Source organism: Corticimicrobacter sp., from assembly GCF_040137905.1.
Lineage (GTDB): Bacteria > Pseudomonadota > Gammaproteobacteria > Burkholderiales > Burkholderiaceae_B > Corticimicrobacter.
The window spans coordinates 1-57671 of sequence record NZ_JBEFDG010000071.1 but is presented as its reverse complement, the minus strand read 5'-3'; the positions used below and the strand labels follow the sequence as shown (position 1 = coordinate 57671).

At 61.7% G+C, this 57671-nt stretch carries 52 protein-coding genes (1 of these 52 running past the window's edge); 19 read left to right on the top strand and 33 right to left on the bottom strand.

Annotation, left to right across the window (positions count from 1 at the left end; translation table 11 throughout):
- From ABN482_RS12165 to ABN482_RS12145, 5 genes are all read right to left on the bottom strand, one after another.
- Window positions 1-208, bottom strand: the 5' portion of a protein-coding gene (locus ABN482_RS12165) for an ABC transporter ATP-binding protein (RefSeq protein ID WP_349504237.1). 938 nt of this gene lie to the left of the window's left edge; the window shows 208 of its 1146 coding nt (coding positions 1-208); it begins with the start codon at window positions 206-208; its stop codon lies off the left edge, out of view.
- Window positions 209-246: 38 nt separating this feature from the next.
- Entirely contained in the window at window positions 247-1341 is a 1095-nt protein-coding gene (locus tag ABN482_RS12160) for a polyamine ABC transporter substrate-binding protein (RefSeq protein ID WP_502877291.1), read from the bottom strand.
- A 94-nt stretch (window positions 1342-1435) separates the two neighbouring features.
- Window positions 1436-2176 carry a 3-deoxy-D-manno-octulosonic acid kinase gene (locus ABN482_RS12155; RefSeq protein WP_349504235.1) on the bottom strand — a complete coding sequence of 247 codons (741 nt, stop codon included), beginning with the start codon at window positions 2174-2176 and terminating at the stop codon, window positions 1436-1438.
- The gene (locus ABN482_RS12150; protein ID WP_349504234.1) at window positions 2173-2607 is read right to left on the bottom strand and encodes a group II truncated hemoglobin; all 435 of its coding nucleotides are present in this window, start codon (window positions 2605-2607) and stop codon (window positions 2173-2175) included. Before ABN482_RS12150 ends, ABN482_RS12155 begins: the two co-directional genes overlap by 4 nt.
- 1 nt (window position 2608) lies before the next feature.
- Window positions 2609-5116, bottom strand: a complete 2508-nt coding sequence (locus tag ABN482_RS12145; RefSeq protein WP_349504233.1) for an ABC transporter permease — start codon at window positions 5114-5116, stop codon at window positions 2609-2611.
- Window positions 5117-5222: 106 nt separating this feature from the next.
- On the opposite strand from ABN482_RS12145, the gene ABN482_RS12140 reads away from it, so the two are divergent.
- From ABN482_RS12140 to ABN482_RS12130, 3 genes are read left to right on the top strand one after another with little or no spacing between them, the layout of a single operon-like run.
- On the top strand, window positions 5223-6209 hold the full coding sequence (locus ABN482_RS12140) for a TRAP transporter substrate-binding protein (RefSeq protein ID WP_502877288.1): 987 nt from the start codon (window positions 5223-5225) through the stop codon (window positions 6207-6209).
- A 27-nt stretch (window positions 6210-6236) separates the two neighbouring features.
- Window positions 6237-6794: a TRAP transporter small permease gene (locus ABN482_RS12135; protein WP_349504232.1), complete on the top strand. Its 558-nt coding sequence runs from the start codon at window positions 6237-6239 to the stop codon at window positions 6792-6794.
- Between the two features lie 5 nt (window positions 6795-6799).
- Entirely contained in the window at window positions 6800-8080 is a 1281-nt protein-coding gene (locus ABN482_RS12130; RefSeq protein ID WP_109060825.1) for a TRAP transporter large permease, read from the top strand.
- A 95-nt stretch (window positions 8081-8175) separates the two neighbouring features.
- On the opposite strand, the gene ABN482_RS12125 is transcribed toward ABN482_RS12130, so the two are convergent.
- From ABN482_RS12125 to radA, 4 genes are all read right to left on the bottom strand, one after another.
- Window positions 8176-10668, bottom strand: coding sequence for a TonB-dependent siderophore receptor (locus tag ABN482_RS12125; protein WP_349504231.1), 2493 nt, complete (start codon window positions 10666-10668; stop codon window positions 8176-8178).
- A gap of 74 nt (window positions 10669-10742) precedes the next feature.
- Window positions 10743-11750, bottom strand: coding sequence for a FecR domain-containing protein (locus ABN482_RS12120; protein ID WP_349504230.1), 1008 nt, complete (start codon window positions 11748-11750; stop codon window positions 10743-10745).
- Window positions 11747-12220 (bottom strand): sigma-70 family RNA polymerase sigma factor, encoded by a 474-nt coding sequence (locus ABN482_RS12115; protein WP_349504229.1) that lies wholly within the window; start codon window positions 12218-12220, stop codon window positions 11747-11749. The genes ABN482_RS12120 and ABN482_RS12115 overlap by 4 nt, the downstream gene beginning before the upstream one ends.
- Window positions 12221-12386: 166 nt before the next feature.
- Window positions 12387-13766 (bottom strand): DNA repair protein RadA, encoded by a 1380-nt coding sequence (gene radA / locus ABN482_RS12110; protein WP_349504228.1) that lies wholly within the window; start codon window positions 13764-13766, stop codon window positions 12387-12389.
- A gap of 124 nt (window positions 13767-13890) precedes the next feature.
- Here radA and hpnC point away from each other — a divergent pair, with 124 nt between their 5' ends.
- Genes hpnC through hpnE form a run of 3 tightly spaced genes read left to right on the top strand, consistent with a single transcriptional unit; the run spans window position 13891 to window position 16998 of the window.
- The gene (hpnC, locus tag ABN482_RS12105; protein WP_349504227.1) at window positions 13891-14730 is read left to right on the top strand and encodes a squalene synthase HpnC; all 840 of its coding nucleotides are present in this window, start codon (window positions 13891-13893) and stop codon (window positions 14728-14730) included.
- Window positions 14727-15590: a presqualene diphosphate synthase HpnD gene (gene hpnD / locus ABN482_RS12100; RefSeq protein WP_109060831.1), complete on the top strand. Its 864-nt coding sequence runs from the start codon at window positions 14727-14729 to the stop codon at window positions 15588-15590. The genes hpnC and hpnD overlap by 4 nt, the downstream gene beginning before the upstream one ends.
- Before the next feature lie 28 nt (window positions 15591-15618).
- Window positions 15619-16998: a hydroxysqualene dehydroxylase HpnE gene (gene hpnE, locus ABN482_RS12095; protein ID WP_349504226.1), complete on the top strand. Its 1380-nt coding sequence runs from the start codon at window positions 15619-15621 to the stop codon at window positions 16996-16998.
- Window positions 16999-17038: 40 nt separating this feature from the next.
- Here the strand turns inward: hpnE and ABN482_RS12090 are convergent, their stop codons facing one another.
- The 3 genes from ABN482_RS12090 to ABN482_RS12080 are packed head-to-tail and all read right to left on the bottom strand — an operon-like array spanning window position 17039 to window position 20358.
- On the bottom strand, window positions 17039-17584 hold the full coding sequence (locus ABN482_RS12090) for an imm11 family protein (protein WP_349504225.1): 546 nt from the start codon (window positions 17582-17584) through the stop codon (window positions 17039-17041).
- Window positions 17585-17644: 60 nt separating this feature from the next.
- Window positions 17645-19057, bottom strand: coding sequence for a threonine synthase (gene thrC, locus ABN482_RS12085; RefSeq protein WP_349504224.1), 1413 nt, complete (start codon window positions 19055-19057; stop codon window positions 17645-17647).
- Window positions 19054-20358, bottom strand: coding sequence for a homoserine dehydrogenase (locus tag ABN482_RS12080; protein WP_349504223.1), 1305 nt, complete (start codon window positions 20356-20358; stop codon window positions 19054-19056). Before ABN482_RS12080 ends, thrC begins: the two co-directional genes overlap by 4 nt.
- Window positions 20359-20585: 227 nt before the next feature.
- Here ABN482_RS12080 and ABN482_RS12075 point away from each other — a divergent pair, with 227 nt between their 5' ends.
- From ABN482_RS12075 to ABN482_RS12065, 3 genes are read left to right on the top strand one after another with little or no spacing between them, the layout of a single operon-like run.
- On the top strand, window positions 20586-21026 hold the full coding sequence (locus ABN482_RS12075) for an Mth938-like domain-containing protein (protein ID WP_349504222.1): 441 nt from the start codon (window positions 20586-20588) through the stop codon (window positions 21024-21026).
- Window positions 21027-21045: 19 nt separating this feature from the next.
- A complete protein-coding gene (locus ABN482_RS12070) occupies window positions 21046-21516 on the top strand; it encodes a peroxiredoxin (protein WP_349504221.1) in 471 nt (156 codons plus the stop codon).
- Between the two features lie 3 nt (window positions 21517-21519).
- The gene (locus ABN482_RS12065) at window positions 21520-23382 is read left to right on the top strand and encodes a PhoH family protein (RefSeq protein ID WP_349504220.1); all 1863 of its coding nucleotides are present in this window, start codon (window positions 21520-21522) and stop codon (window positions 23380-23382) included.
- 152 nt (window positions 23383-23534) lie between these two features.
- Here ABN482_RS12065 and ABN482_RS12060 read toward each other — a convergent pair whose 3' ends face one another.
- From ABN482_RS12060 to ABN482_RS12015, 10 genes are all read right to left on the bottom strand, one after another.
- A complete protein-coding gene (locus ABN482_RS12060) occupies window positions 23535-24914 on the bottom strand; it encodes a replicative DNA helicase (protein ID WP_349504318.1) in 1380 nt (459 codons plus the stop codon).
- Window positions 24877-25728, bottom strand: a complete 852-nt coding sequence (locus ABN482_RS12055) for a BUD32 family EKC/KEOPS complex subunit (protein WP_349504219.1) — start codon at window positions 25726-25728, stop codon at window positions 24877-24879. Before ABN482_RS12055 ends, ABN482_RS12060 begins: the two co-directional genes overlap by 38 nt.
- 94 nt (window positions 25729-25822) lie before the next feature.
- Window positions 25823-26278: a 50S ribosomal protein L9 gene (gene rplI / locus ABN482_RS12050; RefSeq protein ID WP_349504218.1), complete on the bottom strand. Its 456-nt coding sequence runs from the start codon at window positions 26276-26278 to the stop codon at window positions 25823-25825.
- 15 nt (window positions 26279-26293) lie between these two features.
- Window positions 26294-26566 (bottom strand): 30S ribosomal protein S18, encoded by a 273-nt coding sequence (gene rpsR / locus ABN482_RS12045; RefSeq protein WP_349504217.1) that lies wholly within the window; start codon window positions 26564-26566, stop codon window positions 26294-26296.
- 61 nt (window positions 26567-26627) lie between these two features.
- Complete coding sequence (gene priB / locus ABN482_RS12040; protein ID WP_349504216.1) at window positions 26628-26945, bottom strand: primosomal replication protein N; 318 nt, start codon at window positions 26943-26945, stop codon at window positions 26628-26630.
- 19 nt (window positions 26946-26964) lie between these two features.
- Window positions 26965-27366 carry a 30S ribosomal protein S6 gene (gene rpsF / locus ABN482_RS12035; protein WP_349504215.1) on the bottom strand — a complete coding sequence of 134 codons (402 nt, stop codon included), beginning with the start codon at window positions 27364-27366 and terminating at the stop codon, window positions 26965-26967.
- Window positions 27367-27544: 178 nt separating this feature from the next.
- On the bottom strand, window positions 27545-28354 hold the full coding sequence (gene folE2 / locus ABN482_RS12030; RefSeq protein WP_349504214.1) for a GTP cyclohydrolase FolE2: 810 nt from the start codon (window positions 28352-28354) through the stop codon (window positions 27545-27547).
- Between the two features lie 229 nt (window positions 28355-28583).
- Window positions 28584-30467 (bottom strand): 1-deoxy-D-xylulose-5-phosphate synthase, encoded by a 1884-nt coding sequence (dxs, locus tag ABN482_RS12025; RefSeq protein ID WP_502877287.1) that lies wholly within the window; start codon window positions 30465-30467, stop codon window positions 28584-28586.
- The gene (locus ABN482_RS12020) at window positions 30467-31381 is read right to left on the bottom strand and encodes a polyprenyl synthetase family protein (RefSeq protein ID WP_349504316.1); all 915 of its coding nucleotides are present in this window, start codon (window positions 31379-31381) and stop codon (window positions 30467-30469) included. The genes dxs and ABN482_RS12020 overlap by 1 nt, the downstream gene beginning before the upstream one ends.
- A gap of 5 nt (window positions 31382-31386) precedes the next feature.
- Window positions 31387-31620 (bottom strand): exodeoxyribonuclease VII small subunit, encoded by a 234-nt coding sequence (locus tag ABN482_RS12015; RefSeq protein WP_349504213.1) that lies wholly within the window; start codon window positions 31618-31620, stop codon window positions 31387-31389.
- A gap of 194 nt (window positions 31621-31814) precedes the next feature.
- Here ABN482_RS12015 and ABN482_RS12010 point away from each other — a divergent pair, with 194 nt between their 5' ends.
- The 4 genes from ABN482_RS12010 to ABN482_RS11995 all read left to right on the top strand — a co-directional run bounded on the left by ABN482_RS12010 (window position 31815) and on the right by ABN482_RS11995 (window position 34212).
- Window positions 31815-32957 (top strand): aromatic ring-hydroxylating oxygenase subunit alpha, encoded by a 1143-nt coding sequence (locus tag ABN482_RS12010; protein WP_349504212.1) that lies wholly within the window; start codon window positions 31815-31817, stop codon window positions 32955-32957.
- 41 nt (window positions 32958-32998) lie between these two features.
- The gene (locus ABN482_RS12005; RefSeq protein WP_349504211.1) at window positions 32999-33280 is read left to right on the top strand and encodes a hypothetical protein; all 282 of its coding nucleotides are present in this window, start codon (window positions 32999-33001) and stop codon (window positions 33278-33280) included.
- A 79-nt stretch (window positions 33281-33359) separates the two neighbouring features.
- Window positions 33360-33800, top strand: coding sequence for a hypothetical protein (locus tag ABN482_RS12000; protein WP_349504210.1), 441 nt, complete (start codon window positions 33360-33362; stop codon window positions 33798-33800).
- A gap of 1 nt (window position 33801) precedes the next feature.
- A complete protein-coding gene (locus ABN482_RS11995) occupies window positions 33802-34212 on the top strand; it encodes a DUF5071 domain-containing protein (RefSeq protein ID WP_349504209.1) in 411 nt (136 codons plus the stop codon).
- On the opposite strand, the gene htpX is transcribed toward ABN482_RS11995, so the two are convergent.
- Window positions 34209-35096 (bottom strand): protease HtpX, encoded by an 888-nt coding sequence (gene htpX / locus ABN482_RS11990; RefSeq protein ID WP_349504208.1) that lies wholly within the window; start codon window positions 35094-35096, stop codon window positions 34209-34211. The two genes, ABN482_RS11995 and htpX, sit on opposite strands and share 4 nt — an antisense overlap.
- A 138-nt stretch (window positions 35097-35234) precedes the next feature.
- Between htpX and ABN482_RS11985 the strand changes: the two genes are divergently transcribed.
- A complete protein-coding gene (locus ABN482_RS11985) occupies window positions 35235-36080 on the top strand; it encodes a DMT family transporter (protein ID WP_349504207.1) in 846 nt (281 codons plus the stop codon).
- 16 nt (window positions 36081-36096) lie between these two features.
- Entirely contained in the window at window positions 36097-36963 is an 867-nt protein-coding gene (locus ABN482_RS11980) for a sulfurtransferase (RefSeq protein WP_349504206.1), read from the top strand.
- A gap of 35 nt (window positions 36964-36998) precedes the next feature.
- On the opposite strand, the gene ABN482_RS11975 is transcribed toward ABN482_RS11980, so the two are convergent.
- A complete protein-coding gene (locus tag ABN482_RS11975) occupies window positions 36999-37406 on the bottom strand; it encodes a hypothetical protein (protein WP_349504205.1) in 408 nt (135 codons plus the stop codon).
- 5 nt (window positions 37407-37411) lie between these two features.
- Complete coding sequence (gene polA, locus ABN482_RS11970; RefSeq protein WP_349504204.1) at window positions 37412-40132, bottom strand: DNA polymerase I; 2721 nt, start codon at window positions 40130-40132, stop codon at window positions 37412-37414.
- 2 nt (window positions 40133-40134) lie between these two features.
- Here polA and ABN482_RS11965 point away from each other — a divergent pair, with 2 nt between their 5' ends.
- Complete coding sequence (locus tag ABN482_RS11965) at window positions 40135-40809, top strand: LOG family protein (RefSeq protein ID WP_502877286.1); 675 nt, start codon at window positions 40135-40137, stop codon at window positions 40807-40809.
- A 6-nt stretch (window positions 40810-40815) separates the two neighbouring features.
- Here the strand turns inward: ABN482_RS11965 and ABN482_RS11960 are convergent, their stop codons facing one another.
- The 3 genes from ABN482_RS11960 to tadA are packed head-to-tail and all read right to left on the bottom strand — an operon-like array spanning window position 40816 to window position 45104.
- Window positions 40816-42414, bottom strand: a complete 1599-nt coding sequence (locus ABN482_RS11960; protein ID WP_349504202.1) for an ABC-F family ATPase — start codon at window positions 42412-42414, stop codon at window positions 40816-40818.
- 35 nt (window positions 42415-42449) lie between these two features.
- Window positions 42450-43463, bottom strand: a complete 1014-nt coding sequence (locus ABN482_RS11955) for an Lnb N-terminal periplasmic domain-containing protein (protein WP_349504201.1) — start codon at window positions 43461-43463, stop codon at window positions 42450-42452.
- Between the two features lie 15 nt (window positions 43464-43478).
- Window positions 43479-45104 carry a tRNA adenosine(34) deaminase TadA gene (tadA, locus tag ABN482_RS11950; RefSeq protein ID WP_502877285.1) on the bottom strand — a complete coding sequence of 542 codons (1626 nt, stop codon included), beginning with the start codon at window positions 45102-45104 and terminating at the stop codon, window positions 43479-43481.
- A 104-nt stretch (window positions 45105-45208) separates the two neighbouring features.
- Here tadA and ABN482_RS11940 point away from each other — a divergent pair, with 104 nt between their 5' ends.
- A complete protein-coding gene (locus ABN482_RS11940; RefSeq protein WP_349504200.1) occupies window positions 45209-46222 on the top strand; it encodes an LLM class flavin-dependent oxidoreductase in 1014 nt (337 codons plus the stop codon).
- Window positions 46223-46336: 114 nt separating this feature from the next.
- On the opposite strand, the gene ABN482_RS11935 is transcribed toward ABN482_RS11940, so the two are convergent.
- A complete protein-coding gene (locus ABN482_RS11935) occupies window positions 46337-46543 on the bottom strand; it encodes a YMGG-like glycine zipper-containing protein (RefSeq protein ID WP_349504314.1) in 207 nt (68 codons plus the stop codon).
- A gap of 326 nt (window positions 46544-46869) precedes the next feature.
- Between ABN482_RS11935 and ABN482_RS11930 the strand changes: the two genes are divergently transcribed.
- Entirely contained in the window at window positions 46870-49446 is a 2577-nt protein-coding gene (locus tag ABN482_RS11930) for a bifunctional diguanylate cyclase/phosphodiesterase (protein WP_349504199.1), read from the top strand.
- 78 nt (window positions 49447-49524) lie between these two features.
- On the opposite strand, the gene ABN482_RS11925 is transcribed toward ABN482_RS11930, so the two are convergent.
- Complete coding sequence (locus ABN482_RS11925) at window positions 49525-50469, bottom strand: aromatic alcohol reductase (protein ID WP_349504198.1); 945 nt, start codon at window positions 50467-50469, stop codon at window positions 49525-49527.
- A 156-nt stretch (window positions 50470-50625) separates the two neighbouring features.
- On the opposite strand from ABN482_RS11925, the gene ABN482_RS11920 reads away from it, so the two are divergent.
- Window positions 50626-51531 (top strand): LysR family transcriptional regulator, encoded by a 906-nt coding sequence (locus ABN482_RS11920; RefSeq protein ID WP_349504197.1) that lies wholly within the window; start codon window positions 50626-50628, stop codon window positions 51529-51531.
- 100 nt (window positions 51532-51631) lie between these two features.
- Here the strand turns inward: ABN482_RS11920 and lpdA are convergent, their stop codons facing one another.
- The 3 genes from lpdA to aceE are packed head-to-tail and all read right to left on the bottom strand — an operon-like array spanning window position 51632 to window position 57489.
- Entirely contained in the window at window positions 51632-53416 is a 1785-nt protein-coding gene (gene lpdA, locus ABN482_RS11915; RefSeq protein WP_349504196.1) for a dihydrolipoyl dehydrogenase, read from the bottom strand.
- Between the two features lie 11 nt (window positions 53417-53427).
- Window positions 53428-54768, bottom strand: coding sequence for a dihydrolipoyllysine-residue acetyltransferase (gene aceF / locus ABN482_RS11910; protein ID WP_349504195.1), 1341 nt, complete (start codon window positions 54766-54768; stop codon window positions 53428-53430).
- Window positions 54769-54783: 15 nt separating this feature from the next.
- Window positions 54784-57489, bottom strand: coding sequence for a pyruvate dehydrogenase (acetyl-transferring), homodimeric type (aceE, locus tag ABN482_RS11905; protein WP_349504194.1), 2706 nt, complete (start codon window positions 57487-57489; stop codon window positions 54784-54786).
- Window positions 57490-57671: the final 182 nt, after the last annotated feature.

Sequence of the window (57671 nt, the reverse complement as noted above, 5' to 3'; positions counted from 1 at the left end):
CCAGCATGCGCAGCAACGTCGATTTGCCGCACCCCGAACTGCCCAGCAACGCAAAGATCTCATTGCGTCGCACGGACAGATTGACGGAGCGGACCGCCACCGTATCATCGAAAATCTTGACCAGGTCGGCGACCCTGACGAATTCGTCGGGATCGCCTGACAGCGGTGCCTGTGCCAGCGGGCGTGCGGAGGGTTCTGCCGGGGACATCGAGAAGACGTTTCCTATGCGAATCAGTAAGCGGAAAATCAGCGACCGGACTTGAGTTCAGCCCACATGCGGGTCTGCAGGCGCTGGATGGCCGGCGGCTGCTGCTTGATCACGAACAGCGTGCTGGCCACTTCGGGCGTCGGGTAGATCATGGTGTTGTCGGCCACGTCCTTGACCACGAAGTCCCGTGCCGTCTTGTTGGCATTGGGATAGAACATGGTGTTGGTGATCGCGGCATGCACCTCGGGGGTCTCGATGTAGTTGATGAAGGCATGGGCCTCCTTCACGTTCTGGGCACTGGCAGGAATGGCCATCACATCGAACCAGGCGGGCGCGCCGCCCTGCGGGATGAAATAGTTGATTTCGTAGTTCTTGCCGGCCTCCTGAGCGCGGCTGCGCGAAATCATGACATCGCCGGAAAAGCCGTAGACCATGCAAAGATCACCGACGACCAGTTCGTCAATGTAGCCGGACGAACTGAACTGGCGGATGTAGGGCCGGATCTTCTTGAGAACGTCGAGCGCTTCGCGATAGTCTTCGGGCTTGTCGCTGTTGGGATCCTTGCCCAGATAGTGCAGCACTGCAGGAAAGACCTGGGCGGCCTCGTCGAGCATGGAAATGCCACAGCCAGCGAGTTTCTCGGCGTTTTCGGGCTTGAACAGGATGTCCCAGTTGTCGAGCGCCACATCCGGACCCAGGATCTCGCGGGCCTTGGTCACGTTGTAGCCCAGGCCATTGGTGCCGTAGCCCCAGGGAATCAAGTATTCGTTGCCAGGATCGACCTCGGCCACCAGCGCCATGATGGCAGGGTCGAGGTGCGACCAGTTGGGGATCTGGGACTTGTCCAGCTTCTGAAAAATGCCGCCTTCGATCTGGCGGGCGGCATAATGCGTGGAGGGCACCACCACATCGTAGCCGGAGTTGCCGGCCAGCAGCTTGGCCTGCAGCGTGTCGTTGCTGTCGTACACGTCGTAGCGGGCCTTGATGCCGGTGGCCTTTTCGAAGCCGGAAATCGTATCGGGTGCCGTGTATTCGGCCCAGTTGTAGACGTTGACGACCTGCTGCTGTGCCTGTGCAAGCCCTGCTGCCGCCAGCAGCGCTGTGCCGCATGCCAGTCGAGTCAGTTTTTTCAGATGCATGGTGTGCCCCACTTGGTTGGCTGGTTACCTCTTAAAGGCCGGAATAATAAAGCCATTTTGCCCTGGGAGGCCAGTGCGAATTGCAACTTTATGCCCCCTGCCGGACGATCTGTTGATAATGTACAAAAATGGCCTGCCAATACGCTTGGGCAGCCGTGCCTGCCAGCTTGAGCATTGATCTTTTCAGCCGCATCAGGTTGTCCTGCCGATCCTGATCGCTGCACCCGCCGGCACGGGCCCGGTCGAAGTCGATCAGCCAGGCGTCGCCAGCCGGATCGAGCAGAATGTTGTGTGCATTGAGGTCGGCATGCCAGACACCGGCAGCATGTATGTCGGCGATGGACTGCGCGACCCGTGCGGGATCGGCCTGGGCCATGCAGTCGGCCAGCGGCACGGCATTTTCCACCCGCTGGGTCAGCAATGCCGCGCGATACAGCACGCCACTGCTGCGCCAGTATGCCGCTGCAAGCGGCCTGGGCACCCTCAGTCCGGCATGCCAGAGCATCTCCATGATGCGGAATTCGGCAAACGAACGGGTCTTCGATTCGCCCTGCCAGACATAGAGATCCCGGCTGATGCGGGCCACCAGCCCGCCGCGACGATATTGTCTCAGCACCGCCTGCCCCCAGGCACCCTCGACAAACCAGGCTGCCTGGCGCCCCCCCGAGGACACCGCATGGATATGTGTCGATGCATAGCTGCCTGGTTGCCAGACGCTGGCATCCAGGCCAGGAACCTGCGCTGCGCACAGCATGGCGGCCCCCTTGCCCAGGCTACGATGGAGCGCAATGGCACCGACCGGATCTGTCACCGAAACAGGCTGCGTCATGACTTGCCCTCGCGATTGCGCATCCAGTCGGCAATGCCGTAGAAACTTTCCAGCATCCTGTCCATCAGCGGCTCGGGGAATCCCTGCTCCTGCATGGCACGTCCCATGCAGACCACCCACTGATCGCGCTCGGCACGACCGATCGAAAAAGGCAGGTGGCGGGCACGCAGGCGCGGATGCCCAAAACGCTCGATATAGTGATTGGGACCACCGGTATAACCGCACAGGAACCAGAACAGGCGATCACGGGCCTGATCCAGAGACGGGCCGTGGGTCGCTCGCAGCGCCTGCAGGTCGGACTCGAGATCCATCAGGTCATAGAACCGATCCACCAGAGCCCTGATGCCGGCCTCGCCGCCCATTTCATCAAACAGGCTGCCGGTGGGTACATCCTGTGCGATGCTCGCCCCGCTTATATTGTCTTGTGCCATGTCACGCATCCCTCAAGACCGCCAGCGGCGGCGTATGGAGTACCTGACGCAGCACCAGGCTACCGCCTGCCCACGCCGCCAGCATGCCGGCCAGCGGCCCTGCCAGCCAGACCCAATAGCCTGCCACGACATCGAAATCGAAAATATATCGGGCCAGTGCCTGTGCCAGCAGGACGGCAGCAGCCGACGCCAGCAGGCCCGCCGTGAAACCAGTCAGCAACAGTTCATAGCGCTGCACCCGCGCCAGCCAGACCCGGCCCGCGCCGAGCGCGCGCAGAATGCCGGCCTCACGACGGCGCTCGTCCAGCGTTCCCGACAGCGCGGCTGCCAGCACCAGGATACCTGCCGCCAGGGTAAAGCCGAACAACAGTTGCACCGCTGCCACTGTCTGATCCAGTACCTGGCGCAATTGCAGCAGTGTGGCCGTCACATCGAATACCGTCAGGCCGGGCATGGCCCGTACCATGTCGCGCAACGTGGCCTGCCCGCCATCCGGCAAGTGAAAGGACGTGATCCAGGTGCGCGGCGCACGCTCCAGCGCGGCGGGCGACAGGATGGCGAAGAAATTGACCTGCATACTGTTCCAGTCCACCTGGCGGATGCTGCTCACCGACACCTCCACCAGGTCGCCAGCCACATCGAATGCGATCCGGTCACCCAGGCCGATGCCCAGTCGCAGGGCCAGTTCCTCTTCGAGCGATACTTCCTGGCCTGCACCATCCAGCGCCCTGCCCTGCACGATCCGGTTGTGCCCGGGCAAGGCATCGGCATAGGACAGATTGAACTCCCGTTCGGCTTGGCGCTGCGCGCGCGGATCCTCGTAGCGGGCCGGATCGACGGCCTCGCCATTGATGGACACCAGACGACCCCGGATCATGGGTGCCAGTTCGGGCGAACTGACGCCGGCATCAAGCAGGGATTGCTGTACGGCGTCGCGCTGGTCATCCTGGATGTTGATGACGAACCGGTTGGGCATATCGGCAGGCAGGCTGGCCTGCCAACTGCCGACCAGATCGGTGCGTGCCAGTGCCAGCACCAGGATTGCCATCAACCCCAGCGCCAGCGTGACGACTTGCGCGAGCACACCTGCGCGCCGACGTCGCATGCCGGCCAGGGCCATGCGCCAGGCCGACGTCCGTCCTCCGGCCCGCGCCAGCCAGCCGGCCAGCATCAGGCCTGCATGTGCGGCCAGCGCAAAAATCAACGCAGCCCCCGTAAAGCCCAGCGCCACCATCCCGCCCAGACGCCAATCACCCGCAAACCATGCCAGCAGCAGCGTCAGTCCGATCAAACCGGGCGCATAGTCGAGCATCGCACCACGGATGTTGCCCTCGACCTGTGCGGGTCGCAGCACGCGCATCGGCGGCACCCGCCGCAACCGGTCGAGCGCGGGCCAGGCAAAGGCCAGCAACAGCCAGAGTCCCAGCAAGGCCGCACGCAGCGCCGGCCAGAGACCGACAGGGGCCAGCGTTTCAGGCAGCAGATCCCCCAGGATAGCCAGCAACGCGCCATGCGCAGCATACCCAAGGCCCATGCCTGCCAGCGCGGCAACCAATCCCGCCATGAAGAACTCAGCCAGCAACAGCGCCGTGATATCGGCCTGGGTGCTGCCCAGGCAACGCATCACGGCCATGCCGGCACGATGGCGCTGCAGAAAACGCCGACTGCCCAGCGCAATGGCCAATGCCGCCATCATGGCGGCCGTCAGCGCCACCAGTGACAGGAACTGCTGTGCCCGTACCAGCGTGGCATGCACGGCAGGGCGACCCTCCTCCAGCGTATCCAGCCGCAGGCCGGTCTTGAGCTGCGGAGCCAACCAGCGTTCCCATTGCCCGACCTGTTCCGGCGTACCGGCCACCAGCAGCGCATAATCGATCCGGCTACCCGGCACGATCAGCCCCGACCGCGCCAGGTCCTCGGCACTCAGCATCAGCCTGGGGGCCATCGTGGTCAGACGCATCTCGCGATCCGGCTCGTAGGTCAGCACGCCATCGATACGCAAGGTCAGATTGCCCAGCGCCAGACTGTCGCCCAGGTCGGCTCCCAATGCAGCCAGCAGGCGCGGCTCAGCCCAGACGCTGCCAGGCACCGGTGCGCCACGTTCCCATTGCCCGACGGGATCATCTGCCGTGCGTGCCACCCGCACCTGACCACGCAGCGGATAGTCGGGACTGACAGCCTTGACCGAGGCCAGTTGCATATCCTGTCCGAAGCGCGCCATCGAAGGAAATTGCCAGGTATGGGCCAGTTGCAGACCACGCCGTTGCGCCTCCTGCTCCCAGCCATTCGATAACGGCGTATCCGACCTGAGCACGCTGTCAGCTCCCAGCATCTGGCCAGCCTCGCGACCCAGGGTCCGTTCTACCCGGTCAGCCAGCAGGCCGACACCGGCCAGGGCCGCCACGGCCACCAACAAGGCAAGGCACAGCATGCCAAGCTCCCCTGCCCGCGCGTCGCGCCAGGCAAAACGGATGGCTTGCTGCCAGAAGCGGCGGGTCATGATCGGCATGTGGCGGCATATCCTGCGGAGGGTTTTTTGTGCAAGCATTTTACAGGCGCGTAAAATGCCGCGTTTGACATATTCATTCTATAAGCTGATCCGAGGAGAAGACACCATGATTCGCACCCCCTGGATGCGTTCCCTGCTGGCCGCCGCCTGCGTGGCGGGCGCCGCCTTCAGCCAGCCTGCCGCTGCCGCCGATTCACTCAAGATGGCCTATGCGCTGTCGGCCAATTCGCACTATGGTGCGGGCGGCAAGGCGTTCGCGGAGTCCTTCGAAAAAAACACCGATGGTCGCTTTGCCATCGAGCAGTTCGGCAACAGCGCCCTGGGCGGTGAACGCGAAGTCATCGAAGGCCTGCAACTGGGCACCATCGACCTGGCGATCCTGTCGACGGGTGCCACGCTCAATTTCGTGCCGGCCACCGGCGTATTCGACATTCCGTTCCTGATGCGCGACCTGGACCATGCCCGCGCCGTGCTCGACGGCCAGATCGGCACCGACATGCTGGGTGAATTCTCCAAGCGCGGCCTGGTTGGCCTGGCCTGGGGCGAACAGGGCTTCCGCCACCTGACCAACAGCGTGCGTCCGGTCCGCACCCCCGAAGATGCCAAAAATCTGAAGATCCGCACCACGGAAAACCCCATCCATATTGCCGCCTTCCGCGCCATCGGCATCCTGCCTACGCCCATGGCATGGCCGGAAGTGGCAACGGCACTGCAGCAAGGCACCATCGATGGTCAGGAAAACCCGCTGTCGGTCATCGTCTCGGCCAAGCTGTCGCAACTGCAGAAATATGCATCGCTGACCGGCCACGTCTATGCACCTGCCGTCATCGTGGCATCTCCTGATCTTTTCGACAGCCTTTCCGACGAAGACAAGCAGAAACTGGTCGAGGCTGCACAGGCCGCCGGCGCAGCGATGCGCGCCTATGTCGATGACGTCGAGAAAAACGGTGTGGCACAGCTCCAGGCCGAAGGCATGGAAGTCGTGACCGATGTCGATCGCGAAGCATTTGCAGCGGCGGTCGAAACGGTCTATCCCGAGTACTACAAGAAGTTCGACAAGCAACTGATCGATTCGATCCGCGCTGTCCAGTAATCCCTCTCGCGATTCTATCGTTGCATCATGCGTCTACTCTGCCTCATTGACCAGGCGCTCTTTCGCCTGGTTTCCGCTGCGGTCCAGATCCTGCTGCTGGCGGCCGTAGCCGCCGGCTTCTTCCAGGTCGTGGCCCGTTTCGTCCTGCACAGCCCGCTCGATTGGAGTGAAGTGGCGACGCGGGCCATCATCATCTGGACCGTGCTGCTGGGTACGGCGCTGGCGTTCCGCCATGGTGCCATGATCAGCGTGGATATGCTGCGCAGCATCATGGCCCGGCGCGGTTTCCGCTGGTTCTCAGACATCATCGCCCTGACCTGCATGAGCTTCCTGCTCTTTCTGGCCTGGATCGGAGGGCAGATGACCTGGCGGGTCCGCTTCCAGACCGTACCGAGCCTGGAGATCTCGATTTCCTGGATCTACCTGGCCATTCCGGTCGGTGCCACGCTGGCCGCCATCGGCGTACTGGCCCACTGGGTCGAGCAGCGCCGGCAGCCGCTGCCGGCCACGTCGACAGACGACGCGCAGCATACGGGCAGCGAGCATCATGCCGACATTGCCTCCACGACTTCCGGGAGGCCCTGAACGCCATGTCCCAGTTGATGATTTTCTCCATGGTCGTCTTTTTCGGCCTGTCTATTCCTGTTGCCGTGGCCATCGGCCTGTCCTCGATGCTCGGCATTGCCCTGACCGAGCGGCTGACCTGGCTGGTCGTGGCGCAGCAGCTCTTTGCAGCCCTGGACAAATACCCGCTGGTCGCGATTCCCTTCTTTATCCTGGCCGGCAACCTGATGGAAGCCGGTGGCATCTCGGCACGCATGGTCGATTTCGCCAAGAGCCTGGTCGGACGCCTGCAGGGCGGCCTGGCCTGCGCCTGCGTGCTGACCTGCATGATCTTTGCTGCCGTAGCCGGCTCCAGCGTGGCCACGACCTTCGCAGTGGGTGCCATCCTGATCCCGGCCATGGTGCGCCACGGCTACCCGGCACCGTTCGCGGCATCGCTGCAGGCAACGGCTGCGGAGCTGGGCGTCATCATCCCGCCGTCGATCCCGATGATCCTGTTTGCCGTGTCCACCGACACATCGACCGGCGAACTGTTCATCGCCGGCGTCGGCCCCGGCCTGCTGATCGGTATCGCGCTGATGTTCTATGTCTGGTTCCATGCCCGCCGCCATGGCCTGGGCAAGGATGACGGCAAGGACCGTCTGACCGTCGGTGCCGCGCTGCGTCGCTCCTGGCTGGCGCTGCTGATGCCCGTCATCATCCTGGGCGGCATCTACGGCGGTGTCTTCACCCCCACCGAAGCCTCGGTGGTCGCCGTGGTCTACGCCCTGCTGGTCAGCATCCTGATCTACCGCACTATCCGCTTCAGTACGCTGTCGCTGGTGCTCAAGCGCTCGGCAGTCTCCAGCGCCGTGATCATGTTCATCATCGCCAATGCCGGCGTGTTCAGCTTCCTGCTCAATCGCGCTGGCGTGCCCGATGCGCTGGGTGCCTGGCTGAGCCAGTTGTTCAGCGACAAGATGACCTTCCTGCTCGGCGTCAACCTGGCGCTGTTCGTCATCGGCATGTTCATCGAGACCTCTGCTTCGATCGTGGTGCTGGCCCCGCTGCTGCTGCCAGTGGCCGTGCAGTTCGGCATTGATCCGGTGCATTTCGGCGTGATCATGATCGTCAACCTGGCGCTGGGCATGATCACCCCGCCACTGGGCGTCAACCTGTTTGCCGCCAGTACGGTATCCGGCGTGCCACTGGAAAGAATGATGCGACCGCTGGTGCCGTTCGTACTGGTGACACTGGCCTGCCTGGCCCTGATCACCTATCTGCCAGGGCTGTCGCTGGGTCTGCGGGACCTGGCCTACGGATACTGATCCACTGGCTGTCTTGAAGCCTGCCTGCCCAGGGTAGGCAGGCTTCAGACCCAGGCAAAGGCAGGGTCGCCCCACCTGATGCCTGAACGGTATCCTTAAAACTCGTAGCGCATGCTCACATTGATGCTGCGCGGTGCGCCCCAGGTGTAGAACAGTCCTTGCGCATTGAAGTTGGTCACACCGGCAAAGTATTTCTTGTCCAGCGCATTGTTGAGGTTGGCATGGATACTGAGCCGGTCATTGACTTGATAGCGTGCCATCAGATCAAGCAGCCAGTAGGCCTCCTGGCGCAGCTCCGCCGTGCCGCGCTGTACCGAAATCGCACTCTGCCAGCGGGTGGCCGCGCCGACCGTCAACCCGCGCAGCGAACTCTCGCCAAACTGATAGGTTGTCCCCAGCTTGAACTGGTGTTTGGGCGTGGTGCTGGCACTGTTCAGATCGCTGCTGTTCTGCACATAGCTGCCCTGAACCTGCCAGCCACGCACCACCTCACCGGAAAGCTCCAACTCGTAGCCCTTGCGGATCGCGCCCGAAACCGCCGTGTAATACTCCTCGCCGCGCACATTCATGCCCGCCACTTCGGCGGTATTGTCGGTCCGCATCCAGAAGTAGCTGGCACTGGCATTGAGACGCCGGTCAAAAAACTCACCCTTGGCACCGACCTCATAAGTGATGCCTTCTTCAGGGTCCAGCGTCCGATCATCAATATCCTTGGCGCTCTGTGCCTGGAAGATGCTGGCATAGCTGGCATAGACCGAGACATCCTGCGCCACATCGATCACCAGACCGGCATAGGGCGTGACCACAGCCTTTTCATGCAGGTCGTAGTTGTACCAACCGACATCGGTCACATCCTTCTGCCGATAATCGGTCACGCGTGCACCGACGATCAGCTTGACCGGATCGGCCAGCGAAAAGCGGCCGGCAGTATAGGCATACCAGCGGTCATTGCTGAAATAATCGTCGGAATAGTCCTGGTTGTCGGCAGGTTGCGGAACGATGCTGCCACCCTGGCTGAAGTCGGCTCCACTCAGAACCTCGTCAGGCTGGCTGGACCTGAGCAGCGTCGTCCGATGACGGGATGCGCCGACACCGAACAGCAACTGGTGCTCCTGCCCGAAAAGCTCGAATGGCCCCTGCAGATCGAGCATGACACTCTGGTCGCGCGATTTGATGTCTTTGTACAAACCGTACTGAGCTGTCACTGGCACAGCATAGCGCAGCGAACCGATGCGCATATTGGGCGTCTGGATACCCTCGTGTGCCACTTGCAGCTTGCCCGTCCAGCCATTGGCAAAACGATGCTCCAGGCGGGCGAAGGCATTGAGGGAGTTCTGCCGGTAACCGGCCCAGTCTGCGCCGATATTGAAATCACGTGGCATCAGGGGCACGGCGTTGCCCTTGCCGTCAAACCCCTGGATCGGCGTGGTACCACCGGCCCCCCGTACTTCACGCTCGCGCCAGGTCAACCCTGCGCTCAGCACGGTATCCGGCGTCAGGTCGTATTCCAGCGTGCCGTATACCATCGAGCTGTCGGTATCCTTGCCATTGAAGGTCTTGGCATCCCTGCGTGCGGCGACCAGCCGGCCACGCAGACTGGCATCGGCATTCAGCGGACCACTCACATCGGCATCAGCCCGATAGGTATCCCAACTGCCGGCTCCCGCCGTGACGCTGGCCTGAAACTCGCGCGTGGGCCGCTTGCGAATGAGATTGACGGTCGCACCATAGGCACCATCGCCGTTGATCAGGCCCGACGAGCCCTTGAGCACTTCGATGCGGTCGATCTCGGCCATGTCGTCAAAGCTATGGACGATGTGGCTGTTCCAGCCCCAGCCATTGCTGTAGCGGCGATTGCCATCGGTCTGCAAATTGACCTTGGAACCCCGGACATTGAAAGTGGCCATATCGTTCTGCCGGGTCACCGTCACGCCGGGCGTCTGCTCCATGACATCAGCCAGTGTTTCCAGCTTGAAGTCGTCCATGCGCTGGCGCGTCATCACGGTCACCGATTGCGGCGTCTCGCGCAGCGTCATCTCCAGGCCCGTCGCCGTCCTGCTGGGCCCCGTTGCCGTATAGCTACCGGTGCCATCTGTCGTGCCATCGGCAACCCCCTGTACTGTGACGGCATCCAGCATCTGGGTATGGCCGCGCTCCATCTGGCGGATCGGGCGCAGGGCATAGCCACCACCAGCGCGCGCCTGCGCCTCGATACCCGAACCGGCCAGCAACGCGGCCAGCCCCGCCTCGGCATCGTAGCGGCCTGAAAGTCCAGGGCTGTAATGCCCTTGCAGCAAAGCGGCGTCATAGGTCAGGTTGATGCCTGCTTCACGGGCAAAATGCAGTACGGCGGCATCAAGCGGGCCTGCCGGAATACTGTAGCTGTTCGACTCGGCGGCAGGTGCCGATGTCGCGGACGCCTGGGCCTGGGCCACTCGACCATCCAGCCCAAGGGCCACCCCCAGCGACAGGCATATCAGGGCACCCTGCAAGGCACGCGCCAAAGGCGTGCGCTGGAAATGCATGAATTCAGCAGGAGAAACGGAGTCGGCGGCCGATGGTGGCGTCGGTCTGGAGGTCAGGGTCATGGCTTGGCTTTACGAATGAGAGTGAATCAAAAATCGGTATTCACTCAATAAGCCGGACCAGAACGGAAAACCCCTCAGTTTTCGTGAAGTGCCCCTACCGATACCCAATATCGCGTCAGATAGCGGATACGGACCGGCTGTGTCTGGGCCAGGAACTGCAATGCGCGATCAGTGTCCTGCAGATGGAACAATCCAGACACACGCAGGCCTGCCACCGCCTCGTCCCAGCGCAGCAGGCCTGCGCGATAGCGGGCCAACTCACCCAGCACGAGCGAGAGCGGCATATCCTCGCCTGCAATCACACCCTGCGTCCAGCCATCGACCCGCATGCCCTGCATATTCTCAGTGGCAACGACATCGGTGCCAAGCAGATATGTCTCCCCTGGCTTGACGATATGCACCGCCTCGGCAGCGTCTGCCGGATACAGGGCCACAGCACCTTCCTGCACGCCGATGCGCACCCCGTGCTCCATCAGGCGCACCGTGAAGCGTGTACCCAGCGCCTGCAAGCGTCCGAACGGCGTCTGCACCCAGAAGGGTCGACGGACAGGTTGACCGATATCGGCACCGGTACGGATGGCCACCTCGCCACGCGTCAGGACGATTCGCCGCAGCGGACCGAAATCGGTACGAACGGCGCTGTCTGTATTGAGGTGCAGAGTCGTGCCATCGTCCAGTTGCCACTGGTGCCGCTCGCCCATCACCGTGCTGGCATCTGCCACCAATCGCTGCCAGGGAGTATGGCGCTGGGCCATCCATCCCAGGCCGGCCAGCAGCCCTCCCATCGACAAAGCCTGCAACGCGGTACGGCGCTGGGCCTGCCGGCGGGTGCGCTGTATCTGGACGCGATCCAGGGCATGGTTCAGCAAAGGAGCCGGCATGCCGGCAAAAGGCTGCGACAGCGATGTGATCCGTTCCCAGGCCAGCGCATGCAGCCGGTCAGTGAGCAGCCAGCGTTCGAACGAGACATGAGTCTGTTCGGATGGCTCGCCATGGTGCAGGCGAATAGACCAGGAAATGGCCGCCTCGATCACGGCCTCCGGAATGGGTACAGGGCGGCCTCGCCGCAGATCCGGGCTCATGTTTCAAAGCGTGCGGCATAGCAGGCACGCAATCCTTTGGCGATATAACGCTCGACCGTGGCCACCGACACGCCAAGGCGCTCGCCGATCTGCCGGCAGGTCAGCCCCTCGAGCTGCGCCAGCAAAAAGGCATTGCGCACTGCCGGCTTGAGTGTGTCCAGCATACGATCGATTTCGGTCAGGGCCTCCAGCAGGATCATGCGTGTCTCGACCGAAGGCACCTCGGACTCGGGCAGATTCGCCAGGGTTTCGAGCCAGGCCTGCTCCAGGTCGCGCCGACGCCAGTGATCGACCACCAGGCCACGCGCGATGGTAGCCAGCAAGGCCCTGGGCTCGCGTGCCTGGATGGGTGCCTGGCGCATCAGCAGGCGCATGAATACATCCTGGGCCAGATCGGACACATCGCCGGCATTGTCGAGCCGGCGACGCAGCCAGCCCTGCAACCAGCCATGATGATCGAGGTACAGCATCCGCACTTCCTGCTGCACTACGCCCTTGTCTGCCACTGCCGCATACCCTCACGTTTCAGTGATGGCACACGCCATCCACGGATAAGAATTGTTTTTATTTTATATTGCAGATGAAAAATCGGGCAACTTGCATGGGGCGTGTGGCAAAACGCCAGCACCATCAGGCTCAAGCATCATCCCCACGCAGCCGTGCCAGCGCCTCGTCGAGCCGGTCCACGGCCCAGATTTCCAGTCCTTCGATCGGTTGTCTGGGCGCATTGGCCGACGGAATCAGCGCAATGCCGAAGCCCAGCTTGGCGGCTTCGCGCAAGCGCTCCTGCCCGCGAGGTGCAGGACGGATTTCCCCCGCCAGCCCTACCTCGCCAAAGGCCACCAGCCCCTTGGGCAGTGGCCGGTTGCGCATCGACGACATAATGGACAGAAGAACCGGCAGGTCGGCTGCGGGCTCGGCAATCCGCACGCCACCGACCGCATTCAGGAAAACATCCTGGTCGAAGGTGGGAATCCCGGCATGCCGGTTCAGCACTGCCAGCAGCATGGCCAGCCGGTTGCTCTCCAGACCCACGGTCAGGCGACGCGGGTTGGGCACGTGGGCGCTGTCGACCAGCGCCTGGATCTCGACCAGCAGCGGCCGGCTGCCTTCCTGCGTCACCATGACGCAGGCTCCGGGCACCTGCTGCTCATGACGTGACAGAAACAGCGCAGACGGATTGGCCACACCCTTGAGACCCCGGTCGGTCATGGCGAACACGCCCAGTTCATTGACTGCCCCAAAGCGGTTCTTGATGGCCCGGACCAGGCGGAACGAAGAATGTGTATCCCCTTCGAAATACAGCACCGTATCGACGATGTGCTCCAGCACCCGCGGACCGGCCAGTGCCCCTTCCTTGGTGACATGGCCGATCATGATGATGGCGGTGCCTGTCTGCTTGGCAATGCGCGTCAATTGCGCGGCACACTCGCGCACCTGTGCGACCGAGCCGGGCGCTGAACTCAGTTCCCCCGAGTAAAGAGTCTGGATGGAATCGATCACCGCCACGGCGGGCCGATGCTGGGCCAATGCTGCCTGGATCGCCTCGAGCCGAATCTCCGACAGCAGATCGACCTGCCCCGTTTCCACGCCCAGCCTGCGTGCACGCAGCGCCACCTGAGCCGCCGACTCCTCACCCGTCACGTACAGCACCGGCACGCGCCCTGACAGGGCAGCCATGGCCTGCAACAGCAGCGTCGATTTGCCGATGCCGGGGTCACCGCCGATCAGCACCACGGCCCCCTCGACCAGGCCGCCACCCAGTACCCTGTCGAATTCATCGAGCCCGACGGGGGTGCGCGGCAGTTCCTGCGCCTCGACCTCGGCCAGCTTGCGCACGGTCACGTCACTGCCTGCCAGCGGAGCAAAGCGATGCGCCGCCCCGGCGGCAGGCGCATCGGCGATCACGCTTTCCTCAAGCGTATTCCAGGCATTGCAATGCGGACACTGCCCTTGCCACTTGGGTGTACGGCCGCCGCATTCGCTGCATATGTACGCGGTTTTTGCCTTTGCCATCGATCCCTGCCCTGTCTGCTGTCAAAACGAGAATTGCAAGTCTAACGTATCGCCCTGGAGACACCGCCCAGGCAATTGACGCTTATCCATCCACGCCAGGGCCGAGCCAGCCTAAAATGCCGCCATGTCCGTCGATCACTATGAAAACTTCCCCGTGGCCTCCTGGCTGCTGCCGCCTGCCATCCGGCCTGCCGTCGTGACCATCTACCGTTATGCCCGCCATGCCGACGACCTGGCCGACGAGGGCGATGCCACGCCCCAGGCCAGGCTGGCTGCCCTGCGGGCATGCCGTGCAGCCCTGCATGCCCGCCTGCAGGGGCAACCCGTACCGGAGGGGCCCGAACAGGCAGAACTGGACACCCTCTGTACCCCGCTGGCAGCCGTCATGGCACGTCATGGACTGTCGCAAGTGCCCTTCGACAACCTGCTGAGCGCTTTCGAGCAGGATCTGACCACCCATCGCTACGACAGCTACGCCGCGCTGCTGGACTATTGCCGCCTGTCAGCCAACCCGGTCGGCTATCTGATGCTGTCGCTGTTCGGTGTCGGCGGCCCCGATGCGCTGCGCGAATCCGATGCGATCTGCACCGGTCTGCAGTTGGCCAACTTCTGGCAGGATGTCGCCATCGATCTCGACAAGCAGCGCATCTACCTGCCCCAGGAAGACCTGCGCCGTTTCGGTCTGGACCCGGCGCAGCCGGACACATGGGCCACGGCACCTGGCTGGCGACCTCTGATGAAATTCCAGATCGATCGCACCCGCCGCCTGCTAAAATCCGGCTGGCCGCTGACCCGACGGATTACCGGTCGCTGCGGCTGGGAGCTGCGCCTGATCGTCCAGGGTGGTCTGCGCATTCTCGACAGGATCGAAGCTGCCGATTTCGATGTGTTCCGCCACCGCCCCGTACTCGGCAAGCGTGATGGCCTCATAGTGCTGTGGCGGGCATTGCTGAACCAGATATGACTCCCGACGAATACTGCCAGGACAAAGCCGCCCGCAGCGGTTCGAGCTTCTATTACGCCTTCCTGTTCCTGCCGCCCGAACGGCGGCGCGCCATCACGGCCCTGTATGCCTACTGCCGCGAAGTGGACGACGTGGTGGACGAGTGCACGGACCCGTCACTGGCCCGCATCAAGCTGGCCTGGTGGCGCGAACAGATCGCGGCCATGTACGAAGGTCGTGCCGAACATCCCGTCACCCAGGCGCTGGCACCGCATATTCATGTCTACGGGCTGGAGAAGGACAAGCTGCTGGCCGTCGTCGATGGCATGGAAATGGACCTCGACCAGAGCCGCTACCTCGACTATGCCGGCCTGAAAAAATACTGCTGGCATGCGGCTGGCGTCGTCGGCGAAATGTCCGCCGCCATTTTCGGCCATACCGAGCCGGCCACGCTGCTGTATGCAGAAAAGCTGGGACTGGCCTTCCAGCTCACCAACATCATCCGCGACATCGGCGACGATGCCCGGCGCGACAGGATCTACCTGCCCATCGACGATCTGCAGCGCTTTGGCGTCAAGGCGGCCGACATCATCAATGGCCGCTATTCCGAACAGTTCTCGGCACTCATGGCATTCCAGGCCGAGCGAGCACGGCAAGCCTACCGCGAAGCCGTACAGTTGCTGCCCGAGGCAGACCGCCGGGCACAGCGTCCCGGTCTGATGATGGCAGCCATCTACCATGCCCTGCTCGATGAGATCGAACGCGAAAACTGGCAGGTCCTGCACCAGCGTATCGCCCTCACGCCACTGCGCAAACTTTTCCTGGCCTGGCGAGTCTGGGTCAGCGGTGGCCGCAGTCTGATCCGCCGCCTGTCGCGCTGACCCTGCCTCCCCATTACACGAGACTGCCATGTCGCACGCCACGGATTCCCTACATATCGCTGTCATCGGTGCCGGCTGGGCCGGCCTGGCGGCCACGGCCACCCTGCAGGAACTGGGATGCCGCGTGACCGTATTCGAAGCCGCCCATCAGGCCGGCGGCCGGGCCCGGCGCCTGCCCTCCTCGACCGGCTTCGACCATCCACTCGACAACGGCCAGCATATCCTGCTGGGTGCCTACCGCGAAACGCTGGCCCTGATGCAGAGTATCGGCATCAATCCAGACAAGGCCTTGCTGCGCCTGCCGCTGCAACTGGGCAGTGCCGACGGCAGCTTCGGCCTGCGAGCCCCCCGCTGGCCTGCCCCCTGGCATGCATTGGCCGCATTGCTGGAAGCAGACGGTCTGAACTGGTCCGAACGCCTTGCCGCCATCCGCCTGCTGCTGACGCTCAAGGGTGCCCGCTGGCAGGCTCCCGCCCAGGAAACCGTCTCCGGTCTGCTGCAGCGGCTGCACCAGCCCGAAAGGCTGTGCCAACGGCTCTGGCATCCGCTTTGCATGGCCGCCATGAACACCTTGCCAGCCAAAGCCTCGGCGGCACTCTTTGCCACCGTACTGCGCGACAGTCTGGGCGGCTCGCGCCATGACTCGGATCTGCTGCTGCCGGCCCGCGATCTGTCGGCCCTCTGGCCCGACACCATCGCGCAAAGTGCCGACATCCGTTTTGGCCATACCATCCGCAAGGTTCACCTGGAACTGGCCCACGGCCTGCGACTCGACCAGTTTCCCACGATATTCGATGGCGTCATCGCCGCCATCCCGCCACACAACGCGCATCGCCTGCTGCACGACTGTGGCGACAATGCCCTGCTGGCCCGTCTCAATGCATTCGACACCCAGCCCATCGCCACGCTGTATTTCAAGCTGGCCAAACCCTGGAAGTTGCCGGCACCGATGCTCATGCTGTGGGAAGACCATGAGCGTGGTCATGACGGCCAGTGGCTTTTCGACCGCACACAACTGCTTCAGGCTGCCACCGCCGGCAGCAAGGCAGCGGGCAGCGGCACGGAACTGGCCGTGGTCGTCAGCGCTGCCCAAGCCCTGCTGGAGCGGCCCCGCGAACTGGCAATCGCCCGCCTGGAAGAACAGGTTCGCGAACAGGTCGCCCGCCACCCCCGCAGTCCAGGCCCGATGCCCGAGGTGATCGAGCATGCCCTGATGATCGAGAAAAAGGCGACATTCACCGCCCGGCCCGGGCTGGTGCGTCCTGCTACGGCCACGCACTGGCCAGGGCTGCGACTGGCAGGTGACTGGACGGACACCGGCTATCCCGGCGTTCTCGAAGGTGCGGTACGCAGCGGCAAACAGGCTGCGCAGGAGCTTCATGCCTGGCTGAACGGCATCAAGACATAGTCATCGTTCGGAAAAGCCGGAAGTGAATAAATGCTTTATTTCAGGCTTTTCGAAAATCGATTTTCAATTTCCTTTCGCGGCAGAAGTCCATGAAGCGTCGGGACACCAGCATCTGCGTCTTGAACTCTGAATCGCGCACAATCAGAAAACCATCACCTGGATTGCCTTTATAGACTGCTTTTTCCAGGATAAAGTCACCATCCCTCAACATCCTGAAGGAAGAGGCTTCCTTGTCGACAATATCCAGAAAATCATTTGTCCTGCACAGATAAAAATCCGTGACATGCTCCTCGCATGCAATCCTTATTCTGGCCCATTCCAGGCTGCCTGGGGCGAATTCCTCAATTTCACGCATGGCTCTTTCCGAAAAAACAGGCACCCCGATATTGGCGGAAAGATAATCGGCCTCCAGGAGATTTGAATATTCTATATTTTCCTGAGCGATCCCTTCCAGGGTCGTGAAGCCAAGAAACGCCCCATCTCCCTCGCCCCATATGAAGTACGAGGATATCCTTCCTTTGGGATCCCGGATATCGATAACATCACCGCCAGCGGCAAGCAGACTGTCGATAAAATAAAATTCCATACCCATGATCCGGGGAGATATTCTCAGCTTGCAGAAATGCCTGAGTGATGTTTTGTTGCATCAGCCAGCGTGCGCCTCGATATAGCGTCGCACGGCCTGCGCATCGTTGTTCATCACCTCGACACGCTGCGGCAGTTGCTCAAGTTCCGCCAGGGCGGCGGGACGCGCCGGTTCGATGCCGATGGCCTCGACAATGGTGGCAGAGAACTTGGCCGGCAAGGCCGTCTCGAGCACCAGCATCGGTACACCGGCCTCGACATGACTGGCCGCGACCTTGGCGGCATCGGCCGTATGCGGATCGATCACCACGCCAGACGCGGCATGCACCGCGCGGATCGTCTCCAGGCGATCCTGGTGGCTACTGGAGCCGGACACAAAGCCGAACTCGCGCTCGAAACGAGGCTGCTCGGCCGACAGATCGAACTGCCCTTCCGCTGCCAGCTGTGCCCACAGCGCCCGCACCCGCTCGGGATCGCGGCCCACCAGATCGTAGACGAAACGCTCGAAATTGGACGCCTTGGAGATATCCATCGACGGGCTGGACGTGACGTAGGTCTGGGCACTGGCGCGAGGGCGATAGATCCCGGTGCGGAAAAACTCTTCCAGTACGTTGTTTTCGTTGGTGGCCAGTACCAGCCGCCGGATCGGCAGCCCCATGCTGCGAGCAATATGGCCGGCCAGGATGTTGCCGAAATTGCCGGACGGTACGGCAAACGATACTTCGCCGCCCGCAACATTGGCACGCAGCCAGCCGTGGATGTAATACACCACCTGGGCAGCGATCCGGGCCCAGTTGATCGAGTTGACCGCACCGATCTGGTAGCGACGGCGAAAATCGAGATCGCCGGCCAGTTGCTTGACGATGTCCTGGCAGTCGTCGAACATGCCATGCACCGCAATGTTGTGGATGTTGGCATCCTGCAGCGAATACATCTGCGCCCGCTGGAACGGGCTCATCAGGCCATGCGGCGACAGCATGTAGACCGCCACATTGCGCTTGCCGCGCAACGCATACTCGGCCGCCGATCCGGTATCGCCGGAAGTGGCCCCCAGGATATTGATCTGCTGGCCGCGCTGGCCCAGCACATACTCGAAGACCTGGCCCAGGAACTGCATGGCCATGTCCTTGAAGGCCAGCGTCGGCCCTTCGGACAACCCCAGCAGTGTCAGGCCGCCGCCTGCGTAGCCGGGCAGCGGCTTGAGCGGCACGATGGCCGCACTGGAGAACACGCCTTCGCGATAGGCATCGGCTGTCAGGCGACGCAGATCGGCTGACGGGATATCGTCGGCAAACAGTCCCAACACCTCGGCAGCCAGCTCGGCATAGCCCAGGCTGGCCCAGGCAGAGAGATGCGGGCGAATGTCCGGCAGCGTTTCCGGCATCGCCAGACCGCCGTCGGGGGCCAGCCCCTCGAGCAGGACATCGGAAAAGGACTGCGGCACCATGCCGCCACGCGTGGAGAGGTACTTCATGCCAGGTTTTCCATACGAATCCGGGTCACGCTGGAGCGGACCTGCGGCAATTGCTCGATCAGGCCGATGGCCCGGTTGACGTCGCGCTCGACGGCCTGATGGGTCAGGAAAATGATATCGGCACCGGAATCACCATGCGGGCGCTGGATCATCGAGCCGATGGAAATCTCGGCCTCGGCCAGGATCCGGGCGATATCGGCCAGCACGCCCGGCTGGTCATCGACATGCAGGCGCAGGTAGTACGCCGTGCGGACATCCTCGATCGGAAGAATGGGCGTGTCTGCCATGGCATCATGCTGGAACGCCAGGTACGGCACCCGTTGCTCCGGCGCGGCCCCCTGCAGGCGCGCCACATCGACCAGGTCGGCGATCACGGCCGATGCCGTCGGCTCTTCGCCTGCGCCCTGGCCGTAGTAAAGCGTGGGGCCTACGGCATCGCCATGCACCAGCACGGCATTCATGGCACCTTCGACATTGGCCAGCAGCCGGCCCTCGGGAATCAGGGTCGGATGCACGCGCAGCTCGATACCGTCGGGACGCAGCTTGGTGATGCCCAGCAGCTTGATGCGATAACCCAGGTTTTCAGCGTGGACGATATCTTCCTGCGCCAGCTTGCTGATGCCCTCGACATGGGCGCGGTCGAACTGCACCGGTACGCCGAAGGCCATCGATGCCAGCAAAGTCAGCTTGTGCGCGGCATCGACACCCTCGATATCAAAGGTCGGATCGGCCTCGGCGTAGCCCAGGCGCTGGGCATCGGCCAGCGCAGCCTCGAACGACAGCCCGCGGCTGCGCATTTCGGACAGGATGAAATTGGTAGTGCCATTGATGATGCCGGCCAGCCAGTTGATCCGGTTGGCGCTCAGGCCTTCGCGCAGCGCCTTGATGATGGGGATACCACCGGCCACGGCAGCCTCGTACACCAGCATCACGCCTTTTTCGCGAGCTGCGGCAAACAGCTCGTTGCCATGGCAGGCCAGCAGCGCCTTGTTGGCGGTCACGACATGCTTGCCCTGGGCAATGGCTTCGCGGACCAGTTCAAGTGCCAGCGTATAGCCGCCGATCAATTCGACCACGATGTCGATTTCTGGATCACGCACGACCTCGAAAGGATCGGTCGTGATGGCCGTGGCGTCGCCCACCTTGCTGCGCGCCCGCGCCATGTCGCGCACGGCGATACGACTGACCTCGATGCTGCGACCTGCGCGACGGGCAATTTCCCCGCCATTGCGATTCAGTACATTCCAGACACCGCCACCGACGACACCCAGACCCAGCAACCCGACCTTGAGCGGTTTCATTTCAACAGACCACGGCTTCATTTCAACAGACCACCCTTGCGGAACGATTTCCCCAGGCGCTGCGCACCGCACACACCGGGCAATTAAGATAAAACGGATAACCTGATAATCTAGCGCAAGGTCGGCGCTATCGCAAATCAATTCGTTGCTTGAACGGCCAAATTCCTGTCATCGCTCTGTCATGACGTATTACGCTATGATGTTCCCGTTGTTTCCGGAGCATGCGATTGAAACTGAGCAATGACACCAACCCCCTGCTGAACACCGTGACAGCCTACGGCGACGGCTATATCGAGGTCAACCGGGCGCGCTTCGAACACGCAGTGGCCTTTGGACCCGAGGGCGAGGTCGGGCACTGGCCCGTTTCCTCCGCCGACGAGATCACCACCGAACTGCTCCGGCAGGCCGCCGGCCTGCGCCAGGCTGCAGCCGATCCGATGGCTTTTCTCGACGCTGACGAATCATCGGCCATACGTCCGCCAGACGCGCCCGAGGTGCTGCTGGTCGGCACCGGTACGCGCCAGCGCTTTCTTCACCCCAGCATCCTGCAGCCGCTTTTCAAGATCGGCATCGGCGTCGAAACCATGGACACCCAGGCAGCCGCCCGTACCTATAACATCCTCATGGCCGAAGGCCGCCGCGTGGTCGTCGCGCTGCTGCCCGCCTGAGCCAGACAAGGAGCCTTCCATGACACTACCCGTCACCGGCCAGCCAGCCCCGGACTTCACCATTGATGGCACTCAAGGCCCGGTCACGCTGTCGGCATTGCGCGACAAAGCTGTTGTCCTGTATTTCTACCCCAAGGACAGCACCCCTGGCTGCACCACAGAAAGCCAGGATTTTCGCGACCTGCACCCAGAATTCCTGGCGCAGGACTGTATCGTGCTGGGTATTTCCCGCGACAGCCTGCGCTCGCACCAGAATTTCACCGAAAAGCAAAGTCTGCCTTTTGCCTTGCTTGCGGATACCGATGAAGCCGTCTGCACGCTGTATGGCGTGATCAAAATGAAGAATATGTACGGCAAACAGGTTCGAGGCATCGAACGCAGCACTTTCCTGATCGACGCCAGCGGTGTGCTCCGTCAGGAATGGCGCGGCGTCAAGGTGCCAGATCATGCTGCCGCCGTCCTGCAAGCAGTTCAGTCTCTGGGGAATTGATCCATGCCGTTGCCACCGTTGCCGACCAAGCCCGCCACGCTGCTCGATACCGACAGCCTCCCCGCAGTCAAACCCAGCCGCAAGCCCCGGCCTGCCAGGAAGGATACGACTGCGCTGGCCGCTCCCGCAGCTCAGCCTGAATCCGCCCCGGCCACAGTCGCACCACGCGGCAAGGCATCTTCCGCCGGCCTGCTGCTCTCGCCTGCCACCGACAAAACCGGTGCCGGCCCCAGGGCCAGTGCGCCTGGCAAACAGGCCCCGTCCACACCTGCGCCTGTGGCTGCGCAACGCACTGAAGCAGCAACCCAGCGAGAAAATGCAACACCTGTTGCAGTCGCTGCCACCAGCCAGGCCTCGGCCCAGGCCGGCACCCGGCCAGCGGTCCAGGCCGCGCAACGAGCCCCCGCCCAGCCTTCCCAGGCAAGACCGGCCAATGGCAAGCATGCTGCCCGCGTCAAGACCGCGCGCAGGCCCGAGGCACGCACCCTGTTCGTGCTCGATACCAACGTGCTGCTGCACGACCCATCCTCGCTGTTCCGCTTCCAGGAACACGACATCTTCCTGCCCATGATGATGCTGGAAGAGCTCGATCACAACAAGAAAGGCATGTCCGAAGTGGCGCGCAACGCCCGCCAGGTCAGCCGTTCGCTGGACGAGCTGGTTGGACAGACTGCCGACATCACCGCCGGCCTCCCGCTCAATGCGCTCGGCAGCAAGGAAGCCCGCGGCCGGCTCTACTTCCAGACCTCGGCAGTCCACAACAGCCTGCCGGCCGATCTGCCCATGGGCAAGGCCGACAACCAGATCCTGGGCGTGGTGCACGCGCTGCAGCAAAAGCATGGCGACCGACCTGTCGTGCTGGTCTCCAAGGACATCAACATGCGCCTCAAGGCGCGTGCGCTGGGGCTGGCGGCCGAGGATTACTTCAACGACCAGGTTCTGGAAGACTCCGACCTGCTCTACAGCGGCATGCTGGAACTGCCTGCCAGTTTCTGGAACAAGCACGGCAAGGACATCGAATCCTGGCAACAGGGTGGCCGCACCTTCTACCGGCTGCAGGGACCGCTCTGCGCCCAGTTCCTGCCCAACCAGTTCGTCTACTTCGAAGGCGACATGCCGCTGTATGCACAGGTCCAGGAAGTCAGCGGCAAGACTGCCGTGCTGGCCACACTGCGAGACTACACACACGCCAAGAACAACGTCTGGGGCGTCACCGCACGCAACCGCGAGCAGAACTTCGCGCTCAACCTGCTGATGAACCCGGAATGCGACTTCGTGTCGCTGCTGGGCCAGGCCGGTACCGGCAAGACACTGCTGGCGCTGGCCTGCGGCCTGGCCCAGGTACTCGAGACCAAGCGCTATTCCGAGATCATCATCACCCGTGCCACCGTGCCTGTCGGCGATGACATCGGCTTCCTGCCCGGCACCGAAGAGGAAAAGATGCTGCCCTGGATGGGCGCGCTCGAAGACAACCTTGACGTGCTCAACGCTGGCGACCAACTGGGCAACGGCCAGGGCACCGAGTGGAATCGCGCAGCCACCATGGATCTGATCCGCTCCCGCATCAAGGTCAAATCGCTAAATTTCATGCGCGGCCGCACGTTCCTCAACAAGTTCCTGATCATCGACGAAGCGCAGAACCTGACGCCCAAGCAGATGAAGACCCTGATCACCCGCGCCGGCCCCGGCACCAAGGTCGTCTGCCTGGGCAATATCGCCCAGATCGACACCCCCTACCTGACCGAGGGCAGTTCGGGCCTGACCTACGTGGTGGATCGCTTCAAGGGCTGGCCGCACTCCGGGCACATCACCCTGCAGCGAGGCGAACGCTCACGACTGGCGGACTACGCAGCGGATACGCTCTAAGGTGGGCTAATCGCTACTGTGTTCATGCAAAAAGGCCAGTCGAATGATCGACTGGCCTTTTTTTAGCTACTAAAGAATGCTCTACATGGATCGTGGGGCGGCAGCAGAGCCCTCAAGGATGTGTTTTCTCCTGAGTGCACAGCGATATAAGCTCAATAACCACTCGGACTGAAATTAAGAAAGCGCGTACTTTGCCCCTGGAAGGTCAGCCGCACAGTGCCGATAGGACCATTACGCTGCTTGCCTATGATGATCTCGGCCGTCCCTTTGTCGGGCGTATCCGGGTTGTAGACTTCATCACGATAGATGAACAGGATCAAGTCGGCATCCTGCTCGATAGCGCCTGACTCACGCAGATCACTCATCACAGGTCGCTTGTTGGGGCGCTGTTCCAGACTGCGATTGAGCTGCGACAGTGCGATCAAGGGGCATCCCAGTTCCTTGGCCAGGCCTTTCAGCGAGCGACTGATTTCGGAAATTTCGGTGGCACGGTTTTCTCCTGCCGAATTGCCGCCCATCAACTGCATGTAGTCGATGATGATCAGGCCGAGCTGGCCGCACTGGCGAGCCAGCCTGCGCGCCCGGGCCCGCAGTTCCATCGAATTGAGTGCTGGCGTCTCGTCGATGTAGAGCTGGGCTTCCTGCATCTTCTGCACGGCATGTGTTACCCGTGGCCAGTCATCGTTGGTCAGCTTGCCGGTACGCAGTCGATGCTGGTCGAGCAAGCCCACCGAACCCAGCATCCGCATGGCAAGCTGTACGGCCCCCATTTCCATCGAGAACACAGCCACCGGCAGTCCCTGCTCGATCGCCACATGCTCCCCGATATTCATCGAGAACGAGGTCTTGCCCATCGAGGGACGCCCTGCCACGATCACCAGATCGCCCGGCTGCAGCCCGGATGTCATGCGATCCAGATCGTCAAAGCCGGTCGGTACGCCGGTAATGTCGGAATCACCCTCGCGGTGGTACAACTCATCGATACGCTCGACCACCTGAGTCAGCAGCGGCTGGATTTCCTGGAAACCATTGCTGCCACGTGCGCCTTCCTGGGCGATCTGGAACACCCGCGACTCTGCCTCATCCAGCAGTTGGCGGGCCTCCTTGCCCTGCGGATTGAGTGCGCCGGAAGCGATTTCGTCAGCCACCGACACCAACTTGCGCAGCATGGATCGCTCACGCACGATTTCTGCATAGCGGCGGATATTGGCGGCAGACGGCGTGTTGTGCGCCAGCGCATTGAGATAGGCCAGTCCGCCCGAGTCTTCGGATTTTCCGGCACTATTGAGTGATTCGTGTACCGTAATCACATCGGCCGGACGGGCCAGATTGATCAGGCGAGCGATATGCTGCCAGATCTGGCGATGGTCATGACGGTAGAAATCATCTTCGCCCAGGACATCGGCGATACGATCCCAGGCACCATTATCGAGCAGCAGCCCGCCCAGGACGGATTGCTCCGCCTCGACCGAATGCGGCGGTACGCGAAGATACTCAAGCTGGGGGTCGGGGTTGGGAGTCGTCTGTTCCATCATTCAGAAGCAATTGCATCACGGCGCCAGTGCGCACGAAGGCCTGTACATCACGGCCAGGAATCCGGGCCAGCAATCGGAGCAGCCAGGATATACGGCGGAACATCCGCCCTATCCGAACAAGTGACGCTCTGACATCTGGCTCGGGATGGGCCTGCAGATAGGTATAAAGCACATGCCGCCCCAGATGCAACTTATCATCCTTGGCATAGTACGGAGACATCATGACCGACTGGAGCATCTGAAAAAAATCATAGGCCTGAATCACCGCCAGCGGCAACACGTCCCCTGCCGATTCCTCGAAATCGATGCGCCAGAGCCGGCCATCCTGCTCCAGCGTAAGATTGCGCAACTGGGCGCCGCCATGCCAGAAGCCCTCACGATGAAAACGCGCGGTATCCTGCACGGCACGATCCAGCAGATGCAAGCGTGCCTGAGAATCGGCATCGCGCAGCACATCGGTCAGTACCTCTCCTACATTGCGCATCACCAGGATATCAGGGGTGGACAGCAACACCTCCGGCACGCGTTGACCATGTGCGAACAAATACTGCAACCGCTGGCCCTCGGCCTGGATATCATTGTGCAGCAGGGCCGCAGGAGCAGGCCGGACACCAAACAGCCAGCCGCATACCCGTGCCACCAGCCAGGCCCGCACCTGCTTCGCCCACAGGGCCAAACGACCCAGCGCATAGGCTTCGCGCCGTTTGATCACATAACGGCCATCGGGCAGATCGATCTCATCGATCCGTTCACCCTTCCAGTTGTCGGCATTGTCCAGCCAGCGGCGAAGATGTTCGGGCAGCGCGTCCATAGGCCATTATAGAAATGAAAAAGCCGGCCAGGGCCGGCTTTTTGAATGCATCGGCACGGCCCCGCTGCCGGGGCCCTGCAACACAGCAGACAGATCAGGCAACGTCGCCTTCGACCTGCACCTTGATGCCGGCCTGCACATCGGTGTGCAGAGCGACGACCACGTCGAATTCACCAGTGGTCTTGAGCGGACCTTCCGGCAGGCGAACCTGCACCTTTTCGACCGTGTCGAAACCGGCTTCGCGCAGCGCGCTGGCGATGTCGGCATTGGTGACGGAGCCGAACAGGCGACCATCGACACCGGCCTTCTGAACCAGCTTGAGCACGTACTCGTTCAGGCGGGCAGCGACTGCTTCGGCAGCAGCCAGCTTGTCAGCCTGGATCTTTTCGAGTTCGGCGCGACGCGCTTCGAATTCCTTCAGTGCTGCGTCAGTGGCGCGACGAGCCTTTTTCTGAGGGATCAGGTAGTTACGGGCATAACCGTTGCGTACGCGGACCACGTCGCCCAGGTTGCCCAGGTTGGCGAGTTTTTCGAGCAGAATGACTTGCATTTCCAGGCCTCCGGCTTAGTTGTGGTTATCGGTGTAGGGCAACAGGGCCAGGAAGCGTGCACGCTTGATGGCCGAGTCGAGCTGGCGCTGGTAGTGCGCCTTGGTGCCCGTCAGGCGGGCGGGGATGATCTTGCCGTTTTCCTGGATGAAATCACGCAGGGTGTCCAGATCCTTGTAATCGATCTCTTCGACACCGGCGGCCGTGAAGCGGCAGAACTTGCGCCGCTTGAACAGCGGGTTCTGCTGGGTGAACTTGCGTTTTTCCTTGCGTTTTCCGAAGAAAGCCATGATATGCCTCTTATTTCAATTTTCGGGCGTGCCCGAATGTTCGTTTGTCACCAGCCAAAACTCAGGCGGTCTGGATGCCGGACACGGCCGGCTGCACCCTGGCCTGCTGCAGATGAAATTTGACTTTCATCGAGCCTTTCCGGGTTGCTGCCAGGAATCCCCTGGCCTGCAGCACCGAACCGGCTCCCGCATGTTGCAGCGACACGGCAAGATCGCCCAGTGCCACCGCATCCAGCGTGCAACTTACCTTGCGCGCCATTCCTGCCTCGATCTGTTCGGAATCATGCTGCAGCACCAGCTCCAGTACCGGGATACCCACCGGCGTGTAGCGCATGGGCTGGCATTCGATGATCACCGCTGCCAGATCGAACCTGTTCACTTTTCAGCTGGTTGCGAATTTATTCCGACTGGTTGCTGCTGTCGTCCGCATCGGCTGCGGAGGCGGCGGCTTCCGTGGACACCTTGCGTGCTTCTTCACGCTCGACCGACTTCATCATGGTCGAGGGCTCGGTGTGGGCCTTCTTGGTCTTGATGACCAGGTGGCGCAGCACGGCGTCGTTGTAGCGGAAGGCGTGCTCCAGCTCGTCGAGCGTGGGCTGGTCGCATTCGATATTGACGCAGACGTAGTGAGCCTTGACCAGCTTCTGGATCGGGTAGGCCAGTTGGCGACGACCCCAATCTTCGAGACGGTGCACCTTGCCGCCAGCGGCAGTGACCACACCTTGATAGCGCTCGATCATGGCGGGCACTTGCTCGCTTTGATCGGGATGCACGATAAACACTACTTCGTAGTGACGCATGTAGACTCCTTGAGGATGTTCCACCTGCGCGCCCCATGCGCACAGGCAAGTAACAGCCCGCCCAGCCTGCCATTTGCCTGCACTTTCGTGCGCAAAAGGCCGACCAAGTCGAGCAAGAAACCCAGCATTATTGCGTTTTTTCAGAAAAAACGCAATATCTGGAAATCGGCAGGCGGGATCAGACCGCCGCCCCGCCCTCGACGACCGCATAGGCGGAATGATTGTGGATGGACTCGAAATTCTCGGCCTGAACCTGATAGCCGCGCACGCCAGGCTGGGCTGCGACACGCACCGCCACGTCGCGCACCAGGTCCTCGACGAATTTCGGATTGTCGTAGGCACGCTCGGTGACGTATTTTTCGTCGGGACGCTTGAGCAGCCCCCACAGTTCGCACGAGCCTTCGCGCTCGATCACGCCAATCAACTGATCAAGATCGATATCGCTATCGAGCAGCACCTTGACCGTAACATGAGAACGCTGGTTGTGCGCGCCATATTCGGAGATGGTCTTGGAACATGGGCACAGGCTGGTAACCGGCACCAGTACAGTCAGCACGAAATCAACCCCGTGCTCGCGGGAAGCGCGCGCCAGGAAATTGACCTGGTAGTCAAGCAGGCTGCGCACGCCGGAAATCGGCGCGGCCTTTTCCACGAAGTACGGGAAAGAGACTTCGATATCGCCCTTTTCGGCATGCAGGAGTTCCAGCATCTCAGCGGCCATGGTGCCGAAGCGGCTGCGATCCAGTGGGGTAGCTCGGTATTGCTCCAGCAATGCGATAAAGCGCGACATGTGTGTGCCCTTTTCCGTCGCCGGCAGCGCCACGGTCAGGGTCCACTCTCCAACCGTGGCCTGCGCGCCCGAGGTCGAGGCGACCTGAAGGGGGTGCCGCACACTGCGGATTCCCACGCGCTGGATCGGCACCTGCCGCGTATCCTGCGAACTCTGTACATCCGGCATGGCTGCCGGCGCTGCTGCGGAAGTATTCATGACTCACCTGCTGCGGAACGGTTCGCACCGCCCCGGATAAGAAAGGAAAGGGGCATTATCCAACAAACGCCGGATGCGTTCCGGCAAAGACCCTGCCGGACAAATGTTTATGCGCGTTTTATGCATAAACATTCTCAAAATAGCCCTTGGCAATTGTTGTTCTTATTTTGATAGCCAAATCAAAAATAGTCAAACACCCATGCCGGCATCTGGCCGACATGGGTGTCGCTCACGAGACAAAACGCGTGCGGATCGAAGCCTCGATACCTGTGGCATCAAGGCCCAGTTGGGCCCACAGCGCATTCTGATCGCCATGGTCTATGAAGCGATCCGGCAACCCCAGTTGCAGCACCGGCACCTGCAGTCCAAGCGCGTTGAGCGTTTCACAGACGGCACTACCGGCTCCGCCCATGATGCAGCCATCTTCCAGCGTCACCAGACCCTGATGCGTTGTCGCCACCTGTTTCAGCAATTCGACATCAAGCGGCTTGGCAAACCGCATGTCGACCAGCGTGGCATCCAGCCTTTCGGCTGCCGCCAGCCCGGCCTGCGCAAGCGTACCGAAAGCCAGGATGGCAATGCCCTGCCCCTGCCGGCGCAGCACGCCCTTGCCCAGCGGCACATCGCCCAGCCCCGGTTCGACCACCGTCCCGCGACCGGCACCGCGAGGATAGCGGACCGCGGCCGGACCGGCATGGTGGTAGCAGGTGCTCAACAACAACCGCGCCTCGTTTTCGTCCGACGGCGTGGCGATCACCATGTTGGGAATACAGCGCATGAAGGCAATGTCGTAGTTGCCGGCGTGCGTCGCACCATCCGCACCCACCAGCCCGGCCCGGTCCAGCGCGAACGTCACGTCAAGATCCTGCAGTGCCACATCATGGATCAACTGATCATAGGCACGCTGCAGGAACGTGGAATAGATCGCTACCACGGGCTTCTGGCCTTCACAGGCCAACCCCGCGGCAAAGGTCACGGCATGTTGCTCGGCAATGCCCACGTCGAAATAGCGACGGGGAAAGCGCTTCTCGAACTCCACCAGCCCGCTGCCCTCGCGCATCGCCGGTGTAATGCCAATCAGGCGCGGGTCTTGTGCTGCCATGTCGCACAGCCAGTCGCCGAACACCTGGGTGAACGTGATCCTGGGCGGTGCGGCTGGCGGCTGGATGCCCAGCGCAGGGTCGAATTTTCCCGGTCCGTGATACAGCACGGGGTCCACTTCGGCCCGCTTGTAGCCATGTCCCTTGCGGGTCACGACATGCAGAAATTGCAGACCGGGCAAGGCCTTGAGGTTCTGCAGCGTCGGCACCAGCGCATCGAGGTCATGACCGTCTATGGGGCCGACATAGTTGAAACCCAGTTCCTCGAACAGCGTCGCCGGCACGACCAGCCCCTTGGCATGTCCCTCCAGCCGGCGTGCCAGCTCGAACACGGGCGGCACATGCTGCAGCACGGCCTTGCCGACATTGCGGGCGGTCGCGTAGAAACGTCCCGACATCAGCCGGGCCAGATAGCGATTGAGGGCCCCCACCGGCGGCGAGATCGACATATCGTTGTCATTGAGGATGACCAGCATGTCGATATCCGGCGTGACACCGGCATTGTTCATGGCCTCGAATGCCATGCCAGCCGTCATTGCGCCATCGCCGATCACGGCCACATGCTGGCGCGCCACGCCGCTGTTGCGCGATGCCACCGCCATGCCCAGCGCAGCCGAGATGGAGGTGGACGAGTGCGCCGTGCCAAAAGCGTCATATTCCGACTCGCTGCGCTTGGGAAAGCCGGAAATGCCATCCTGCTGACGCAGCGTGGCCATCGCCTCGCGCCGACCCGTCAGGATCTTGTGTGGATAGGTCTGGTGCCCGACATCCCAGACAATGCGGTCATCGGGCGTATCGTAGACATGATGCAGGGCCACCGTCAGTTCGACGGTACCGAGATTGGACGACAGATGCCCGCCGGTACGCGATACGGAATCGATCACATAGTGCCGCACCTCATCGGCCAGTTGCCGCAGGCTGCGCCTGTCCAGGCGCCGCACGTCGGCCGGCGTCTCGATGCGCTCCAGCAGGGTGTAGGAAGTCTGTGTCGTCATGGTGTCGTTTTCGCTCATCAACGCTCCCGCGCCACAATGAAATCGGCCAACGCGGCGAGATTGGCGGCGGCGCCACCCAGCGGCGCAATCGCCTCATGTGCCTGGTGCCGCAATCCGGCAGCCAGTTCACGGGCCGGCTCCAGCCCCAGCAGCGAGACATAGGTCGGCTTGTTGTCCGCCTGATCCTTTCCTGCCGTCTTGCCCAGCACCGCAGTGTCGGCGGTCACATCGAGGATATCATCCACGATCTGGAAGGCCAGCCCGATGGCACGCGCATAGCTGCGCAACGCCTGACGCTGCGGCGAACTGGCGGCCGCCACGATGCCACCCAGCATGACGCTGGCTTCCAGCATGGCGCCGGTCTTGAGGGCGTGCATGTTTTCCAGCTCCGGCTGCGTCATGCCCAGGCCCACATGGGCCAGATCGATGGCCTGCCCCCCTGCCATGCCGCGACTGCCAGCTGCAACTGCCAAGGTCTGCACGGCCTGTACGATCAGGGCCGGGGCAATCGGCATTTCTGCCAGCCACTCGAAGGCCAGCGGTTGCAGCGCATCCCCGGCCAACATGGCGGTCGCCTCACCAAACCGGATATGCGCAGTCGGCTGGCCTCGACGCAAGGCGTCGTCATCCATGCACGGCAGATCGTCATGCACCAGCGAGTAGGCGTGGATCAGTTCCACGGCGGCCGCTGCGCGATCGAGCCCTGCCTCGACGGCGGGTGCGCCCGCCGGATTGTTCAGACAGGTCTGCCCGGCCGCATACACCAGCAGCGCCCTGACCCGCTTGCCGCCGCCCAGCACGGCATAGCGCATTGCCTCATGCAGCGCAGTCGGCTCACTATCGACCGGTGCCAGCCAGTTGTCCATGACCTGTTCGACCCGGCTGATGCGCTCACGCACCCAGCCTTCGAAACGATCCGCCTGATAATGAATCGGACTCACGCACGTTCTCCAGTCGCCTGCTCCAGCGGCCGCAACAGATCCTGCTCCAGCACCTTGACCTGCTGTTCGGCCTGCTCGAGCTGTTGCTGGCAGGTCCGCGCCAGGGCCACGCCACGCCGATAGGCTTCGAGCGAATGCTCCAGCGGCATGTCGCCGCGCTCCATGGCCGCCGCAAGCTGCTCCAGTTCTGACAGGGCAGCTTCGAATCCCTGCGGTTGATCTGTACTCAAGTACGCCTCCGTGGAGCAACGATAAAAAAGCGATTGTACAAAGAAGCACGCCACTTGCAGCAAGAACCCGCCCTGCAATCCCGGGAAGCTGAAAGGCCATGAGGTACAATTGCCCCCTTTCTTCGCGCCTGTGCGGACGCATGAACGGCGTGCCGTCCCGCAGGCTTCACTGTCATGGCGGAGGGAAATCCCTGATGACTGCACGCGACCGCATCGCGCCACCTCGTACCCAGTTGCCTGTTGAAGCCTATTTCGACGAAGCCCGCCTGCAGCGGGAAAAGGAACTGATTTTCAAGCAATCCGCGCTCTACGCCGGGCATGCCAGCATGGTGCCCGATCCTGGCGACTGGCGCACGCTGGCGCACGAGCGCAACGGTCGCATCCTCATTCATCAGCCAGCCGGGCAACATGCCCTGCTCTCCAACGTCTGCCGCCATCGCCAGGCCCTCATGCTCGGCGGTGAGGCGGGCCGCGTCGACGGCCCGATCCATGATCGGGGCAATCTGCGCGACACCGGCGGCAATATCGTCTGTCCGCTGCATCGCTGGACCTACAATGGCGAAGGCGAACTGCTGGGCGCACCGCAGTTCGACAGCAAACCCTGCCTGAACCTGCAGCGTTTCGCACTGCAATCCTGTCATGGGTTGCTGTTCGAAGGCCCGCGCAATGCGACAGGTGACCTTGGTCATCTTTTTTCACGGCCCGAGTTCGATTTCTCCGATTACGTGCTCGATCATGTCGAACTGCACCAGTGCAACTACAACTGGAAGACGTTCATCGAAGTCTACCTGGAAGACTATCACGTCGGCCCCTTCCACCCCGGGCTGGGTCGCTTCGTCACCTGCGATGACCTGCAATGGGAGTTCGGTGACTGGCACAGCCTGCAGCGGGTCGGCGTGCACCAGGGCCTGTCGCAGCCCGGTTCGGACATCTACGGCCAGTGGCACGACCGGCTACTTGAATACCGAGGGGGCCAGGCACCGGATTTCGGCGCACTCTGGGTCACGTATTTTCCGACTCACATGATCGAGCTGTATCCCCATGTGCTGGTGCTGTCGACGCTGTATCCCCAGAGCCCGCAGGAAACGCTCAACGTGGTCGAGTTCTACTACCCGGAAGAAATCGCCGCATTCGAGCGCGAGTTCGTCGAAGCCCAGCGTGCTGCCTACATGGAAACCGCCATCGAGGATGATGAGATCGCCGAACGCATGGATGCGGGCCGGCTGGCACTGTTCAAGCGAGGCATCTCCGAGGCCGGCCCCTACCAGTCACCGATGGAAGACGGCATGCGCCACTTCCACGAATGGTACCGGCGCGTGATGGACGAGCCCGCCTGATGGCAGACTGCCTTGTCGAGGTGACTCGGGACAGCGTCTGCATGGGGGATGATATCGATGCCCCCCACTTCCTGCAGCTTGCCCTGCCTATCACTGTGACGCTGAAGGATGTGTTCCTGATGCTGGCGGAGAGGCATTATCTGCCTGGGATTGCAGGACAACACCACTACTGGGAGGCCTGGAGCGCAGGAAAATTGCTGGCGTCATTCACGGGTAACAGTGCAACACCCGAGCATTCTGCCTGCCTGATCGAGAAACTTGCCGAACATGCCACGGATGGAAAGCTCGGCATTGACTTCAAATACTACAGCGCGACGACCTGAGCATGCAGCTGTCTATAGCCACCTTGCGTGAAAACCAACAATGCGCCGACGCAGAAACCTGAAAGGGGTTGCTGCGGGCATGGCTTCAGCCTTCATCTCCCGTTACAACGATGTGGACGGCTACTGGGGCATGGGTATGATCTACCGCGATCTGTCGATCCGGTGCGTACACACTTTTCGCCTGGATCTATTGACAGGACATACCCTTCCATCGCTGTCATATACCCCGATGATAGCAAAAACCTATGGACAGCGCCTGCTGCGCATGATTGAGCGCTATGGACTCAGCCTGTCGCAGGTCAGCGAGGCCCGCATTGAGATTCTGTTCAATACACAGCAGCCCATGGGTGCGGCCGTCACGGATAGACGCTCACATGGAGACCCATTCTCCTGTACCGCATACATCCGTGATGACCTGGGCCATGTCTGGACATTCAGCCAGCGAGGACGCTGTCGGCGACACGACCCAGGCAAAGAGCAACGCAGCACGCGCAGCAACACGGATTTCCATGAGGCATGACGTGACATACGACGCATCAACCGACATCAGCAGGCTCATTCCCGGCCACAAAGGGGATTTCGATGCCTGTCACCGCTTGCTTGATGCCAGCCCGGAACAGATCCGACGCGTATTGCCGGAATTGCTGGTGTGGCTGCAAGACATCAACTGGCCCGTTGCTCCTTATATCCTGAAAGCGCTGCGCCCGCTTGACGCGGCCCTGGCTCCACCTGTCATGGATATCCTGGCGGGCGACGACGAAATGTGGAAATACTGGATCATCAGCAATCTGCTGCCGCAGGCCAGAACCGAAGTACGGCAGGCATTGCACCCGCACATCGTTGCCATCGCGAAGCAGCCAACACCCGGCGAAGCGGCAGAAGAAGTGAATCTGGCTGCCGCCGGGCTGCTGGCACAATGGGGATCGGATTAACCGCGCCCGCCGCCAGCCTGCTGCAGCGCCTGGATACGTACCGGAATCGGCGGATGGGTCGCGAACAGCGCGGCAATCGCACCACCACCTGTAATACCTGACGCCTCGAAGGTCTTGGGCAACTCGCCGGCCGGTACCCCCCCCAGGCGGGCCAGCGCACGGATCATCGGTTCGCGCGAACCCAGCAGATGGGCTGCACCTGCATCGGCACGGAATTCACGCTGGCGCGAGAACCAGGCCACGATGATCGACGCCAGGATGCCGAAGACGATTTCACAGACAATCACGGTGGCGAAATAACCCAGCCCACCGCCCTTCTCGTTCTTGAGCACGACGCGATCGATGAAGTAACCCACCACACGGGCAAAGAACACCACGAAGGTATTGACCACGCCCTGGATCAGCGTGAGCGTGACCATATCGCCATTGGCGATGTGGGCCACTTCGTGCCCCAGCACGGCCATCACTTCCTCTTCGGTCATGCTGTGCAGCAGGCCGGTTGAAACGGCCACCAGAGAATCATTCTTGAAGGCACCCGTGGCAAAGGCATTCGGTTCGCCTTCGTAAATGGCCACCTCGGGACGGCCGATGCCAGCACGATCCGCCAGTTGATGCACGGTATCGACCAGCCAGGCTTCACGATGGTCAGCCGGTGCATTGGGATCAATCACGCGTGCGCCGGTGCTCCACTTGGCCATGGGCTTGCTCATCAGCAGCGAGATGAACGAGCCGGTAAAACCGACCACGACCGAAAATACCAGCAATGCCTGGATGTTCAGTCCCTGGGAGGTGATGTAGCGATCCACGCCAAGCAGACGCAACGTAATGCTCAGGACGACGATCACTGCCAGGTTGGTCATGAGAAACAGGGCAATACGTTTCATGGGCTGGAAATCCTGCAAAGGTTCAAGGTTGAAAGGCTTTGACGCCAAAATACCCGATCAGTTCCTGGCCGGGCATACGGCAGCGGAGTATAGTCTCTTGCTTTAAGTCAATTTTCATCAGACAAGGCGAATTATCCCATGCAGGCGCTCTGGATGCTGCTGGCGGCAGTCATGTTTTCCCTGATGGGCCTGTTCGTCAAGCTCGCCTCGCAGCAAGACATCACGCTGGCGCAGATCGTCCTGTTCCGGGGCGTGCCCTCGGTACTGCTGATCCTGTTCTGGGCGCGCTCCGCACGCCAGCGTGTCTGGCCCACCCATTGGCGTCCTCACCTCTATCGCAACATCACCGGCGTCACCGCCATGTGGCTGGGCTTCTATGCCTTGTCGCACCTGCCGCTGGCCACTGCCACCAGTCTGAGCTATACCGCGCCACTGTTCATCGCCGGCTGGATGCTGGCACAAAGCGGCCAGCAGCGCGATCCTGTCTGCATCGCCAGCGTGGCGGTCGGATTTCTGGGGGTCTTGCTGATCCTGCGACCCAGCCTCGGCGCAGACGACACGCTGCCTGCAGCATTGGGCCTGCTGGGGGGGGCATTTTCAGCCGTCGCCTACATGCAGGTCCGCCAGTTGGGTCGGATGGGCGAACCGGAATGGCGCACCGTGCTGCTGTTCTCGCTCACCGTCAGCTTCAGCAGCCTGCTGGGCCTTTATATGCTGGGCTGGCACCCACTGGATCTGCGGGGCTGGCTGACCCTGATCGGCCTGGGCGTGACCGGCATGCTGGGCCAGCTTTCCATGACGCGAGCGTTCGGCCTGGGATCTGCCCTGCTGTCGGCAGCCTTGCAGTACAGTACCATTATCTTTGCAGTCATACTCGGCATTTTCTTTTTCGATACCTATCCGGACACGCTGGCCTGGATCGGCATGGCCGGCATTGTCCTGGCCGGCCTGCTCTCGGTATGGCGCACCGTGACCCACCACTGACAATCTCGGAGACACCATGCCCAACTACACCACGCTCGTGACGCCCGAAGCGCTCAAGGCACTGCTGGCCAGCGATCCTGCGGGCATCCGCATTTTCGATGCCCGCCACGACCTTGGCGACCACGAGGCGGGACGGCGAGCCTACAACACGGGGCATATCCCCGGGGCCCTGTTTCTCGACCATGAAACCGACCTGTGCAGCCCTCGCACCGGCCACAACGGGCGCCATCCTCTGCCTGACCGCGCCGCATTCGCAGCACTGATCCAGGCTCAGGGAGTCGGTCCGCAGACCCAGGTCATCATCTACGATGCCAGCAGCGGCCCGTTTGCTGCCCATCTGTGGTGGATGCTGCGCTGGATCGGCCATGCCAACGTCGCCGTGCTGGATGGCGGCTGGCAAGCCTGGCGCACCGCCGGCTATGCCGTCGAAACCCAGCCGCAACCCCTTGCAGTTGCCAGTACAGATATCCAGGATCTGCCCGCCTCCCTGGTCGGCACCGCCGATGCGGCTGCCGTACTGGCCAATATCCCGCTACAACGCTTTACCGTCCTGGATGCCCGTGCCGGCAACCGCTACCGCGGTGAAGTCGAACCCATGGATCCGGTCGCCGGCCACATTCCTGGCGCGCTCAACCGCCCCAACAGCGAAAACCAGGCTGCCGACGGGCGCTTCAAGCCGGCAGCCACCCTGCGAGCCGAGTTCGAATCCGTACTGGGCGAACGCAATCCCGGCGACATCGTGCACCAATGCGGTTCCGGCATCACGGCATGCCACAATCTCCTGGCCATGGAAATCGCCGGCCTGACTGGCAGCCGGCTGTATCCGGGTTCGTGGAGCGAATGGTGCAGCGAGCCAACTCGGCCTGTTGCTACCGGTGCATAAAATCGCTGCCCAACAGATCTTCAAACACAAACCGTTCAGAACGTACCGTCAAAATACTTCGCGACATCCTCTTTTTCGGCACAGGTGAAATTACCCAGAAACACAAGGCCACCAGTATCCTTCACTTTTCCTGAATACGAGAACCCGGGCGCTGCCAGCAAGAAATTCACCTTGCTGGCAGGCATTTTTTTCTTCAATCTGCTGGAAATCCGTGACCAGAACGCATGGTCAAAATAATCACTGACAGCAGCCTCGAGCGTATTGTCAGCGAGTTCATGTCTCAGGATGACCAGATGATCCTCGTCGAAAAAGTCTGTCTGAGCATCAATATCAAAATCAAGCCTGAACTTTGAGACATTGCCTTTCAGGGCAAACCATTCACGCATCGACCCATCAGTCATGGTCTCGGATATCCAGATGGCTACTTTGTCGTCCATGGTCATGCGAATCAGTGCGCCTGCTCCCAGTTGTCACCCTCGCCCACCTCGGCGACCAGGGGCACCTTGAGTTCGGCAACCTCGCACATCAGCGCGGGCAACGCATCGCGCAAGGTCTTGACCTCTGAAAGCGGGACATCGAACACCAGTTCATCATGCACCTGCATGATCATGCGCGTGGCCAGTTTTTCCTTCTCCAACCAGCGTTCGACCTGCACCATTGCCTTCTTGATCAGGTCTGCTGCCGTCCCCTGCATCGGTGCATTGATGGCGGCCCGTTCGGCAGCCTGCCGGCGTGGCCCGCTGCCGCCCCGGATTTCCGGCAGCCACAGACGTCGGCCGAATACGGTCTCGACATAGCCCTGCTCACGTGCCGCGAGACGGGTTTCGTCCATGTAGCGTGCCACGCCGGGATAGCGCATGAAATAGCGGTCGATATAGGATTGCGCAGCATCGCGGGTGATCCCCAGGTTCGATGCCAGCCCGAAGGCTCCCATGCCGTAGATCAGACCGAAATTGATGGCCTTGGCGGCGCGGCGCTGCTCGGAGGTGACCGCATTCATCTCCACCCCGAACACCTCGGAGGCCGTGGCACGGTGGATGTCTGCGCCGGCAGCAAAGGCTTTCTGGAGATTCTCGTCATCCGAGACATGCGCCATGACCCGCAGTTCGATCTGCGAATAATCGGCGGACACGATGCGGCCACCATCCGTTGCGACAAAAGCCGCCCGCACACGCCGACCCGCCTCCGTACGCACCGGAATGTTCTGCAGGTTGGGGTCCGATGAAGCCAGCCGTCCCGTGATCACGGCAGCCTGGGCGTAGCGGGTATGCACCCGGCCCGTGGCAGGCTCGATCATGCGCGGCAGCTTGTCGGTATAGGTGGATTTGAGCTTGGACAGGCCACGATAGTCGAGCAGCGCCTTGGGCAGCGGATAATCCAGAGCCAGTCGCGTCAACACCTCCTCGTCGGTCGAGGGTGCGCCACCAGCCGTCTTGCGCACGACCGGCAAGCCCATGCGACCGAACAGGATCTCTCCCAGTTGCTTGGGAGAGTTCAGATTGAACGGCTGGCCAGCCAGTTCGTAGGCGCGCTGTTCGATCTGCAACATTTCCTGGCCCAGTGCATGGCTCTGGTGCGCCAGTTCGTCGGCATCGATCCGTACGCCATTGCGTTCGATCGCCACCAGCACCGGCGACACCTCGATCTCCAGGCGATAGGTCGCCAGCAGGCCGGCTTCCGCCTCGACCCTGGGATACAGCACCTGATGCAATTGCAGCGTGAAATCGGCATCTTCGCTGGCGTAATGCGCGGCCAATCCGATATCGACTTCATCAAAACCGATCTGCTTGGCCCCCTTGCCGCACAGTTGTTCGTACGTCACGCCCTCGCGGCCCAGCCAGCGCCGGGCCAGATCAGTCATGCCGACACCGCGATGCGATTCCAGCACATAGGCCTGCAACATCGTATCGTGCGCCACGCCACCCAGCGCGATACCTTCATTGGCAAACACATGGGTATCGTACTTGGCATGGTGCAGCACTTTGGGCGCAGAGGACGCCAGCCAGGGGCCCAGGCGGGCCAGGACTTCATCCCTGGGCAGTTGCTCGACGGCATCCGGCCCCCTGTGCGCCAGCGGGATATAGCAGGCCCGACCCGGTTCGACCGCCAGTGAAATACCGACCAGACGGGCCTGCATTTCATTGAGGGAAGTCGTCTCGGTATCCAGCGCCACCAGCTCGGCCTGCTCCAGCAGGCCTTGCCAGCGCTCGAAATCAGCCCATGTCAGGATGGTATCGTAATGAACCTCGACCGGGCCGGCCTGCTGGACCTCTGCGGCGATCCTGGAATCACCTTCCGGAATGCGATCGGCCTCACCACTCAACTCACGCAACCAGCTCCGAAGACCATAACGCTCATACAGCCCAAGCAAAGTATCACGATCGGGTTCCCGCATGAGGAGTGCATCCCAGCCGGTCATGTGCATATCCAGCGCGCAGTCGGTCTTGACCGTCAGCAGTTGCCGGGTCAGGCTGAAATTGGGGATGGCCTCGCGCAGATTCTGCCCGGCCACACCCTTGATCTGTTCCGCCACCTCGATCAGTTTTTCGATGGAGCCATGCTCCGACAGCCACTTGACCGCTGTCTTGGGCCCGACCTTGGTCACACCCGGCACATTATCGACGGTATCCCCGATCAGCATCAGGTAATCAACGATGCGCTCGGGCGGTACGCCGAACTTGGCCAGCACGCCGGCAGGGTCCAGGCTCTCGCCACTCATGGTGTTGACCAGCGTGGTGTGCGCATCGGCCAGTTGAGCCAGATCCTTGTCGCCGGTGGAAATCACGGTCTGCATGCCGGCGGCGGCAGCCCGTACCGACAAGGTGCCGATCACGTCATCGGCCTCTACGCCCTCGACCGCCAGCACCGGCCAACCCAGTGCCCTGACTGCCTGGTGAATCGGCTCGATCTGCCGTGCCAGGTCCTCGGGCATGGAAGGACGCTGCGCCTTGTATTCGGGATACAGGTCATCGCGGAAGGTCTTGCCTCGCGCATCGAATACGCAGGCGGCATACTTTGCCTTGTGATCCTGCGTCAGCTTGCGTAGCATATTGACTACACCATACAGTGCACCTGTCGGTTCGCCCTGAGCATTGCGCAGATCCGGCATGGCATGATAGGCGCGGTACAGATAACTAGAACCGTCCACCAACAACAAGGTTTGACTCATAGATGACCCAGAATAAGTTACACGCCGACTGGCAGATAGACAGAATTATGTCAGAGATCCAGCAGGCGTCAGACTCGCTCGCCCATATCGGGCCGGCAGTCAGCATTTTCGGCAGCGCACGCATCCGCCAGGACTCGCCCTGGTACATACAGACCCAGGATATCGCCGGCCGGCTTGCGGCGGCGGGCATTGCCGTGATCGCTGGCGGCGGCCCCGGCCTGATGGAAGCCGCCAACAAGGGAGCCCATGAACAGGGTGGCACCAGCATCGGCCTGAACATCAGCCTGCCGCACGAACCGACCAACAATCCCTACCAGACACTCAGCCTGCCGTTCGAATACTTCGTCTCGCGCAAGGCTGCCTTCTTCATGCACAGCATCGGCTACATTGCCATGCCAGGCGGTTTTGGCACGCTCGACGAACTGTTCGAAGCCCTGACCCTGATCCAGACCGGCAAGCTGCCGGCGGCACCCATCGTGCTGGTCGGCAGCAGCTACTGGAATGGTCTGATCGACTGGTTGCGCGAACAACTGCAGACACGGGCGCTGATTGGCCCCAACGACCTCGGACTGCTGGAAATCGAAGACGACACCGATCGTATCGTCGAACGCATCATCCAGTTTGCCGGCTGCGTCACGCAGGACGCAGGCTCTCGCGAGAGCTGCATCCTGCCCTGACAGGCCTCAGTCGATCCCGCGCGACGTCAGATATTCGTCGTATGTGCCGCGGTAATCGACCACCTCGCCACCGGGCATGATCTCGATGACCCGGCTGGCCAGTCCCGACACGAACTCACGGTCGTGCGATACGAAGAGCAGCGTTCCCTGGAACTTCTCCAGGGCAAACTGCAGCGACTCGATGGACTCCATGTCCAGGTGATTGGTCGGCTCATCGAGCACCAGCACGTTGTGGCGACCCAGCATCAGGCGGCCGAAGGTCATGCGGTTCTTCTCGCCACCGGAGAGCACGTTGACCTGCTTGACGATGTCGTCGGCCGAGAACAGCAAGCGTCCCAGGCTGGCCCGCACGGCCTGGTCGTCGTCTCCGGGCTGGCGATAGTCTTCCATCCAGTCGAACAGGCTGACCTGGCGCTGGAACTGATCCGAGACGTCCTGTGCCATGTAGCCACGATCGGCATTTTCCGACCACTTGACCGTGCCCGTATCGGGTGCAAGCTCTTCTGCCAGCAAGCGCAGCAGCGTGGTCTTGCCGACGCCATTGGCACCGATGATGGCAATCTTCTCACCCGCCTCGATCATGGCCGAGAACGGTCGGATCACGGGCTGGTCGTACGACTTGGAGATATTTTCGACCGTCACGGCCAGCCGGTGCATGGGCTTGTTCTGCTCGAAACGGATGAACGGATTCTGGCGCGAGGACGGCTTGACCTCGATGGTTTCGGCCTTGATCCGGTCGATCTGCTTCAGGCGAGAGGTGGCCTGGCGCGACTTGGACTTGTTGGCTGCAAAGCGGCGCACGAAGTCCTGCAGCTCCGCGACCCGTTCCTTGGCCTTGGCATTGTTGGCGCTGACCCGCTCGCGGGCCTGCGTCGACGCCAGCATGTAGTCATCGTAGGTACCCGGATAGATGCGCAGCTCGCCGTAATCCAGGTCGGCCATGTGAGTGCAGACCTGGTTCAGAAAATGGCGATCATGGCTGATGATGATCATGGTGGACTGGTAGCCGTTGAGCACATCCTCCAGCCAGCGGATCGTATTGATGTCCAGGTTGTTGGTCGGCTCGTCGAGCAGCAGCACATCGGGATTGGAGAACAGCGCCTGCGCCAGCAGCACCCGCAGCTTCCAGCCCGGTGCGATCTCGCGCATGGGCAACTGATGCTGATCCACCGGAAACTCCAGGCCGAGCAGCAATTCGCCGGCACGGGCCTCGGCGGTATAACCGTCATACTCGGCAAATTTTGCCTCCAGCTCGGCGGCACGCATGTAGTCGTCTTCCGACGCCTCGGGATCGGCATAGATGGCATCGCGTTCGGACATGGCCTGCCACATTTCGGTGTGACCCATCAGCACCACGTCGAGTACGCGTACGTCCTCGAAGGCGAACTGGTCCTGGCGCAGCTTGCCCAGGCGCACGCCCGGATCAAGCGAGACGTTACCGGCACTGGACTCGAGGTCTCCGCCGATGATCTTCATCAGGGTCGACTTGCCCGAGCCGTTGGCACCGATCAGGCCATAGCGGTTGCCATCGCCGAACTTGGCGTTGACGTTCTCAAAAAGCGGCTTGGGGCCGAACTGTATCGATAGATTGGCGGTGGAGATCACTGTGCAGGAATCCAGTAGGACAAGGGCTAAACCTGTCAGTGTACCAAGAAAGGCACCCCCACCCGTATTGCAGCCGGGAAGCCAGCCGGCTCGCCCGAAAACGCCAGTGCCCGCGCCGTGATGTCGCCCGCCGCCTCCAATTCAGAAAATTCATGGCCCGGCACCAGTCCATTGTGGTCATGGGCATACTCGGCGAAATAGCCGGACAGCAGCAGGCGGTAGTCCAGAGGCAATCCGGGGACAATCCGCCTGGCCAGGTCGAAGACAATGGTCGTGCAATTGCTGGTCAGGCTATTGTAGAAGCGGGGTTCGCGGCGGATGTCGTCGGCCTCTTGCAGATAGCCCAGCAAGGCCTCGCGCAGGGCACTCGGCGGCATGTCCAATCGGTACATGCGAACGGTTTCACCACGCGCATTGGTCCGCACGCGGATGATGTCGTTTTCGTCTGCCGCGATCAATACCACCTCGTACTGACGGAAAAAGCCGGCAATGGCCGAAAACGATTCGCCCCGTTCCTTGCGAATCTCGAGCGAAAACACCAGTTGGCGGCCATCGGCAAAGCCGAAAGAGACCAGCGTATGCGCAATCGCAGGCCCCATCCAGTACGAGAGGAACAGGTCGCCCGACACCAGCTCGTCCAGGTCATATTCACGGGTTTCCCAGCGCGGGATATAGTCGGTTTCGCTGCGCCACTCGAAATTGCGTACGTTGTGCATGATCAATCGGTTGCCGTCGACTTCGGCCCAGGTCAGTCGATCGACATCATCGGCCCAGATCCGATCATGTGAAGGTGCCAGCGTCTGCCACCAGCCCAGCGTTGCCAGAAAGCCTGCGCCAGCCGCCAGCCAGATCCTGCCCCGCCAGCGCAGCATCCAGGGTGCCATGACGGCAGCCAGGCCCAATGCCACGCAGACCAGCAGCGCCGGCGCACGCCACGGCGACGCAGCCTGGAACCACAGGGCCAGACCGGCCCAGCCTGCCAGCAGGCAGGCCGTGAGCGCCATGGCGACACGTCCCGCCCATCGCAACAGACTGCCGATCCGCGTCATGTCAGATTCCGCTCATCAATCATGCGCATGGTGGTGCTCCTTGAACACCAGATAGGCCATGCCATCCTCGGTCGCCAGTCCGACCCGTTGCCCAACCGGCAACGTCGCCTTGGGACTGCTGTGCCCGAACGGCAGGCCCGGAATCACGGCAATGCCTGTTTCTGCCTTGATCCAGTCGATGGCAGCCTGCAGGTCATAGCCCCTGTCCTGCTCTGCGAGCCGGTAGTCGGTGAATGTCCCGAGTACGATGGCCTGCTGGCGTGCCAATACGCCCGCCTGCTGCAACTGGATCAGCATGCGCTCGATACGATAGGGATGCTCGCTCACATCTTCCAGGAACAGGATCCCATCGTCGATCTGTGGAAAATACGGTGTCCCCAGCAAGCTGACCAGCATGGCCAGGTTGCCGCCCCACAGCGTTCCCCGGCAGTCGACCGGGTCGGCATCAGGGCTCTCGAAGCTCAACGCTTCGAGATCACCATGCATCATTTCGGCAAACAAATCGTGTGTCAGGTCATCTGCCAGTGGGCCGGCGAAGTCCGAACAGGCACAGGGGCCGGCATAGCTGACGGCCCCGGTCTGTGCCAGCAGGGCCAGGTTGAAGGCCGTGAAATCGCTGTGCCCGACGAAGCGCTTGCCACTGTCTGCCACTGCTCGCCAGTCGATCCGCGACAGCAGCCGCGACATGCCGTAGCCACCCCGCACGGCCATGACAATATTGGCCGGTTGCGCCAGCGCCCGGGCAATCCCCGCCAGACGCTGCGCGTCGGTACCGGCAAAACGCTGGTGCTGGCTGTGCACATCGGCATCGAGCACCGGTGCAAATCCCAGTTGCTTCAAGCTGGCCTGCGCTGTATCGAGCAATTCAGGGGCCGGCACGCCCGAAGGCGCAAACAGGTAAATACTCTCCGCGCCAGCGGCACCCTGGCCTCCGCAGTTGCCGCAACAGCCTCCCTGACCACCACTGCAGCCACCATGACCGGCATGGTGCCCATGGTCGTGATCGTGGTCATGGCTGTGGCTACCATGATCATGGGCATGTCCGTGATCGTGATCATGCCCCAGTCCTTCCACACGCACTGGAATCTGCTTGTTCATTTTCGATTTCTCCTGGGCTGCCTGAGCCCTGCGTTCACGGAAAAAAGCCTTCAGCATCGCACTGCATTCATCGGCCAGCACGCCGGCCTCGACCTGCGTCTGGTGATTCAGTTGTTCATGCGCCGGAATGTCGAGCACACTGCCGCACGCCCCGGTCTTGGGGTCGGTCGCACCATAGACGATGCGCGCCAGGCGCGCATGCAGCATGGCACCGATGCACATGGTGCAGGGCTCCAGAGTGACATACAGGGTCGCGCCGGGCAGACGGTAGTTGGCCTGCCTCAGGCCGGCATCCCGCAAGGCCACGACCTCGGCATGCGCAGTCGGATCGTGGTCGCCTATCGTCCGGTTGCGCCCCTCGCCCAGTATCTCGCCCTCGGCGGAAACCAGCACCGCACCGACCGGCACCTCGCCCTCCTGCCAAGCCTGGCGGGCCAGTTCGAGCGCGCGCCGCATCATGGCACGATCACGCCCTGCACCTTCCTCGGGAAAGCAGTTCTCGGCCTGCGCACGATCTTCTGGAGGGACGACGGGACTGCCCATGAAACGCTCGCTGATTGATGAAAGCGCAGTGTATCCGAATCCCGCCGCATCCCACCTTGATGCGGCGCAGACAGCGCGCTACAGTCGGGACTTGCCTTCCGACCATGGAGTCGCACCTCGTGTCTCTCGCCCGCATTCCCTTTTCCGTCCTCGACCTGGCCCCCATCGTCCAGGGACAGACCGCCGCCCAGGCCTTCGACAACAGTGTCAGGCTGGCCCAGCATGCCGAACGCCTGGGTTTCGAACGCTTCTGGGTGGCAGAGCACCACAACATCAATGGTATCGCCAGCAGCGCCACCGCCGTGCTGATCGGCCACATCGCGGCACAGACCCGCACGATCCGCGTCGGCTCGGGCGGCGTGATGCTGCCCAACCATGCTCCGCTGATCGTGGCCGAGCAGTTCGGTACCCTTGAAAGCCTGTTTCCTGGGCGGATCGATCTGGGGCTGGGACGTGCGCCCGGCACCGACGGCGTGACACAGCAGGCCCTGGGCCGCTCGCCACGCAGCGGCCTCGACTTTCCGGACCTGCTGGAAGAATTGCGAGGCTATTTTCGCCCTGCCCGCCCTGGGCAACCGGTCCGCGCCGTCCCTGGAGAAGGCCTGGACATTCCCATCTGGCTGCTGGGCTCGAGCGATTTCAGCGCCCGGCTTGCTGCCGGGCTGGGGCTGCCATTTTCCTTTGCCGGACACTTTTCCCCGGAAGGCATGGCAGCGATGCACCTCTATCGCCAGTTGTTCAAGCCATCGGCCACGCTGGCGCGTCCACATGCCATGATCTGTGTCCCGGTCGTGGCCGCAGACACCGATGCACAGGCGCAACGCCTGGCCACCACGCAGCAGCAGAAATTCCTGTCCCTGGTGCGGGGCAACCGCCTGCAGTTGCAGCCGCCCGTCGATGACATGGCGGCCTTGTGGACGGAACAGGAAGAATGGGCGGTACGACACCGGCTGGCTGCCGCCATCGTCGGTGATGCTGCGACGGTCGAGGCCGGATTGCAGGATCTGCTGCGGCGAACACAGGCCGATGAAATCATGATCGTCGGCGATTTCCATGACATCAGGGATCGCCTGCGCTCATACGAAATCCTGGCTGAGATCAAGGCCCGGCAGGTCTGACAGGCTGCTTAAATACGCCCCACCAAGCTGACTCGTTCATTGGTGGGGCCATGCGTTTCGCACATCTCGGACGCTGTGTGAACAGACCGAGTACAGCACCTGCGCCAGTTCGGATTATTTGCCGACCTGGTCGCCGATGATGCCGCCGATCGCGGCACCACCGACCGTACCCAGCACACTGCCCCCGGAGATCACGGCTCCCGCCACGCCGCCGATGGCCGCACCGCCGGCCGTGCTTTTCTGTCGCGTATTCATGCTGTCCCAGGAACTGCAGCCTGCTGCTGCAACGACGGTTACGCCAACCAGCGCCACTTTACACATACGGATAAGCTTGTCTGTATTCATGATGATGCTCCTGAATGAAGGCAAACACATTGATTGCACTCAGGGTCTCATGATGACAAATTTTTGCACCGAAAATGTAACAAAGGCCGCTACACATACAACTGGATATTGACCATGAATGTGTTGGAGAGACGCACCAAACCAAGAAAAAATGTACGTTTCAACGACAAAAATAAATTGTAATGTATGATCACAATTAAATTATGTGTGCCATAGCCGGCCTCAACCGGACCACCTGAGCATGCCTGCCCTTTGTGCCGGCTTGTCCATCAGATCGGGGCGTTTCACGAGAGATTCTTATCATGCAGCAAGCCGTTCCGTCTACTGCCACGCACTCCGTATATTCGCTGGCACATCTGGCGGCAATGGACCGCATCATGGCAATCGCCGAATTCGATGTCAACGGCCAGCTTCAGCATGCCAATGATAACTATCTCAACCTGCTCGGCCTGACAGCAGAAAATGCAGCCGGGCGCAGTTATATCAGCTTCTGCCAGCCGGAGTTCGTCGATCGCGGTGAGTACGAGAGCTTCTGGAACAAGCTTCTGGCCGGCCAATCCCATTCTGGACTGGCCGAACGGCTGCGCGATGATGGCCGCCAATGCTGGCTGGAAGCCACCTACATTCCCATGCCCGATGACAACGGGCAGATCCAGCGTATCCTGAAAATTGCGACGGACATTACACAACGCATCGAACGCGAACGTGATCAGCAAAAGAACCTGCATCTGCTGTCGCTGGTCGCTGATGCCAGCGATGCAGCCGTCATGATTACGGACCATAGCTCCGAGGTCATTTATATCAACAGCGGCTTTACCCGGATGTTCGGCTGGAATCTCGAAGAAATTCGCCAGCGCAGTGCCATTCCGCTGCTGGCACCGAATCTCGACGATGAATACGCACAGAATTATCGCGCTACCCTGCGCAATGGTCATTCCATCGAGCGAGAAGAACTGCTGACCAGCAAGGATCGCCAGCGCTGCTGGGCCAAGATTTTCAGCAATCCCATTTTTGATATCGACGGCAACTGGCAATACACCATCACGGTCCTGACCGATATCACCATCGCCAAGGTCCATGAAATGCTGCAACGCCAGACACTGGAACACATGGCGCGAGATCGGCCGCTGACCGAAGTGCTGGAAACCATCTGTCACGAAGTCGAGCGAATTGCCCCCGAACTGTGCGCCTCGATCCTGGAGATCGACGAGCACGGCAAGCTGCATCCCCTGGCAGCCCCCAGCCTGCCGGCTGATTACTGTCAGGCGCTGGATGGCCTGTCGATCGGTCCCTGCGTCGGCTCCTGCGGCACGGCAGCCTGGCTCAACGAACCGGTGCGGGTCGACGATATCGCCACGGACCCTCGCTGGGCACCGTACCGTGAACTGGTGCTGCCGCTGGGACTGACCGGCTGCTGGTCTACCCCTATCCGCAACAGCATCGGCAGGGTCATCGGCTCATTCGCATTTTATTTTCGACGCTCGCGTGACGACTCCTCGATCCTGCTGCACCAGCGTCTGGTCGATGCCTGCACACATTTGTGCGCACTGGCACTGGAGCGCGAACACAGCCGCACGCGCATCCGGCAACTGGCCTTCTATGACGAACTGACCGGCATGCCCAATCGCAACCTGCTGCATGCCAAGGCAGACCAGAGCATTGCTGCTGCGACGCGCGACCGCACGCCCCTGGCCGTACTTTTCATCGATCTTGATCGTTTCAAGCAAATCAATGACTCGCTGGGGCATCCTGCCGGTGACGAAGTACTGCGCCAGATATCCGAACGCCTGCAACGCAGTCCTGAGTTCGATATCCAGGGCCGCCTGGCAGGCGATGAGTTCATCGTCGTACTGCCCCGGCAGACTGCAGAGCAGGCCGCACTGACCATCGAGCAGATCCAGGCTGAACTGGCAGCCCCCATTGCCGTCGCCGGCACGACGCTGTCCATTTCGGCCAGCGTGGGCGTTGCCATGTTTCCGACCGATGGCCACGACATGGAAACCCTATTGCACCGGGCCGATATCGCCATGTACCAGGCCAAGCGCAGCGGCCGTGGCCACTGCAGTTTCTACAGCAGCGAAATGAATCAGCTCGCCCAGGAACGCATGGCGCTCGAAAGCGCATTGCGGCAGGCGCTGGAGAACAGCCAGTTGCATCTGCATTACCAGCCGCAGATAGAGATGTCCACCGGCGAGCTGTATGGCGTAGAAGCATTGGCTCGCTGGTCCCATCCGGGGCTGGGTGATATTTCACCCGCCCGCTTCATCCCGCTCGCTGAAGAATGCGGCCTGATTGCCGATCTCGGCCGCTGGGCGGTTGGCGAGGCATGCCGGCAATTGGCCCAATGGCGCACCCAGGGCCTGGCCATTCCTGCCGTATCGGTCAACCTGTCCCCCACCAGCTTTCACAACCTGGAACTGCCCAGCATCATTGCCAGCACGCTGCAACAGCACGCGCTCAAGCCCGAAGACCTGACGCTGGAAATCACCGAAAACATCCTGCTGGATACCAACCCAGGCACGATGAAAACGATTTCCGAAGTCCAGGCCCAGGGCGTACGCCTATCGATGGACGACTTCGGCACAGGCTATTCAAGTCTGAGCTACCTGCGTCGCCTGCCCATTTCGGAACTGAAGCTCGATCGCAGCTTCGTGGCCGATCTGGAAAACGACGAAGCCGCGCAGGCACTGAGCCGCGCCATCCTGGGCATCGGCCAGAGTCTGCGCCTGACGGTGGTGGCCGAAGGTATCGAGACACAGGCGCAAAACCTGATGCTGCGCGAACAAGGCTACCCCGTGGCCCAGGGCTACCTGTTTTCCAAGCCCCTGGCACCGTCTGACCTGGAGCGCTGGCTGGCGGAGCGCGTCGTGGCACACTGAAGCCATGCCTGGCAGCGCCCCTGCCGGCCGCCTGTCACCTGCCTCCCTGATACCCAGGGACAATCGGCAGCACCGGCGTCACACCACCAGCCGTAGCCGCAGGTAGCCTTCCACATCGATGGTTTCATGGCCCTTGCGGACATTGAACGTCCCTGCCTTGTCCCACCACATCCCGTCGCCCCGAGCAAAGGCTGCCCGATAGCGGGTCATCACATCATCCGGGGATGACACCAGGTCGGCACTCAGTTTGTCCAGGGTCCACAGCCGCTTCTCGAACGCAGCTCCCGTGACACGCTCGACAACCTCGGCCAAGCGCCCATATGAAAGCGTATCTCCTGCCAGATAAACCACCTCATTGGCGATGCGCGGCCGGGCAAACAGGATCTCCGTGGTGAGCCTGCCGATGTCTTCCGGCGTGGTCACGGTCACTTTCGTCTCCCAGTCACCCAATCCGTGAATGACCTTGCCATCGAGATCCACGACACCGAAATCCGGCTCGAACAGGAAACTCGTGAACATCCCGGTCGAAACGATCACCCACTCGGTCGCCTCCTGCCCTCGCAGCAATTGCCGGACCTCGAACTGCTCATCGAAGACGGGCTGGCCACTGCCACGCCCGACGACATCGTAATCGACGCCGAATTGCCATGGAAAATACCGCCGCACACCTGCGGCCAATACTGCCCGGGTGATCCTGAGCTGGGTTCCCGCCCCGGCCACGAAGCCCGTGCAGTTGAGCACGGTACTGTACTGTCCGAACACTGTCTCCAGGGCCTGCGCATCGCTCGAGAGGTCAAGGCCCAAGACCGCCACGCCCAATTCGCGCAGTTCCGCCAGATTCGCCGCACCTTGCGCCGAAGGATGGCTGATCGTGCCAGGGGACACCAGAACAGTCAGTGCTGCCTGCGCCGCACTAGCCCGGGGAGCCAGCGCGCGCAAGACAGCCATGCCAAGCTGGCCGGCCCCCAGGACGAGCATATTCTGCTGGCCCTGCCGTTCGTCACTTCCTTGCTGATTATTCATTTTCCAGCCCTTTTTAATTTAAGTATCGCTATCTTGCACCAATATTCGCTGGAAATTGCATCCCAAAAAATCACTTCATAATTTGAATAAATGCAATAATTAAGCAAAACTGCGCAACCCATACTGCGCACCTGCAACCCTCACCGGAGTGCCCGCATGGACAGATTTCAGGCCATGGAGACCTATATCCGCGTAATCGAGGCAGGCAGTTTCAGGATGGCGGCGGAAACGATGCACGTCCTGCCCTCCACGGTGACACGAACGATCAAGGAACTCGAAGCCCACCTGGGTATCCGCTTGCTGAATCGGACGACCAGGGCCTTGAGCGTGACGGACGCAGGGCTTCGCTACTACGACAGTTGCAAGGTCATCCTGCGCGACGTGCAGGCGGCAGAAGGGGCCACCGCCCAGCAAACAGGCATGCTTCGAGGCCGCATCCGGGTCAGTTCGACACCCTCGCTTGCCAAAGGCTTCATCATTCCGGCGCTCCGGCGCTTTGCCGAGCGCTATCCGGGTATCGATCTCGATTTCGACCTGAGCGATGCCACACTCGATGTCATCCAGCGTGGCATCGACTGTGCCATCAGGACGGGAGCCTTGCCGCCCTCACGCCTCATTGCCCGTCAGATTGGTTCATTCCAATGGTACGTCTGCGGTTCACCTGACTATTTCGAACGGCACGGCACACCATGCGATCTCGACGCACTCAGGTTGCACAGGGCTGTTGGTTACGTCAACAGTCAGACAGGCCGCCCGATGGCCTGGTCTTTTCTGGAAGGCGGAGAAACAAAGCGCATCGACATGATCGAACATGTCCGCGTGAACGACACCGACGCCTATGTCTGTGCCTGCACGGCAGGCCTGGGGCTGATCCGCGTCGCCAGCTATATGGTGCATGCGCTGCTTGCCGAAGGCCGCCTGGTCAGAGTGCTGGGCAGCATCGAAACGCCCCGGGAACCGATCTCCATCGTGTATCCACAAAGCCGGCATCTTTCGCCGGCTATCCGCGCCTTTATCGACTGGTGCATGGATCGGATAGGGAAAGAGGCGCAGCACTGGTAGCCATCAATGCCCCACTGTCCGGAAACAAAACGGCGCAACCAAAAGGCTGCGCCGTTTTTCTGCTGCATGACAGGTGCCGCGCAGCTTTCCGATGGCAAGCTTACTTGCGCTTAACCGGCGGCAGGTCGGTGCAGTGTCCCAGCGCAGCCTCGGCAGCCATGCCCATCGACTCGCCCAGCGTCGGGTGCGGGTGGATGGTCTTGCCGATATCCACTGCATCTGCGCCCATCTCGATGGCCAGCGCAATCTCGCCAATCAGGTCACCCGCATGGGTACCGACAATGCCACCACCCACAATGCGGCCATCCTCGGCATCGAACAGCAGCTTGGTAAAGCCTTCGTCGCGACCATTGGCAATGGCACGGCCCGAGGCTGCCCAGGGGAACAGCCCCTTGGTCACCTTGACGCCCTGGCGCTTGGCATCCTCTTCGGTCAGGCCGACCCAGGCCACCTCGGGATCCGTGTAGGCCACGGCCGGGATGACGCGGGCATCGAAATGGCTCTTCTCGCCAGCAGCCACTTCGGCAGCCACGTGCGCCTCATGCACGGCCTTGTGGGCCAGCATGGGCTGCCCGACCACGTCGCCGATGGCGAAGATATGCGGCACATTGGTGCGCATCTGGCTGTCTACCTCGATGAAGCCTCGCTCGGTGACGGTCACGCCGGCCTTGTCGGCTCCGATCAACAGGCCATTGGGCTTGCGGCCCACTGCCTGCAGTACCAGATCGTAGCGCTGTGGCTCCTTGGGCGCATTCTCGCCCTCGAAGCTCACCCAGATGCCATCCTCGCGCGCCTCTGCCGCCACCGTACGGGTATTGAGCAGAATGTGGTCAAAACGTGGGGCATTGATCTTCTGCCAGACCTTGACCAGATCACGGTCAGCGCCCTGCATCAGGCCATCCTGCATTTCGACCACATCGAGACGGGAGCCCAGCGTGGAATACACCGTGCCCATTTCCAGGCCGATGATCCCGCCGCCGACGATCAGCATTTTCTGAGGAATCGACTTGAGCTTGAGTGCGCCGGTCGAGTCGACGATGCGCTCGTCTTCCGGCAGGAAAGGCAGCTTGACCGACTGGCTGCCGGCCGCAATGATGGCGTGCCGGAAGCGCACCACCTGTTCGCCCTGTTCCGTGGCCACACGCAGATGATAGGGGTCGACGAATTCGCCCACGCCCTGCACCACCTGAACCTTGCGGGCCTTGGCCATGCCGGCCAGCCCACCGGTCAGCTTGGCGATGACGCTATCCTTGAAACCACGCAGCTTGTCGAGATCGATCTTCGGCTCGCCGAAGGTGATGCCGTGCGCTTCCTGCGCCTTGGCTTCCTCGATCACGGCGGCGGTATGCAGCAATGCCTTGGAGGGAATGCAGCCCACATTCAGGCACACGCCGCCCAGGGTTGCATAACGCTCGACCAGCACCACCGACAGCCCCAGGTCCGCAGCACGGAATGCCGCCGAATAACCGCCGGGGCCGGCACCCAGCACCAGCACATCGCACTCGGCATCGACCTTGCCGGCGTAGCTGCCGGCCGGGGCCGGGGCTGCCGTCTTGGGCGCTGCGGGTGCGGGCGCTTCCTGCCTGGGTGCGGCAGGAGCCGCGGCGGCCTTGGCGGGCTCAGCCGCAGCGACAGGTGCTGCCGATGCGCCGGCAGCCTCGATCTCGAGAATGTCGGCCCCTTCGGCAATCTTGTCGCCGACCTTGACCTTGATGGACTTCACCACCCCGCCCTGCGAGGCCGGGATCTCCATCGAAGCCTTGTCCGACTCCACCGTAATCAGGCTTTGCTCTGCCTCGATGGTATCGCCCACCGACACCAGAACCTCGATCACTTCCACTTCGCTGAAGTCACCGATATCGGGCACTTTGATGATTGTGCTCATGGGGTCGCTCCTTACAGGATGGCGCGGCGGAAGTCCGCCAGCAGGCTGCCCAGGTAGGCATTGAAGCGGGCGGCAGCGGCACCGTCGATCACACGATGGTCATACGACAGCGACAGCGGCAGCGTCAGGCGCGGCACGAACTGCTTGCCATCCCAGACCGGCTGCTGTGAAGAGCGGGACACACCCAGGATGGCCACTTCAGGCGCATTGATGATGGGGGTGAACGAGGTGCCACCGATACCGCCCAGCGACGAGATCGAAAAGCAGCCGCCTTGCATTTCTGCCGGCGCAAGCTTGCCGTCGCGTGCCTTCTTGGCCAGATCGCCGGTTTCCTGCGCCAGCTCCAGCACGCCCTTCTTGTCGGCGTCGCGAATGACGGGCACCACCAGGCCGTTGGGCGTATCGGCCGCAAAACCAATGTTGTAGTACTGCTTGAGCACCAGGTTGTCGCCGTCGAGCGAGGCGTTGAACTCGGGGAACTTCTTGAGCGCGGCCACCACGGCCTTGATCAGGAAAGCCAGCATCGTGACCTTGATGCCTGCACGCTCGTTTTCCTTGTTCAGGCGTACGCGCAGCGCTTCCAGTTCGGTAATATCCGCTTCGTCATTATTGGTGACGTGCGGGATCATGACCCAGTTGCGATGCAGATTGGCACCGGAGATCTTCTTGATGCGCGACAGGGGTTTGTTCTCGACCGGGCCGAACTTGGTGAAGTCGACCTTGGGCCAGGGCAGCAGATCCAGCCCGGCACCACCACCCGACTGCGTTGCAGCCGATGAGGAGGTCGCGCCACCTGCCAGCGCCTGCTTGACGAACTGGCGCACATCCTCGACCACGATACGGCCCTTGGCGCCGGAACCAGCCACGCGCCCCAGATCCACACCCAGTTCGCGGGCAAACTTGCGAATGGAAGGCGAAGCATGCGGCAGCTTGCCGCCTGCAGCCGGCATGGCCGGCAGCGATGCCGGCGGCGTGCCGGTCGTTGCAACCGGTGCGGCTGCTTTGGCAGGTGCCGGAACCTCTGCCGACTTGGCGGCTGCGGCCGGCTCGGCCTTGGCTGTCTCGGCGGCGGCAGGCGCTGCCTCGGCCCTGGCTGCCGGTGCAGCTGCACCGGCCGGCTCGACTTCCAGCACCACGCTGCCTTCGGCGACCTTGTCGCCGACCTTGACCTTGATGGACTTCACCACCCCGCCCTGCGAGGCCGGGATCTCCATCGAGGCCTTGTCCGACTCCACCGTGATCAGGCTTTGCTCAGCCTCGATGGCATCACCCACCGACACCAGAACTTCGATCACTTCCACTTCGCTGAAGTCACCGATATCGGGAACCTTGATTTCTACGATTTGGCTCATCTCGATGACTCCCTATCAAGCGTACTGCGGATTGGCTTTGTTGACGTCGATGCCATATTTGGCAATGGCCTCGGCCACCTTGGCACGCGGCAACTTGCCTTCGTCGGCCAACGCCTTGAGCGCCGCCAGCACCACGAAATGGCGATCGACTTCGAAATGCTCACGCAGCTTGGAACGGAAATCCGAGCGGCCATAGCCATCGGTACCCAGCACCTTGAACGTGCGGTTGGCCGGCACGAACGGACGAACCTGGTCGGCAAACAGCTTGACGTAGTCGGTCGAGGCGATGATCGGACCTTCGTGGCCTGACAACTGGGCCGTGACGTACGGCACCTGTTGCTCGGCATCCGGGTGCAGCAGGTTGTGGCGCTCGCAGTCCAGGCCATCGCGACGCAATTCGGTGAAGCTGGTGATGCTCCATGCGTCGGAAGCCACGCCCCAGTCCTGTTCGAGCAGATCCTGGGCTGCCAGCACTTCGCGCAGGATGGTGCCGGAGCCCATCAGTTGCACGCGCAGGTCACCCTGTCCACGCGAATTGCAGATGTACATGCCGCGGATGATGCCGTCCTCGTCGCCTTCCTTGAGGCCAGGCTGGGCATAGTTCTCGTTCATGACCGTCAGGTAGTAGTACACGTTTTCCTGATTCTCGACCATGCGCTTGAGGCCGTGCTGCATGATCACGGTCAGTTCGTGGCCGAAGGTCGGGTCATACGATACGCAGTTGGGGATCAGCGCCGACATGATGTGGCTGTGGCCGTCCTCGTGCTGCAGGCCTTCGCCGTTGAGCGTGGTACGCCCGGCGGTACCGCCCAGCAGGAAGCCGCGAGCCTGCATGTCACCCGCTGCCCAGGCCAGGTCGCCGATGCGCTGGAACCCGAACATCGAGTAGTAGATGAAGAACGGGATCATGATACGGTTGTTCGACGAATACGAAGTCGCCGCTGCAACCCACGAGCTGAATGCACCCGCTTCGTTGATGCCTTCCTGCAGGAGCTGGCCGTTGGCCGATTCCTTGTAGTACATCACCTGATCCTTGTCGACCGGCACGTACTTCTGCCCTTCCGGCGCATAGATACCGATCTGGCGGAACAGGCCTTCCATCCCGAAGGTTCGCGATTCATCGGCCAGGATGGGCACCAGGCGCGGGCCCAGTTCCTTGTCGCGCAGCAACTGGTTGAAGAAGCGCACGAACACCTGGGTGGTCGAGACTTCGCGGCCTTCGACCGTCGGTTCCAGCATGGACTTGAAGGTTTCCAGGCCAGGTACCTTGAGCTGCTCGTCAGCGTGGGTACGGCGCTTGGGCAGGTAGCCGCCCAATTCCTTGCGACGCTCGTGCAGGTACTGCATCTCGGGCGTATCGTCGGCCGGCTTGATATACGGCAGCGATTCGATCTGTTCGTCAGCGACTGGAATATTGAAGCGATCACGGAAATGACGGATCGAATCCAGATCCAGCTTCTTTTGCTGGTGCGCGGGATTCTTGGCTTCGCCGGCATGGCCCATGCCATAGCCCTTGATGGTCTTGGCCAGGATCACGGTCGGTTGGCCTTCGTGCTTGGTGGCAGCATCGAAGGCGGCAAACACCTTGTGCGGATCGTGGCCGCCGCGGTTCAGACGCCAGATGTCATCATCGGTCATGCGGGCGACCATCTCCAGCAGCTTGGGATGCTTGCCGAAGAAATGCTCGCGCACGTACTTGCCATCATTGGCCTTGCAGGCCTGGTATTCGCCGTCGACGGTTTCTTCCATCACCCGGCGCAGGATGCCTTCCTTGTCACTGGCCAGGAGCGGATCCCAGTAGCCGCCCCAGATCAGCTTGAGCACGTTCCAGCCGGCACCACGGAAATCGCCTTCCAGTTCCTGGATGATCTTGGCATTGCCGCGCACCGGGCCGTCCAGGCGCTGCAGGTTGCAGTTGATGACGAAAATCAGGTTATCGAGTTTTTCGCGTGCGGCCAGACTGATCGCGCCCTTGGATTCGGGTTCGTCCATTTCGCCGTCGCCGCAGAAGACCCAGACCTTGCGCTTGCTGGTGTCGGCAATGCCGCGGGCATGCAGATACTTGAGGAAACGGGCCTGATAGATCGCCATCAAGGGGCCAAGGCCCATCGAGACAGTGGGGAACTGCCAGAATTCCGGCATCAGCTTGGGGTGCGGATAGGACGACAGGCCCTTGCCGCCGACTTCCTGGCGGAAATGATCGAGCTGGTCTTCGGTCAGGCGACCTTCCAGATAGGCGCGACCGTAGACACCCGGCGAAGAATGGCCCTGGAAATACACCAGGTCACCGCCATGATCTTCGCTTTCGGCATGCCAGAAATGATTCTGGCCGCAACCGATCATCGTCGCCAGCGAGGCGAACGAAGCGATGTGACCGCCCAGATCACCACCATCGGGCGGCGACTTGCGATTGGCCTTGACGACCATGGCCATGGCATTCCAGCGCACAAAGTGGCGAATGCGGGCTTCCAGTTCAAGGTTACCCGGGTGCTTGGGCTCGAGCGCGGCGGGAATGGTATTCAGGTAGGCCGTGTTCGGCGAAAACGGAATGTGGGCACCCGAACGGCGCGCCTTGTCGATCAGGCGTTCCAACAGGTAGTGTGCCCGCTCCGGGCCCTCCTGCTCCAGCACCGAGGTAAGGGCATCGAGCCATTCTTGCGTTTCGAGCGCGTCGGCGTCGTTGGCGGGGTCGTGCAGACCGGCATGATTCAGAGCGGACATCTATTGTCTCCTGTAAGGGGGTCCTATCCGATCCAGGGGATGCCCAGTCTTGTCGTAGCGACGCCCTGTTTTCGGCTATCGGATCGGATCAAGCATGGCTTACTGCTCCCGTGGAGTCAACGCATTCTAGGAAAGACCCCCGGACAGGGCAAGCAAAATTTCACTTTGCGGGATAGCATTTC

Excerpts from the sequence above, each read along its gene's own strand:
- lpdA (WP_349504196.1), bottom strand. The coding sequence starts at position 53,416 with ATGAGCACAATCATCAAAGTGCCCGATATCGGTGACTTCAGCGAAGTG.
- tadA (WP_502877285.1), bottom strand. The coding sequence starts at position 45,104 with ATGGGCAGTCCCGTCGTCCCTCCAGAAGATCGTGCGCAGGCCGAGAAC.
- ABN482_RS11925 (WP_349504198.1), bottom strand. The coding sequence starts at position 50,469 with ATGAATAATCAGCAAGGAAGTGACGAACGGCAGGGCCAGCAGAATATG.
- ABN482_RS11955 (WP_349504201.1), bottom strand. The coding sequence starts at position 43,463 with ATGACGCGGATCGGCAGTCTGTTGCGATGGGCGGGACGTGTCGCCATG.
- thrC (WP_349504224.1), bottom strand. The coding sequence starts at position 19,057 with ATGAAGTACCTCTCCACGCGTGGCGGCATGGTGCCGCAGTCCTTTTCC.
- polA (WP_349504204.1), bottom strand. The coding sequence starts at position 40,132 with ATGAGTCAAACCTTGTTGTTGGTGGACGGTTCTAGTTATCTGTACCGC.
- folE2 (WP_349504214.1), bottom strand. The coding sequence starts at position 28,354 with ATGAATACTTCCGCAGCAGCGCCGGCAGCCATGCCGGATGTACAGAGT.
- hpnE (WP_349504226.1), top strand. The coding sequence starts at position 15,619 with ATGTCGCACGCCACGGATTCCCTACATATCGCTGTCATCGGTGCCGGC.
- ABN482_RS12120 (WP_349504230.1), bottom strand. The coding sequence starts at position 11,750 with ATGAGCCCGGATCTGCGGCGAGGCCGCCCTGTACCCATTCCGGAGGCC.
- ABN482_RS12130 (WP_109060825.1), top strand. The coding sequence starts at position 6,800 with ATGTCCCAGTTGATGATTTTCTCCATGGTCGTCTTTTTCGGCCTGTCT.
- ABN482_RS11935 (WP_349504314.1), bottom strand. The coding sequence starts at position 46,543 with ATGTGTAAAGTGGCGCTGGTTGGCGTAACCGTCGTTGCAGCAGCAGGC.
- ABN482_RS12145 (WP_349504233.1), bottom strand. The coding sequence starts at position 5,116 with ATGCCGATCATGACCCGCCGCTTCTGGCAGCAAGCCATCCGTTTTGCC.
- ABN482_RS12000 (WP_349504210.1), top strand. The coding sequence starts at position 33,360 with ATGGCTTCAGCCTTCATCTCCCGTTACAACGATGTGGACGGCTACTGG.
- aceE (WP_349504194.1), bottom strand. The coding sequence starts at position 57,489 with ATGTCCGCTCTGAATCATGCCGGTCTGCACGACCCCGCCAACGACGCC.
- rplI (WP_349504218.1), bottom strand. The coding sequence starts at position 26,278 with ATGCAAGTCATTCTGCTCGAAAAACTCGCCAACCTGGGCAACCTGGGC.
- ABN482_RS11985 (WP_349504207.1), top strand. The coding sequence starts at position 35,235 with ATGCAGGCGCTCTGGATGCTGCTGGCGGCAGTCATGTTTTCCCTGATG.
- ABN482_RS12005 (WP_349504211.1), top strand. The coding sequence starts at position 32,999 with ATGGGGGATGATATCGATGCCCCCCACTTCCTGCAGCTTGCCCTGCCT.
- ABN482_RS12155 (WP_349504235.1), bottom strand. The coding sequence starts at position 2,176 with ATGACGCAGCCTGTTTCGGTGACAGATCCGGTCGGTGCCATTGCGCTC.
- rpsF (WP_349504215.1), bottom strand. The coding sequence starts at position 27,366 with ATGCGTCACTACGAAGTAGTGTTTATCGTGCATCCCGATCAAAGCGAG.
- dxs (WP_502877287.1), bottom strand. The coding sequence starts at position 30,467 with ATGAGCGAAAACGACACCATGACGACACAGACTTCCTACACCCTGCTG.
- ABN482_RS12140 (WP_502877288.1), top strand. The coding sequence starts at position 5,223 with ATGATTCGCACCCCCTGGATGCGTTCCCTGCTGGCCGCCGCCTGCGTG.
- hpnD (WP_109060831.1), top strand. The coding sequence starts at position 14,727 with ATGACTCCCGACGAATACTGCCAGGACAAAGCCGCCCGCAGCGGTTCG.
- ABN482_RS12065 (WP_349504220.1), top strand. The coding sequence starts at position 21,520 with ATGCCGTTGCCACCGTTGCCGACCAAGCCCGCCACGCTGCTCGATACC.
- ABN482_RS11975 (WP_349504205.1), bottom strand. The coding sequence starts at position 37,406 with ATGACCATGGACGACAAAGTAGCCATCTGGATATCCGAGACCATGACT.
- ABN482_RS11930 (WP_349504199.1), top strand. The coding sequence starts at position 46,870 with ATGCAGCAAGCCGTTCCGTCTACTGCCACGCACTCCGTATATTCGCTG.
- ABN482_RS12135 (WP_349504232.1), top strand. The coding sequence starts at position 6,237 with ATGCGTCTACTCTGCCTCATTGACCAGGCGCTCTTTCGCCTGGTTTCC.
- radA (WP_349504228.1), bottom strand. The coding sequence starts at position 13,766 with ATGGCAAAGGCAAAAACCGCGTACATATGCAGCGAATGCGGCGGCCGT.
- ABN482_RS12150 (WP_349504234.1), bottom strand. The coding sequence starts at position 2,607 with ATGGCACAAGACAATATAAGCGGGGCGAGCATCGCACAGGATGTACCC.
- htpX (WP_349504208.1), bottom strand. The coding sequence starts at position 35,096 with ATGAAACGTATTGCCCTGTTTCTCATGACCAACCTGGCAGTGATCGTC.
- ABN482_RS11920 (WP_349504197.1), top strand. The coding sequence starts at position 50,626 with ATGGACAGATTTCAGGCCATGGAGACCTATATCCGCGTAATCGAGGCA.
- rpsR (WP_349504217.1), bottom strand. The coding sequence starts at position 26,566 with ATGGCTTTCTTCGGAAAACGCAAGGAAAAACGCAAGTTCACCCAGCAG.
- ABN482_RS12125 (WP_349504231.1), bottom strand. The coding sequence starts at position 10,668 with ATGACCCTGACCTCCAGACCGACGCCACCATCGGCCGCCGACTCCGTT.
- ABN482_RS12070 (WP_349504221.1), top strand. The coding sequence starts at position 21,046 with ATGACACTACCCGTCACCGGCCAGCCAGCCCCGGACTTCACCATTGAT.
- ABN482_RS11980 (WP_349504206.1), top strand. The coding sequence starts at position 36,097 with ATGCCCAACTACACCACGCTCGTGACGCCCGAAGCGCTCAAGGCACTG.
- ABN482_RS12010 (WP_349504212.1), top strand. The coding sequence starts at position 31,815 with ATGACTGCACGCGACCGCATCGCGCCACCTCGTACCCAGTTGCCTGTT.
- ABN482_RS12080 (WP_349504223.1), bottom strand. The coding sequence starts at position 20,358 with ATGAAACCGCTCAAGGTCGGGTTGCTGGGTCTGGGTGTCGTCGGTGGC.
- ABN482_RS12115 (WP_349504229.1), bottom strand. The coding sequence starts at position 12,220 with ATGCTGTACCTCGATCATCATGGCTGGTTGCAGGGCTGGCTGCGTCGC.
- hpnC (WP_349504227.1), top strand. The coding sequence starts at position 13,891 with ATGTCCGTCGATCACTATGAAAACTTCCCCGTGGCCTCCTGGCTGCTG.
- ABN482_RS12090 (WP_349504225.1), bottom strand. The coding sequence starts at position 17,584 with ATGGAATTTTATTTTATCGACAGTCTGCTTGCCGCTGGCGGTGATGTT.
- ABN482_RS12055 (WP_349504219.1), bottom strand. The coding sequence starts at position 25,728 with ATGGACGCGCTGCCCGAACATCTTCGCCGCTGGCTGGACAATGCCGAC.
- ABN482_RS12060 (WP_349504318.1), bottom strand. The coding sequence starts at position 24,914 with ATGGAACAGACGACTCCCAACCCCGACCCCCAGCTTGAGTATCTTCGC.
- aceF (WP_349504195.1), bottom strand. The coding sequence starts at position 54,768 with ATGAGCCAAATCGTAGAAATCAAGGTTCCCGATATCGGTGACTTCAGC.
- ABN482_RS11940 (WP_349504200.1), top strand. The coding sequence starts at position 45,209 with ATGGAGTCGCACCTCGTGTCTCTCGCCCGCATTCCCTTTTCCGTCCTC.
- ABN482_RS11965 (WP_502877286.1), top strand. The coding sequence starts at position 40,135 with ATGACCCAGAATAAGTTACACGCCGACTGGCAGATAGACAGAATTATG.